Annotated in this window: 57 protein-coding genes and 2 pseudogenes (2 of these 59 only partly in view); 21 read left to right on the plus strand and 38 right to left on the minus strand. The window is 60.4% G+C overall.

Annotation, left to right across the window (positions count from 1 at the left end):
* Positions 1–72, plus strand: partial view of a helix-turn-helix domain-containing protein gene (locus EAH74_RS23135; RefSeq protein ID WP_140681304.1) — the final stretch only. It extends 1,149 nt beyond the left edge of the window; 72 of the gene's 1,221 nt are visible here — the last part of the coding sequence; its start codon lies beyond the left edge, outside the window; its stop codon occupies positions 70–72.
* A 36-nt stretch (positions 73–108) separates the two neighbouring features.
* The gene (locus EAH74_RS23140) at positions 109–738 is read left to right on the plus strand and encodes a PQQ-binding-like beta-propeller repeat protein (RefSeq protein WP_140681306.1); all 630 of its coding nucleotides are present in this window, start codon (positions 109–111) and stop codon (positions 736–738) included.
* A gap of 16 nt (positions 739–754) precedes the next feature.
* On the opposite strand, the gene EAH74_RS23145 is transcribed toward EAH74_RS23140, so the two are convergent.
* On the minus strand, positions 755–1,615 hold the full coding sequence (locus EAH74_RS23145; protein ID WP_140681307.1) for a CAP domain-containing protein: 861 nt from the start codon (positions 1,613–1,615) through the stop codon (positions 755–757).
* Between the two features lie 173 nt (positions 1,616–1,788).
* Here EAH74_RS23145 and EAH74_RS23150 point away from each other — a divergent pair, with 173 nt between their 5' ends.
* Positions 1,789–2,196, plus strand: a complete 408-nt coding sequence (locus EAH74_RS23150) for a hypothetical protein (RefSeq protein WP_140681309.1) — start codon at positions 1,789–1,791, stop codon at positions 2,194–2,196.
* On the opposite strand, the gene EAH74_RS23155 is transcribed toward EAH74_RS23150, so the two are convergent.
* Complete coding sequence (locus EAH74_RS23155) at positions 2,144–3,034, minus strand: DMT family transporter (RefSeq protein ID WP_123368865.1); 891 nt, start codon at positions 3,032–3,034, stop codon at positions 2,144–2,146. The two genes, EAH74_RS23150 and EAH74_RS23155, sit on opposite strands and share 53 nt — an antisense overlap.
* A gap of 83 nt (positions 3,035–3,117) precedes the next feature.
* Between EAH74_RS23155 and EAH74_RS23160 the strand changes: the two genes are divergently transcribed.
* The 4 genes and pseudogenes from EAH74_RS23160 to EAH74_RS33420 all read left to right on the plus strand — a co-directional run.
* On the plus strand, positions 3,118–4,449 hold the full coding sequence (locus tag EAH74_RS23160; protein WP_140681311.1) for a PLP-dependent aminotransferase family protein: 1,332 nt from the start codon (positions 3,118–3,120) through the stop codon (positions 4,447–4,449).
* A gap of 158 nt (positions 4,450–4,607) precedes the next feature.
* Complete coding sequence (locus EAH74_RS23165) at positions 4,608–5,024, plus strand: organic hydroperoxide resistance protein (protein WP_123368867.1); 417 nt, start codon at positions 4,608–4,610, stop codon at positions 5,022–5,024.
* A 173-nt stretch (positions 5,025–5,197) separates the two neighbouring features.
* Positions 5,198–6,469, plus strand: coding sequence for an epoxide hydrolase family protein (locus EAH74_RS23170; protein WP_140681313.1), 1,272 nt, complete (start codon positions 5,198–5,200; stop codon positions 6,467–6,469).
* A gap of 56 nt (positions 6,470–6,525) precedes the next feature.
* Positions 6,526–6,624, plus strand: a pseudogene (locus tag EAH74_RS33420) (SMR family transporter); the annotation flags it as partial.
* Here EAH74_RS33420 and EAH74_RS23180 read toward each other — a convergent pair.
* Positions 6,599–7,387: an alpha/beta hydrolase gene (locus tag EAH74_RS23180; RefSeq protein ID WP_140681315.1), complete on the minus strand. Its 789-nt coding sequence runs from the start codon at positions 7,385–7,387 to the stop codon at positions 6,599–6,601. The pseudogene EAH74_RS33420 and the gene EAH74_RS23180 sit on opposite strands and share 26 nt — an antisense overlap.
* Positions 7,388–7,579: 192 nt before the next feature.
* On the opposite strand from EAH74_RS23180, the gene EAH74_RS23185 reads away from it, so the two are divergent.
* On the plus strand, positions 7,580–8,524 hold the full coding sequence (locus tag EAH74_RS23185; RefSeq protein ID WP_140681317.1) for an aldo/keto reductase: 945 nt from the start codon (positions 7,580–7,582) through the stop codon (positions 8,522–8,524).
* Between the two features lie 18 nt (positions 8,525–8,542).
* Here the strand turns inward: EAH74_RS23185 and EAH74_RS23190 are convergent, their stop codons facing one another.
* Complete coding sequence (locus EAH74_RS23190) at positions 8,543–9,223, minus strand: glutathione S-transferase family protein (protein WP_140681319.1); 681 nt, start codon at positions 9,221–9,223, stop codon at positions 8,543–8,545.
* A gap of 148 nt (positions 9,224–9,371) precedes the next feature.
* Here EAH74_RS23190 and EAH74_RS23195 point away from each other — a divergent pair, with 148 nt between their 5' ends.
* Positions 9,372–9,743, plus strand: a complete 372-nt coding sequence (locus EAH74_RS23195) for a nuclear transport factor 2 family protein (RefSeq protein WP_193560147.1) — start codon at positions 9,372–9,374, stop codon at positions 9,741–9,743.
* A gap of 45 nt (positions 9,744–9,788) precedes the next feature.
* Here EAH74_RS23195 and EAH74_RS23200 read toward each other — a convergent pair whose 3' ends face one another.
* Positions 9,789–11,180 carry an aldehyde dehydrogenase family protein gene (locus EAH74_RS23200; RefSeq protein ID WP_140681321.1) on the minus strand — a complete coding sequence of 464 codons (1,392 nt, stop codon included), beginning with the start codon at positions 11,178–11,180 and terminating at the stop codon, positions 9,789–9,791.
* Between the two features lie 100 nt (positions 11,181–11,280).
* Between EAH74_RS23200 and ptrR the strand changes: the two genes are divergently transcribed.
* A complete protein-coding gene (gene ptrR, locus EAH74_RS23205; RefSeq protein WP_140681323.1) occupies positions 11,281–12,165 on the plus strand; it encodes a putrescine utilization regulator PtrR in 885 nt (294 codons plus the stop codon).
* 35 nt (positions 12,166–12,200) lie between these two features.
* Here ptrR and EAH74_RS23210 read toward each other — a convergent pair whose 3' ends face one another.
* The 4 genes from EAH74_RS23210 to EAH74_RS23225 form a co-directional block, all read right to left on the minus strand.
* Entirely contained in the window at positions 12,201–12,662 is a 462-nt protein-coding gene (locus tag EAH74_RS23210) for a MarR family winged helix-turn-helix transcriptional regulator (protein WP_140681325.1), read from the minus strand.
* A 134-nt stretch (positions 12,663–12,796) separates the two neighbouring features.
* Entirely contained in the window at positions 12,797–13,237 is a 441-nt protein-coding gene (locus EAH74_RS23215) for an Ohr family peroxiredoxin (RefSeq protein WP_140681327.1), read from the minus strand.
* 109 nt (positions 13,238–13,346) lie between these two features.
* Positions 13,347–13,799: an Ohr family peroxiredoxin gene (locus EAH74_RS23220; protein WP_056745302.1), complete on the minus strand. Its 453-nt coding sequence runs from the start codon at positions 13,797–13,799 to the stop codon at positions 13,347–13,349.
* A 76-nt stretch (positions 13,800–13,875) separates the two neighbouring features.
* Positions 13,876–14,316: an Ohr family peroxiredoxin gene (locus tag EAH74_RS23225; RefSeq protein WP_046055493.1), complete on the minus strand. Its 441-nt coding sequence runs from the start codon at positions 14,314–14,316 to the stop codon at positions 13,876–13,878.
* Positions 14,317–14,552: 236 nt separating this feature from the next.
* Here EAH74_RS23225 and EAH74_RS23230 point away from each other — a divergent pair, with 236 nt between their 5' ends.
* Positions 14,553–15,560 carry an Ldh family oxidoreductase gene (locus tag EAH74_RS23230; protein WP_140681329.1) on the plus strand — a complete coding sequence of 336 codons (1,008 nt, stop codon included), beginning with the start codon at positions 14,553–14,555 and terminating at the stop codon, positions 15,558–15,560.
* Between the two features lie 130 nt (positions 15,561–15,690).
* On the opposite strand, the gene EAH74_RS23240 is transcribed toward EAH74_RS23230, so the two are convergent.
* The 16 genes from EAH74_RS23240 to EAH74_RS23315 form a co-directional block, all read right to left on the minus strand.
* Complete coding sequence (locus EAH74_RS23240; RefSeq protein WP_140681331.1) at positions 15,691–17,271, minus strand: aldehyde dehydrogenase (NADP(+)); 1,581 nt, start codon at positions 17,269–17,271, stop codon at positions 15,691–15,693.
* A gap of 204 nt (positions 17,272–17,475) precedes the next feature.
* A complete protein-coding gene (abaF, locus tag EAH74_RS23245; RefSeq protein ID WP_140681333.1) occupies positions 17,476–18,873 on the minus strand; it encodes a fosfomycin efflux MFS transporter AbaF in 1,398 nt (465 codons plus the stop codon).
* A gap of 70 nt (positions 18,874–18,943) precedes the next feature.
* Complete coding sequence (locus EAH74_RS23250; protein ID WP_008157198.1) at positions 18,944–19,861, minus strand: dihydrodipicolinate synthase family protein; 918 nt, start codon at positions 19,859–19,861, stop codon at positions 18,944–18,946.
* A gap of 137 nt (positions 19,862–19,998) precedes the next feature.
* Complete coding sequence (locus tag EAH74_RS23255; protein WP_140681335.1) at positions 19,999–21,027, minus strand: trans-3-hydroxy-L-proline dehydratase; 1,029 nt, start codon at positions 21,025–21,027, stop codon at positions 19,999–20,001.
* Between the two features lie 126 nt (positions 21,028–21,153).
* Positions 21,154–21,876 (minus strand): amino acid ABC transporter ATP-binding protein, encoded by a 723-nt coding sequence (locus EAH74_RS23260; protein ID WP_140681337.1) that lies wholly within the window; start codon positions 21,874–21,876, stop codon positions 21,154–21,156.
* Positions 21,869–22,519: an amino acid ABC transporter permease gene (locus EAH74_RS23265; RefSeq protein WP_008157201.1), complete on the minus strand. Its 651-nt coding sequence runs from the start codon at positions 22,517–22,519 to the stop codon at positions 21,869–21,871. Before EAH74_RS23265 ends, EAH74_RS23260 begins: the two co-directional genes overlap by 8 nt.
* Before the next feature lie 10 nt (positions 22,520–22,529).
* Positions 22,530–23,195 carry an amino acid ABC transporter permease gene (locus tag EAH74_RS23270; protein WP_140681339.1) on the minus strand — a complete coding sequence of 222 codons (666 nt, stop codon included), beginning with the start codon at positions 23,193–23,195 and terminating at the stop codon, positions 22,530–22,532.
* Positions 23,188–24,966: an aconitase X gene (locus EAH74_RS23275; protein ID WP_140681341.1), complete on the minus strand. Its 1,779-nt coding sequence runs from the start codon at positions 24,964–24,966 to the stop codon at positions 23,188–23,190. Before EAH74_RS23275 ends, EAH74_RS23270 begins: the two co-directional genes overlap by 8 nt.
* A gap of 10 nt (positions 24,967–24,976) precedes the next feature.
* On the minus strand, positions 24,977–25,795 hold the full coding sequence (locus EAH74_RS23280; protein ID WP_095132633.1) for a transporter substrate-binding domain-containing protein: 819 nt from the start codon (positions 25,793–25,795) through the stop codon (positions 24,977–24,979).
* A gap of 250 nt (positions 25,796–26,045) precedes the next feature.
* The gene (locus EAH74_RS23285; protein ID WP_123368883.1) at positions 26,046–26,795 is read right to left on the minus strand and encodes an AraC family transcriptional regulator; all 750 of its coding nucleotides are present in this window, start codon (positions 26,793–26,795) and stop codon (positions 26,046–26,048) included.
* 73 nt (positions 26,796–26,868) lie between these two features.
* Positions 26,869–28,125, minus strand: coding sequence for an NAD(P)/FAD-dependent oxidoreductase (locus tag EAH74_RS23290; RefSeq protein ID WP_140681343.1), 1,257 nt, complete (start codon positions 28,123–28,125; stop codon positions 26,869–26,871).
* Positions 28,122–28,358, minus strand: coding sequence for a (2Fe-2S)-binding protein (locus tag EAH74_RS23295; protein WP_008157207.1), 237 nt, complete (start codon positions 28,356–28,358; stop codon positions 28,122–28,124). The genes EAH74_RS23290 and EAH74_RS23295 overlap by 4 nt, the downstream gene beginning before the upstream one ends.
* Complete coding sequence (locus tag EAH74_RS23300) at positions 28,351–29,466, minus strand: NAD(P)/FAD-dependent oxidoreductase (protein WP_140681345.1); 1,116 nt, start codon at positions 29,464–29,466, stop codon at positions 28,351–28,353. Before EAH74_RS23300 ends, EAH74_RS23295 begins: the two co-directional genes overlap by 8 nt.
* A complete protein-coding gene (locus tag EAH74_RS23305; RefSeq protein ID WP_140681347.1) occupies positions 29,463–30,395 on the minus strand; it encodes a 4-hydroxyproline epimerase in 933 nt (310 codons plus the stop codon). Before EAH74_RS23305 ends, EAH74_RS23300 begins: the two co-directional genes overlap by 4 nt.
* A 114-nt stretch (positions 30,396–30,509) precedes the next feature.
* A complete protein-coding gene (locus tag EAH74_RS23310) occupies positions 30,510–31,181 on the minus strand; it encodes a GntR family transcriptional regulator (protein WP_174553771.1) in 672 nt (223 codons plus the stop codon).
* Between the two features lie 100 nt (positions 31,182–31,281).
* Positions 31,282–32,619, minus strand: coding sequence for a M15 family metallopeptidase (locus tag EAH74_RS23315; RefSeq protein ID WP_240050546.1), 1,338 nt, complete (start codon positions 32,617–32,619; stop codon positions 31,282–31,284).
* A gap of 311 nt (positions 32,620–32,930) precedes the next feature.
* On the opposite strand from EAH74_RS23315, the gene EAH74_RS23320 reads away from it, so the two are divergent.
* Positions 32,931–33,092: a DUF2986 domain-containing protein gene (locus tag EAH74_RS23320; protein WP_140681349.1), complete on the plus strand. Its 162-nt coding sequence runs from the start codon at positions 32,931–32,933 to the stop codon at positions 33,090–33,092.
* Positions 33,093–33,199: 107 nt separating this feature from the next.
* Here EAH74_RS23320 and EAH74_RS23325 read toward each other — a convergent pair whose 3' ends face one another.
* From EAH74_RS23325 to EAH74_RS23345, 5 genes are all read right to left on the minus strand, one after another.
* A complete protein-coding gene (locus tag EAH74_RS23325; protein WP_140681351.1) occupies positions 33,200–34,132 on the minus strand; it encodes a transporter in 933 nt (310 codons plus the stop codon).
* A gap of 53 nt (positions 34,133–34,185) precedes the next feature.
* Positions 34,186–35,751, minus strand: coding sequence for an amino acid permease (locus tag EAH74_RS23330; RefSeq protein WP_140681353.1), 1,566 nt, complete (start codon positions 35,749–35,751; stop codon positions 34,186–34,188).
* A gap of 154 nt (positions 35,752–35,905) precedes the next feature.
* The gene (locus EAH74_RS23335) at positions 35,906–37,066 is read right to left on the minus strand and encodes an iron-containing alcohol dehydrogenase (protein WP_140681355.1); all 1,161 of its coding nucleotides are present in this window, start codon (positions 37,064–37,066) and stop codon (positions 35,906–35,908) included.
* Between the two features lie 3 nt (positions 37,067–37,069).
* The gene (locus tag EAH74_RS23340) at positions 37,070–38,461 is read right to left on the minus strand and encodes an aldehyde dehydrogenase family protein (RefSeq protein WP_140681357.1); all 1,392 of its coding nucleotides are present in this window, start codon (positions 38,459–38,461) and stop codon (positions 37,070–37,072) included.
* A 10-nt stretch (positions 38,462–38,471) separates the two neighbouring features.
* On the minus strand, positions 38,472–39,845 hold the full coding sequence (locus EAH74_RS23345; RefSeq protein ID WP_140681359.1) for a glutamine synthetase family protein: 1,374 nt from the start codon (positions 39,843–39,845) through the stop codon (positions 38,472–38,474).
* Between the two features lie 212 nt (positions 39,846–40,057).
* Between EAH74_RS23345 and EAH74_RS23350 the strand changes: the two genes are divergently transcribed.
* A complete protein-coding gene (locus tag EAH74_RS23350; RefSeq protein ID WP_123368894.1) occupies positions 40,058–40,375 on the plus strand; it encodes a carboxymuconolactone decarboxylase family protein in 318 nt (105 codons plus the stop codon).
* 83 nt (positions 40,376–40,458) lie between these two features.
* Here EAH74_RS23350 and EAH74_RS23355 read toward each other — a convergent pair whose 3' ends face one another.
* Complete coding sequence (locus EAH74_RS23355; protein ID WP_193560146.1) at positions 40,459–41,352, minus strand: AraC family transcriptional regulator; 894 nt, start codon at positions 41,350–41,352, stop codon at positions 40,459–40,461.
* Positions 41,353–41,490: 138 nt separating this feature from the next.
* Here EAH74_RS23355 and EAH74_RS23360 point away from each other — a divergent pair, with 138 nt between their 5' ends.
* The 4 genes and pseudogenes from EAH74_RS23360 (at position 41,491) to EAH74_RS23375 (ending at position 44,311) form a co-directional block, all read left to right on the plus strand.
* Positions 41,491–42,234, plus strand: a complete 744-nt coding sequence (locus EAH74_RS23360) for an SDR family NAD(P)-dependent oxidoreductase (RefSeq protein ID WP_140681361.1) — start codon at positions 41,491–41,493, stop codon at positions 42,232–42,234.
* Between the two features lie 29 nt (positions 42,235–42,263).
* Entirely contained in the window at positions 42,264–42,665 is a 402-nt protein-coding gene (locus tag EAH74_RS23365) for a VOC family protein (RefSeq protein WP_140681363.1), read from the plus strand.
* Positions 42,662–43,638: pseudogene (locus EAH74_RS23370) on the plus strand (saccharopine dehydrogenase family protein). Before EAH74_RS23365 ends, EAH74_RS23370 begins: the two are co-directional and overlap by 4 nt.
* Positions 43,639–43,774: 136 nt before the next feature.
* Entirely contained in the window at positions 43,775–44,311 is a 537-nt protein-coding gene (locus EAH74_RS23375) for a dihydrofolate reductase family protein (protein WP_140681365.1), read from the plus strand.
* Between the two features lie 38 nt (positions 44,312–44,349).
* On the opposite strand, the gene EAH74_RS23380 is transcribed toward EAH74_RS23375, so the two are convergent.
* A complete protein-coding gene (locus EAH74_RS23380; RefSeq protein ID WP_140681367.1) occupies positions 44,350–44,802 on the minus strand; it encodes a hypothetical protein in 453 nt (150 codons plus the stop codon).
* Positions 44,803–45,040: 238 nt separating this feature from the next.
* Here EAH74_RS23380 and EAH74_RS23385 point away from each other — a divergent pair, with 238 nt between their 5' ends.
* Positions 45,041–45,313, plus strand: coding sequence for a DUF2790 domain-containing protein (locus EAH74_RS23385; RefSeq protein ID WP_140681369.1), 273 nt, complete (start codon positions 45,041–45,043; stop codon positions 45,311–45,313).
* Between the two features lie 62 nt (positions 45,314–45,375).
* Here the strand turns inward: EAH74_RS23385 and EAH74_RS23390 are convergent, their stop codons facing one another.
* The 5 genes from EAH74_RS23390 to EAH74_RS23410 all read right to left on the minus strand — a co-directional run bounded on the left by EAH74_RS23390 (position 45,376) and on the right by EAH74_RS23410 (position 51,482).
* Complete coding sequence (locus tag EAH74_RS23390; protein WP_140681371.1) at positions 45,376–46,311, minus strand: LysR family transcriptional regulator; 936 nt, start codon at positions 46,309–46,311, stop codon at positions 45,376–45,378.
* Positions 46,312–46,377: 66 nt separating this feature from the next.
* The gene (locus tag EAH74_RS23395) at positions 46,378–47,328 is read right to left on the minus strand and encodes an aldo/keto reductase (RefSeq protein WP_140681373.1); all 951 of its coding nucleotides are present in this window, start codon (positions 47,326–47,328) and stop codon (positions 46,378–46,380) included.
* Positions 47,329–47,351: 23 nt separating this feature from the next.
* A complete protein-coding gene (locus EAH74_RS23400) occupies positions 47,352–48,842 on the minus strand; it encodes an efflux transporter outer membrane subunit (RefSeq protein WP_140681375.1) in 1,491 nt (496 codons plus the stop codon).
* A 19-nt stretch (positions 48,843–48,861) separates the two neighbouring features.
* Positions 48,862–50,346 carry a DHA2 family efflux MFS transporter permease subunit gene (locus EAH74_RS23405; RefSeq protein ID WP_140681377.1) on the minus strand — a complete coding sequence of 495 codons (1,485 nt, stop codon included), beginning with the start codon at positions 50,344–50,346 and terminating at the stop codon, positions 48,862–48,864.
* Positions 50,346–51,482: an HlyD family secretion protein gene (locus EAH74_RS23410; RefSeq protein ID WP_140681379.1), complete on the minus strand. Its 1,137-nt coding sequence runs from the start codon at positions 51,480–51,482 to the stop codon at positions 50,346–50,348. Before EAH74_RS23410 ends, EAH74_RS23405 begins: the two co-directional genes overlap by 1 nt.
* Positions 51,483–51,706: 224 nt before the next feature.
* On the opposite strand from EAH74_RS23410, the gene EAH74_RS23415 reads away from it, so the two are divergent.
* Positions 51,707–52,333, plus strand: a complete 627-nt coding sequence (locus EAH74_RS23415; protein ID WP_140681381.1) for a TetR/AcrR family transcriptional regulator — start codon at positions 51,707–51,709, stop codon at positions 52,331–52,333.
* An 8-nt stretch (positions 52,334–52,341) separates the two neighbouring features.
* Positions 52,342–52,863 (plus strand): G/U mismatch-specific DNA glycosylase, encoded by a 522-nt coding sequence (gene mug, locus EAH74_RS23420; RefSeq protein ID WP_140681383.1) that lies wholly within the window; start codon positions 52,342–52,344, stop codon positions 52,861–52,863.
* Here the strand turns inward: mug and yghX are convergent.
* Positions 52,860–53,747, minus strand: a complete 888-nt coding sequence (gene yghX / locus EAH74_RS23425; RefSeq protein WP_140681385.1) for a YghX family hydrolase — start codon at positions 53,745–53,747, stop codon at positions 52,860–52,862. The genes mug and yghX overlap by 4 nt on opposite strands.
* 550 nt (positions 53,748–54,297) lie before the next feature.
* Here yghX and EAH74_RS23430 point away from each other — a divergent pair.
* Positions 54,298–54,952 carry the 5' portion of an NAD(P)/FAD-dependent oxidoreductase gene (locus EAH74_RS23430; RefSeq protein ID WP_140681387.1) on the plus strand. It continues 779 nt past the right edge of the window, so the window shows 655 of its 1,434 coding nt (coding positions 1–655); its start codon is at positions 54,298–54,300; its stop codon lies beyond the right edge, outside the window.

Here is a 54,952-nt window from a genome sequence, read left to right on the forward strand (position 1 = left end):
CGCTGGATGACCCCGCCGGTGCCGGGTTTCGCGACGACCTTGTTACTCCCGGTGCCGCTGCCGGGTGACTAGGATGAACGTCACCCACCCGTAACGAGGAATGCCAACATGAAACAGACAGCAGCTCAAATCCTCCGTGAATATGGACCCTTTGCCGGTGTCGACAAGGTGCATGGTGTCACCTGGGACGGCCAGCACGTGTGGTTTGCCACCGGCGACAAACTCAACGCCCTGGACCCGGCGAGCGGCAAGACACTGCGTTCAATCGACGTCGCCGCTCATGCCGGCACCGCCTTCGACGGCCAGCACCTGTTCCAGATCGCCGAGGACCGCATCCAGAAAATTGACCCGCAGACCGGCCGTGTACTCGCGACAATCCCGGCGCCTGGCGACAGTGACTCAGGGCTGACGTGGGCGGAAGGTTCGCTGTGGGTCGGCGAGTATCGGGATCGCAAGATTCATCAGATCGACCCCGAGACCGGCGCGATTCTGCGCACCCTTGAATCCAACCGCTTCGTCACCGGGGTGACCTGGGTCGAGGGGCAGCTGTGGCATGGCACCTGGGAAGAAGACGAGAGTGAGTTACGCCATATCGCTTCGACCACCGGCGAGGTGCTGGAGAGCGTGAAACTGCCGGCCGGCGTCGGGGTGTCGGGGCTTGAATCGGATGGCGGCGAGCAGTTTTTCTGCGGCGGCGGTGGCAGTGGAAAGGTGAGGGCGGTGCGGCGCCCCAAATAAGGCGCCGCTCAATCACTCAAGGCGCGCCAAACAACATCGTCCAATAAACGCCTTCATCGCTACGCGCATCCGCCGCATAGGCTGCGCCCATCTGGGTAAACATCGGGTTCATCAGGTTGGCGCAATGTCCCGGGCTGGCCAGCCAGCCCGACATGGCCTTGCTCGGTGAGCCCTGGCCGGCAGCGATGTTCTCGCCGATCTGCCGGCCCCGGAAACCAGCGGCTCTGGCCCGGTCTGAAGGCATGTCACCGTCGGGGTCCTGGTGGGCGAAGTAGTTGCCGTAGGCCATCGCCTTGCTGTGCCCCTGCGCCGCAGCGCCCAGGGCTGCGTTCCAGCCCAATGGCCGTGCGGCGGCAAAGCGCTGACGACCGCAAAGGCGCGGCTTTGAGCGTGCCGCATTGACCTGTGCCAGCAACGCTTTGCTGACGGCTCGCGAATCACCTATACGACTGTCCAGCACGGGCTGCGCCAGCACCACCTGCCACTCACTCCGGGCGCGACTGACGCCAATGTCGGCATATTGGGTATCGAGCAACGCTCCGCAGTAGTCGCTCTGGAGCATGTCGAAGGCCTCATCGGCATCCTGCGCACCGACCACGCGAATCGTGCGCACTGTCACTGCCTGATAGCCGGACGCTTTCAATCTATCCCGCAAACCGCCGCCATAGCCGATCGGCAAGGCCAGGTTCGACTTCAACGCCAGCGGCGATAACGCTCGGCCGGCGCGTCCTGAGCAGCGATCGGGGTGAGCGCGGTAGTCGTTGATGGCTTCCACCAACTGCCTTTCGGCACCGGCGTGGGCGGGGTTGGCGAACAGGGAAAACAGAGGAATGAAACAGAGCGAGGCAATGCGAACGGACAGGAGGGTTTGGCGCATGGATGAATAGCTCTGAGCGGGCAAGTGGAATTCACGGCTCGGCTATGACTGGCGCTTCAACACAAGGTTCACGGGTGCAAGAGACATATTTGCGGTGGGCGCAGTGCGACCGCCAAAGAGGGCGTGGAGGTGTCGTATGATGGCTTCTTTTTACCCGTCACAAGGACCCGCCCATGCCGTTAAGCAAACGCGATCAGACGCAGATCGAGCGTCGCCTGATTGCCACTCTGACCGAGGCGTGTGAGACGGCCAAAGTGGACATCGTCGGGTTCTGCTGGCTGACCCACGAGATCGATTACGACCTGTTTCCCTCCAGTCTGCGGGTCATCTGGGTCTTCGATACGCAGGCTAATAAAGATCAGGCGCTGGCGAGCGGGCAGGGCGAGCGCATGGTCGAGTTGACTGCCAATGCGTTAAACAAAGCGGACGTTCTCGTCAGCCCGGTATCGACCCATGTGCAGTTCGATTCTGAAGAAGCCTGCCAGCGCGCCCATGCCGGAAACTGGCAGCAACGTTTGTCGCGCCCGCTCACTTCGAAAACTTCCTCGCCCCGGCCACGCAAAGGATCACCGCGACGGTAACCCCCAGCATGCCGATGCTGACGTGCTCGTGAAGCAGCGTGGCCGCCAGCGCCAAACCAAAAAACGGCTGCAGCAGTTGCAACTGGCCGACGGCGGCGATCCCCCCTTGGGCAAGCCCGCGGTACCAGAATACGAAGCCGATCAGCATGCTGAAGAGCGATACGTAAGCCAGGCTGAACCACGCGGCTGGGGTGATTCCCGAGAACGAAGCCGGGGCCATGAACCAGGTCAACGGGACCATGACGGGCAGCGACAGCAGCAATGCCCACGAGATGACCTGCCAGCCTCCCAGTGTTCTTGAAAGCTTTGCGCCTTCTGCATAACCCAACCCGCAGGCGAGGATGGCCAGCAGCATGAGAATGTCGCCGGTCGGCGAAGCGGTCAGGCCTTGAGAGACCGCAAACCCGACGACCAACGCGCTGCCCAGCACCGAGAAGAACCAGAACACCGGCCGTGGACGCTCCCCGCCGCGCAACACGCCGAACACCGCTGTAGCGAGCGGCAACAGGCCAACGAAGACGATGGAATGCGCCGACGTCACGTACTGCAGCGCCAGCGCCGTCAATAGCGGAAACCCAACTACAACGCCCATTGCCACGATCACCAAGGGCAAAAGCTGACGCTTGGCGGGACGTTGTTCTTTAAACAGCACAAGCAAGCAAAGCGCCAGGAGCCCGGCAATCGCCGCTCGGGCAACGGTCAGGAACACCGGGTCGAATTCCAGCACGGCCAACCGTGTGGCCGGTAGCGAGCCGCTAAAAATCAGCACGCCGATGAACCCGTTGAGCCATCCGCTCGCGGTCTTTTCCGTCGTTGGGTTTTGCAGGGTCCGTTCCATTTGAGGGCGCTCTGAATTTGCAGAGATCCATCGTATGATCGATGATCACTACAATCAAAAAATTGTCATGGATACATCTCGACATGCCTCGCTCACGGTACAAGTCATTAGTGGATGCTTTGGCGGCTGACATCCGGTCAGGCCGATTGTTGCCGGGCACGCGCTTGCCGACGCACCGTCAACTGGCGGCGACAGAAGGGCTGGCACTGGTGACCGCCAGTCGGGTCTACGCAGAACTCGAAGCCATGGGTCTGGTCAGCGGCGAGACGGGACGAGGCACGTTCGTGCGAGAGACGTCGTTGCCGCCTGGCCTGGGTATCGACCAGAAAAACGTTGCCGTTGGAATGACTGACCTCAACTTCAACTATCCCTCGCTGCCAGGGCAGGCAGAACTCTTGCGAAATGCGCTGCGCCAACTCGCCTCGGGCGGTGATCTGGAATCCCTGTTGCGCTACCAGCCACACGCCGGGCGTCTGCATGAGCGTGCTTCTGTTGCACGCCATTTACTCGCCCGAGGGCTGACGGTGGATGCCGAGCAAGTGTTAATGGTCAGTGGTGCCCAACATGGGCTGGCCGTGACGATGATGGCGCTGCTGCAACCCGGTGATGTAATTGCAGCGGATGCGCTGACCTATTCAGGATTCATCGTGCTGGCCGAAGCCTTGCACCTTGAAATCGTGCCCATTCCCGTGACCGAACAGGGACCTGATCTGGAAGCGCTGGACAGCCTGTGCCGGAATCGCCGTGTGCGGGCGGTGTACTCGATGCCGACGCTGCACAATCCGCTGGGGTGGGTGATGAGTGCCGATCAGCGCGATTTGCTGGTGACGATTGCGCGCAGGCATGACTTGCTCATCATCGAGGACGCCGCGTATGCCTTCCTTGCCGAGAACCCGCCAGCACCGTTGGCGCGACTCGCCCCCGAGCGGACCGTTTACGTTTCAGGGCTCTCCAAGAGTGTGGCCACTGGACTGCGCGTAGGTTTTGTCGCCGCCCCAGCCGAAAAGGTGCCCGCGCTGGAGCGAACGATCAGGGCGACCACCTGGAATACCCCAGGCGTGCTGACGGCGATCGCGAGCACCTGGCTCGACGATGGCACCGTCATGCAACTGGAAGCTGAAAAACGTCGGGATGCTCAGGCCAGGCAAACCATGGCCGCAGAAGTGCTGGCGGGCCTTCCATCTATCCGCCACCCGTCGTCCTATTTTCTTTGGCTGCCTTTGTCTGAAGATGCGAGGGCCGACCAGATCGCCGCGGCCTTGCTGCGTGAAAAAGTGGCGGTTTCAACCGCTGAGCCTTTTGCCACTTCTGCTCATGTACCGCATGCGATTCGCCTGGCGCTGGGGTCGGCAGAGATGGGTGCACTGCGGGAGGCGCTGGAAAAAGTTAAGTGGGTGATTGGTGCTTATTCATAACCCGAAGTCGCCCACCGCCATCTATATTGAAAGGTCCAGTCCGCTGCAGATTACGCAAGCGCCCTGACGAGTGGCGAATCCATCAAGCAAGAAGGACTGGTCGATACAGTCACTTAGGGCAATCTTTTTCATCCAGCATTTTCAATCAGGAGATCATCATGACCCAGATCGAAAAAGTACTGTATACCGCCAAAGTCCACACCACCGGTGGGCGGGACGGCGCCTCACGCAGTGATGATGGACGACTCGACGTCAAGCTTTCGTCCCCGGGTGCCAAGGGTGACGGCACTAATCCGGAGCAACTGTTCGCCACGGGTTGGTCAGCCTGCTTCATCGGTGCGATGCAGGTCGCTGCCGGCAAAATGAAGGTCACGCTCCCGCCTGACCTGGCCATTGACGCCGAAGTTGACCTGGGCACCAACGCAGGCGGCTACCTCCTGCAGGCTCGCCTCAACATCAGCCTGCCGGGAATGGATCGCGAAACGGCACGGGCGCTGGTGGATGAAGGGCACAAGCTGTGTCCGTACTCCAAAGCCACGCGGGGCAACATCAACGTCGAAATCAACCTGGTCTGAGCCGGACCTGTTACGCAATTTGGGCAAGGCATCGCAAGGGTGAAGCTTGGCGTTTCGCCCTTGCGACATGGCTGACGTGCCCAATGCCTTCTCGGACCGGCTGGTGAAGCGTCATCGGTGACCGATAAGCGCAAACTCATCACTCATCGTGACCCTCAACTGAGGTAATGAAGATGAAGCCCCTATTCGCGGTTGCTATCGCTACCCTCGCGCTTTGCATCTCGGCCCTCGCCAGCGCGGCGCCCGCCACTGACGCCAAGGCCATCCAACCCTTCCACGTCAATATTGCGGACAAGGAACTCACCGATCTGCGCAACCGTATCGCGGCGACTCGCTGGCCGGACAAAGAGACGGTTTCCGATCGATCACAGGGCGCGCAGCTGGAACAATTGCAGGCGCTGGTTCGCTACTGGGGCACGGACTACGATTGGCGCAAGGCCGAGGCGCAGCTCAATAATCTGGCGCAGTACGTGACCACCCTCGACGGGGTCGATATCCACTTTATCTGGGTGCGTTCGCCCCACCCGAACGCTCTGCCGATGATCATGACCCACGGTTGGCCAGGTTCCGTGTTCGAGTTCATCAAGGTCGTCGGTCCGCTCACCGATCCGCCCGCCCACGGGGGCAATGCGGCAGATGCCTTCGATGTGGTGATTCCGTCCATTCCTGGCTACGGCTTCTCCGGCAAACCGAGTGGTATCGGTTGGGATCCGGACCACATCGCGCGGGTCTGGGCGCAGTTGATGCAGCGCCTCGAGTACAGCCATTACGTGGCCCAGGGTGGCGACTGGGGCGCCCCCATTACCAGCGCGATGGCGCGCCAGGCGCCGGCCGGATTGCGCGGCATTCACCTTAACCTGCCAGCCACGATACCGGCGGAAGCGAGCGCAGCGCTCGCTGTCGGCGGACCGGCACCGGAGGGATTTTCCGATAAGGAACGCGCGACCTACGACGCCGTCGCCACGCTCGTCAAACAGGGGAACCTGGCGTACAGCACGATGATGGCCGCGCGGCCGCAAATGATCGGTTACGGCGCGACGGATTCACCGGCTTTCCTCGCCGCGCTCATGCTCGTGCATCCAGGCTTTGCGCGGTGGACGTACGGCGCCGACCCGCAACAGTCGCCGACCAAGGATGAAGTGCTGGACGACATCACGCTCTACTGGCTGACGAATAGCGCTGCTTCGGCAGCAAGGCTCTACTGGGAGAACATGGGGCGAAGCCCTCTGTCTTCGGCCGCACAGAAGACCACCGAGATTTCGCTGCCGGTGGCCGTCACCGTGTTTCCAGAGGATGTCTACTGCCCGCCGGAGTCGTGGGCCCGGCGCGCCTATAGCAACCTGATCTATTTCCACCAGGCCGAGAAGGGTGGCCACTTCGCGGCCTGGGAACAGCCGCAGCTTTTTACCGAGGAACTTCGCACGGCGTTCCGATCGCTGCGCTAAGTCGCGAGGTGCCTGCCTTGCAGAAGCACTTTTCTACGTGAGGGGGCCGCTGCGTAGCTAGTCGAACACTGCCCGTGGGGACGGCCTACGCGGTCTGGACCGGTATCGGGGCGCGGCGGGCACCGGCACTTACAACCCACCACCCAACACCTTGAGGTACTCGGGACTCTCGGATATCGAGTTGTGCCCCGTACCCGGTATGACCTTCAGCGACGCCACGCCGTTGGCGAAATGCGTGAAGAGCCGCTCGGTGCTGGAGCGCGGTATCACTTCGTCGTGCTCCGCCGCGATCAACAGCGTCGGCACCGTGATGTGGGCGGCGTACTTCCAGGATTCAAAGGTGTCCCTGAGCAACCACTTCACCGGGAAGATGGGGAACTGCCGGGCGGCGAGTTCTTCAACACTGTTGTAGGGCGTGATCAGCACCAGACGCGCCGCCGGGCGTTGGCTGGCGAGGCGTACGGCGACGCCCGAGCCCAGGCTGCGACCGACCACCGTAATGTGTGGATGGGTGGCGTAGACCAGGTCAAACAAGGTCATGGCGTCGCGCGAGATCATCTCCTCGGAGGGCGATCCGGAACTGCCACCGTAGCCTCTGTAGTGCAGCAAGTAGACGGCGTGATCGGCAAAAGCTTCGGAAAACGAAGGCAGGCTCCGGGAGACGTCCTCGGCATTTCCACCGAAATAGATCAACGCATTTGGCCCCTCGTGCGGCCTGACGGACACCAGCACCTGGGCGTCGTCAACGGACAGCGTGAGCAGCGTTGCCGAGGTGCCGACAGCGCGGGGTTGCGGGAAGTAGATGAGGGCGCGCTGGAACACAAACAGCGCAGCGCAAAGCGCCAGATACACGACGGCGATGATGACGACTATTGACACCAGGATGCGTGGCATTCGGCTAACTTTAGTGGGCGGCATTGACGGCTCTGGCCGGAAGACGGCTATCGTTTGATCGCTGTCAGAGTGTAGTAGACCGATAGCGCGACGCGGGTTTCGGTCTGGTGGCGCTGGTGATCGTGCCGTTTGCCGGGCTGTGGGGCGGGTTGTGCCTGTGGCTGGCCAGGCAGCAGGCGCAAAGGGCTGACAGCAAAAATGTGGAAGGGTAATTCCATGAGCCACACTGATGGGTACACGCGTCGAAAAATACTCACGCTGGCTGCCGGTGCTTCGGCGGTTTTCACCTTCGATCCAGCTTTTGCAGCATCCACGCCGTCGACCGAAACAGGAGGCAATAACATGCTGACCCGGGCCATTCCATCCAGCGCCGAACTCTTACCGATCGTTGGGCTGGGCACGTATCGCGGCTTTGATGTCGAGCCTTCAAGTGCCGCCTACAAGCAACTGCCGGCTGTGCTGCGCGCGTTGTTCGAGAAGGGCGGGAAGGTGATCGACAGTTCGCCCATGTACGGTCGCGCCGAACAGACGACCGGTGAGCTGTTGTCGATTCATGAGCCGCGCTCGCCGGCCTTTCTGGCCACCAAGGTGTGGACCCGTGGCCGTGAAGAAGGCATCGCGCAGATGGAACAGTCCTTCAAACTGTTGCAGACCGACCGGATCGACCTGATGCAGATTCACAACCTGCTGGACTGGAAAACCCATCTGCCGACCTTGCGCAAATGGAAGGAAGAAGGGCGCATTCGTTACATCGGCATCACCCATTACACGGCGACGGCGTATGACGAGGTGGAAGCGGTGCTCAAGGCCGAGCCATTGGACTTTTTGCAGATCAACTATGCCTTGGACGATCGTGGCGTCGAGAAGCGCATCCTGCCGCTGTGTCGCGAGCGGGGCGTGGCGGTGATCTGCAATCGGCCATTCGGCGGCGGTGATTTGCTCGCCCGCTTGAAGGACAAACCGTTACCGCGCTGGGCTGCGGATGTGAGGGTCAATAGCTGGGCGCAACTGGCGCTGAAGTTCCTGCTGACGCATTCAGCGGTGACTTGCGTGATCCCCGGCACCGGCAACCCGCGTTACATGGCGGAAAATGCCGGTGCCGGTTTCGGTCCGATGCTGACGGGGGCGCAACGCGAGCAGTTGATTGACGTGGTGGGGTAGGCGAATGTTCGAGGCCTGTCAGGTGTTGTCCGGCGGCTGGCGAAATCGCTCCGGGATGGCCTCCGCAAACGGATAAAACGAAAACCAGGGCCTGGCTTCGTCGATGACCCGCTGGACGGACGGTCTGTTCATCAGCCTGTCGAAATACGCTTTCAAGTGACCGTAGTCGTCGGGAAACGGCTCGAGCGTGCTGGTATAGAACAGGGCCGGGGCCGCGGCGCAATCGGCCAGGCTGAACTCTTCACTGGCCAGCCAGATTCTCGACGCCATCTGGTGGTCGAGCATGCCGTACGCCGTCTGCAGTGTGGAACGTTCTCTGGTCAAATCGCCGTGAGCGCCGCGCAGGCGATCCAGGACAATTTGTTGTAGGGGCGTCTGGAGATAGTGGTCGCAGACCCGGTCCCACAGACGGACTTCCAGCGCGGTGTCCCAATCGTTGGGAACGAGCGGATGTTCGCCTGGATACAATCGGTCCAGGTATTCGATGATGATCGTGGTCTCTGCCACGTTGCGCTGGCGAGCGTGGTCGCGGATGACCGGGAATTTGCCGAGCGGCCACAGCGCTTGCAGCTCTGCTCTGTCTGCATCGTTGGTGAGATCGATGATCCGTTTTTCGAATTCGACAGCGTTTTCATAGAGCGCGATGAGCACTTTATGGCAGAACGACGACAGCGGATGGTAGTAAAGAGTCAGCGACATCTCTCAGCTCCTCGAAAGGCAAGTGATCCCCATCATCATAGTCGCCCGTCCGGGACTGTTAAGCGCGCGGTGCTAGACTTTCAGGGTGGGATGGATGATCGAACAACCTGATCTGGCGGTGCGAGGACGGGAACGCTGGAGGTATGACATGACGACGCAACTGCTGGCTAAAGAACACATCAACGTGGTGGTCCGCAATTATGTAGAAGGCATGGTGTTCGCTGATGAAGCCTTGCTGCGCCAGGCCTTTCATCCTTCTTGCCGCATCATTGGCCGCTTTGAGGAAAAGCTTGAATGGTCATCCCTGGAGGAATTTATCAGCACGATCAAGGCTGAGGGCCCAGCAGCCAAAGAGGTCAAACCGTTTTGGGAAGTGCTCAGCCTCGATGTAACAGGTGATGCCGCCGCGGTAAAAGTCACTGATGATTATCTCGGTATGCGATTTACCGATTATCTGTCGCTACTGAACATCAATTACCGCTGGATGATTGTGAACAAGCTGTATTACCTGAACGAATAGCGCGTGAGCCCGGGAGCCAAAAAGCTCCCGGGCATCGTTATGCAATCAGCGCCGATCCAGCCACACCGTCTGGGCATTGCAGAACTCACGCACACCGAAATGCGAGAGCTCACGGCCAAACCCGCTTTTCTTCACGCCGCCGAAGGTGACACGAGGGTCGGAGGCGCAATAGCCATTGATAAACACACCACCGGTTTCCAGTTCACCGGCCATCTGCTCGGCAAGCTCGACGTTGCGTGTGTAAATGGTTGAGGCGAGGCCAAACTCACTGTCATTCGCCAGTGCCAGTGCATGCGCCGCATCGCGCGCCGTGATGATCGAGGCCACCGGGCCAAACAGTTCCTGTTTGAACGAGGTCATCTGGTCGGTGACATCACCGAAGACCGTGGGCTCGTAAAAGTTACCCGGGCCTTCAGCCTTTTTGCCGCCCATCAGCAACGTCGCACCTTCTTCCAGGGTGTCGCGCACCTGTTGATCCAGTTCATCACGCAGATCAAAGCGGGCCATGGGACCGATGTAGGTGTCGGAGGCCAGTGGATCGCCGACCACCAGTTTTTGCGTGGCTTCGACGAACTTGCGCGTGAATTCCTCGACGATGCCTTGCTCGACGATCAAGCGTTTGGCCGCCGCGCAAACTTGCCCGGTGTTCTGATAACGGCCAATCACGGCGGCTTTGACCGCTTCGTCGAGGTCGGCATCGTTGAGCACGATGAACGGATCGGAGCCGCCCAGTTCCAGCACGCATTTCTTCAACGCCGCCCCGGCTTGAGCGCCGATGGCCATGCCGGCTCGCACGCTGCCGGTGAGGGTCACCGCAGCGATGCGCGGGTCGGCGATCGCGGTGGAAACGCCGTCCGGCGTGACGTTGATGACTTCGAAGACACCTTCAGGGAAGTCGGCTTGCTTGAAGGCCTCGCGCAACAGAAAAGCGCTGCCCATCACGTTGGGCGCATGTTTGAGCACGTAGGTGTTGCCGGCGATCAACGCTGGAACGGCGCCGCGCAGGACCTGCCAGATCGGGAAGTTCCACGGCATCACGGCGAGAATCGGACCGAGCGGGCGATATTCAATGCGCGCTTTTCCACCTTCAACCAGCGTCGGTTCAGCGCTCAACATCGCCGGGCCGTGTTCGGCGTACCACTCGCACAGTTGCGCGCACTTTTCGATTTCGCCGCGTGCCTGAGTGATCGGCTTGCCCATTTCCAGGGTGATCATGTTCGCCATCGCGGCGGCGTTGTCGCGCAATGCCTGCGCCAGGGCGATCAACAACTGCGAGCGTTGATCAACCGGTTTGCTGCGCCAGGCGCGGAACCCGGCAGCGGCGCGGGACAGGGCGGCGTCCAGTGCCGATGCGGATTCGAAAGGGTAGTGGCCGATCTGCTCGCCGTTGGCGGGGTTGATCGAAATGGCATGGGTGAGGCTGGAAACTTGGGTCATGGCACCGTCCTGCGAGGTGGGGATGCGCTCAGGTTACGGTGGCGTTTGTTTTCTGGAAACTGAATAATACTGAGCATATCGTTCACGTTTGGAGAATGAATTGGATCTGGTTCAGCTGGAGATTTTCAAAGCCGTCGCCGAGCACGGCAGCATCAGCGCGGCGGCTCAGCACATCCATCGGGTGCCGTCGAACCTGACGACGCGGATCAAGCAGCTGGAACTGGATCTGGGCGTGGACCTGTTTATCCGCGAGAAGAGCCGCCTGCGCCTGTCACCGGCCGGCTGGAGTTTTCTGGACTATGCCCGGCGCATTCTCGACCTGGTCCAGGAGGCTCGTGCGACGGTGGCGGGCGAAGAACCTCAGGGTTCGTTTCCGCTGGGGTCACTGGAGAGCACCGCTGCGGTGCGTATCCCTGAGCTGCTGGCCGCGTATAACCAGAAGCACGCCAAGGTCGAGTTGGATCTGTCCACCGGACCTTCGGGGACCATGATCGACGGGGTGTTGTCGGGACTATTGGCGGCAGCGTTTGTCGATGGACCGGTGCTGCACCCGGCACTGGAAGGCGTGCCGGCGTTTGAGGAAGAGATGGTGGTGATCGCACCGCTCAACCATTCCCCCATTCATCGTGCGCGGGATGTTAACGGTGAAAATATCTATGCCTTCCGTTCCAATTGTTCCTACCGACACCACTTCGAAAGCTGGTTTGCCAAGGACGCGGCGGTGCCCGGCAAGATTTTCGAAATGGAGTCCTATCACGGCATGCTGGCGTGCGTCAGCGCTGGTGCAGGCCTGGCGCTGATGCCCCGCAGCATGCTCAACAGCATGCCCGGATGCACCACGGTGAGCGTCTGGCCGTTATCGGAATCGTTCCGCTATTTGCGCACCTGGCTGGTGTGGCGCCGGGGCACGGTGTCGCAAAGTCTGACCATGTTTGTGCGCTTGCTTGAGGAGCGCGGGGTGGTGCGGGATGAGGCGGTGCGCTAGTTCGCTCGCGAGAATGCCCAGATCGGTGTGCCGGCTCATTCCCCGGCTTTCGTCGACTTGATCAGATTGCCGCGCAACTTCACGATCGCCTTCTGCAGGATCGTGAACTCGTCGAGCGTCAGCCCCGTCGCGTCGGCGAGGCCCATTTCCGGTTGGCTTTCGCGCAGCTGTCGACCGTTCTTCGTCAGGCTGATCCGTACCTGGCGCTCGTCCTCGGGATCGCGCTGCCTTTGCAAAAAGCCCATCGCTTCCAGCTTCTTCAGGATCGGGGTCAGCGTGTTCGATTCGAGAAACAGCTTCTCGCCCAGGCTGCCGACGGTCTGATTGTCTTCCTCCCACAGCGCGACGATGGTGATGTATTGCGTATAGGTCAGCCCAAGCTGCTCGAGTATCGGCTTGTACGCCTTGCCGAAGGCCAGGTTGGTGGAATAGACCGCAAAACACAGGAATTCGGAGAGCTTCAGGTTGTCGGGGGCGGCGTTGTCGGTGGGTTTCATGGGCTTCCTCGTTGGCCAAAGACGGATGGCTCGCAAAAAAGTGAAATATACCTCGTATGCGATTGTGTCGGAACGACTGTAACTGACGGTGGCGACCGGTTCGACGGCGAAAGTCGAACCGGTCGTACGGCGCATCATGCGGTCAGGGCGTTGATGACCACGTTGATATTGCCGCGCGTTGCCTTCGAGTACGGGCAGATTTGGTCTGCGGCGTGCGCCAGCTCCGTCGCGACGTCTTGCGTCAAGCCTGGCACGCGAAGAGTCAGCCGGGCCTGGAGGAAGTAGGCCGGACCGGTCTGGCCCAGATCGACTTCAATATCAATGGCCAGATTGGACGGCAGCGTGACCTTCATATTTTTCGCTGCCAGCTCGACGGCAGCGGTGTAGCAGGCCGACCATGCGCCGGCGAAAAACTGCTCTGCCGTTGGGTGCGGCACAATGGCTGCGAACTCGTGTGCCAGCCTAGGGTTTCCAGGCGACGAGAGCTGGATGGCGAGGCCGCGGGAAGAGTTGTCACCGTCGCTGAACGTCGTGTGGGTTTTGCCTGTGGCCAGGACTTTTTCGATCTTGTTCATGGTTGAGTTCTCAACGTTTTGCTGGGTTTGTGATTCGTATGCGCTTAAAGCGCATGCGATATATATGGCGTATCGACCGTGCCGATCGATAGCAACGCCGCGCGGTGCGTCAAGCCGTGAGGACGTTCAGGGCCACGTCAATGTTACCCCGCGTCGCTTTCGAGTACGGGCAGATTTGATCGGCGGTGTGCGCCAGTGTCGTCGCGATATCGTGCGACAAACCCGGCACGCGCAGCGTCAATCGAGCCTGAAGGAAGTAGGCCGGACCGGTCTGACCCAGATCGACTTCGATGTCGACGGACAGATCCGATGGCAGCACCACGTTCATCTCACCGGCCACCAGCCCGACGGCGGCGGTGTAGCAGGCCGACCAGGCGCCGGCGAACAATTGCTCGGCAGTCGGGTGCGGCTGGGTGGCGGCGAACACGTGGGCTGGCTTGGCATTTCCAGGCGTCGACAGGGTGATGTCGAGGCTGCCGTCATGGCCGCGTGAGGTAGTGCCAGCGTTGCTGACGGTGGTGTGGGTTTTGCCGGTGGCCAGTACTTTTTCGATCTTGCTCATGATGATTTCCTAAGTTTCTATCGTTTTCGTATGCGCTTATATCGTATGCGACATATTTAATGGATTAAAACGATCTTCACGCCGTCAGGACGTTCACCGCCACATCGATGTTGCCCAGTGTCGCTTTCGAGTACGGGCAGAGTTCGTGTGCGGCGTGCGCCAGTGCGGTGGCGACGTCGTGTGCCACTCCCGGCAAGCGGACAAAGAATCGAGCCTGAAGGAAATAAGCCTGACCGGTCTGGCCCAGATCGACCTCGATGTCGACAGATGCATCTGCCGGCAGCACCACTTTTTTCGCCTTGGCTATGTGTTCGATGGCGGAGATGTAGCAGGCCGACCATGCACCGGCGAACAGTTGCTCGGCGGTCGGGTGCGCTTGGGTGGCTGCGAACACGTGGGCCGGTTTTGCGTCACCTGGCGACGACAGCTCGATGTCGAGGTTGCCGTGGGCACGGGTCGCATCGCTGAACGTGGTGTGGGTTTTGCCGGTAAACAGTACTTTTTCGATCTTGCTCATGGGATGAATCCTCAACGTTTCAATTGGTGGTGTTTATGTGTCGTATACGTTTGTATCGTACGCGATGGAAATAATAGTCGCCCAGAGCTCAATCGGTGTCAAGGGGTGGTGCGCGGTCCAGCCGACGAATGGTTTGTTGGCGGGATATGCCGAATTCGTCGTCGACCGGGCCTAAAGCGATCAAGCCGTGGCTTCGGGAATGGGCCAGTCTGGGCGGTCTGTCCAAGGAGTTGATGATGAAACGACTGTCCCTGGCCGAAGCTCGCGAGCTGGCCGAATCGATCTTGCTGCACAACGGTTTCAACCTTGCCCACGCTCAGGCGGTGGCCTCCACGGTGATTGCCGGCGAGCGCGATGGCTGCGCCTCCCACGGTTTGTATCGGGTATTGGGGTGCGTGAATTCGCTCAGGGCCGGCAAGGTGGTGGCCGATGCCGAACCACGGGTGATCGACCAGGCACCTTCGATCGTGCGGGTTGATGCGGCGGGTGGTTTCTCCCAGTTGGCGTTTCAGGCGGGTCTGCCATTACTGGAGGAGAAAACCCGGGCAAACGGGATTGCGGCGCTGGCGATCAATCGCTGTGTGCATTTTTCCGCCCTGTGGGTCGAGATCGAGCAGCTGACCGCTGCCGGCCTGGTGGCGCTGGCGTGTAATCCCAGCCATGCCTGGGTCGCGCCAGCGGGAGGCAGTCAACCGGTGTTCGGCACCAATCCCATCGCATTCGGTTGGCCGCGTTCGGGCAAGGATCCGTTTGTGTTCGACTTCGCCACCAGTGCGATTGCCCGTGGCGAGATCGAGTTGCACCGGCGTGCCGGCAAAGCGATTCCCGAAGGCTGGGGCGTCGATGCAGACGGGCAGCCGAGTACTGATGCGAACGTGGTACTCGATGCCGGCGCGATGCTGACGTTCGGCGGGCACAAGGGCTCGGCGCTGGCTGCCATGGTGGAGTTGATCGCCGGGCCGTTGATTGGTGACCTGACCAGCGCCGAGTCGCTGGCTTATGACGCGGGCAGCAAGTCGTCGCCGTACCACGGCGAGCTGATCATCGCCCTCGATCCGCGACGCTTTCTCGGCGAGGCCACCGAGCAGCATCTGGCTCGTGCCGAAGTGATGTTCCAAAGCATACAAGGGCAGGGCGCACGCTTGCCGTCGCAACGGCGTTACGAGGCGCGCGCACGCAGTTTGGTGGAGGGCGTGCAGATTCCTGAAGCCTTGTACAACGACTTGAAGGCACTGCTGGGCTGAAGAAACGGGGGGCGCCCAACCCTGTGGGAGCGAGCCTGCTCGCGATAGCGGTCTGACATTCAGCACATGTGTTGAATGTTAATCCCTCATCGCGAGCAAGCTCGCTCCCACAGTAGGTCGCTGGTGTTTTTTAAACCCGGTCGCGATGGCTGTTGCCGTCGACCAGACGGGCGATGCCCAGCGGATTGGCGTTTTGCAGTGCCTCGGGCAAGAGCGCATCCGGGCAGTTCTGGTAGCACACCGGGCGCAGGAAACGCTCGATGGCCAGGCTGCCGACCGAGGTGCCACGGGCATCGGAGGTGGCCGGGTAGGGGCCGCCATGCACCATCGCATCGCAGACTTCGACGCCGGTCGGGTAGCCGTTGAACAGTACGCGTCCGACCTTCTGTTCAAGCAGCGGCAGCAGTTCGCTATGAGTTCGCAGGTCACCGGCTTCGGCAATCAGGGTGGCCGTCAGTTGACCGTGCAAACTCTGCAACGCCCGTTGCAGTTCGGCCTTGTCGGCCACTTCCACCAACACGGTAGTCGGGCCGAAGACTTCTTCCTGCAACAGCGGGTCGCCGTTGAGCAGCAGGCTGACGTCGGCCTTGAACAGCTGCGGTTGGGCCTGCTGGCCCTGTTGTTCGCGACCGGCCAGGTGGCTGATGTGCGGATGCGCGTGCAGCGCCTGCACGCCCTTGGCGTAGCTGGTTAACGTGCCGGCGTTGAGCATGGTTTGCCCCGGCTGGTCGGCCATTACCGCACTGAGCGATTGAATAAATGCGCTGAATTCAGGGGAGCGAATGCCTATCACCAATCCGGGGTTGGTGCAGAACTGGCCGCAGCCGAGCACCACTGACGCGGCGAGTTCACTGGCGATTTTCTCGCCGCGCCGTTGCAGGGCTTCGGGCAATACCAGCACCGGATTGATGCTGCTCATTTCGGCAAACACCGGAATCGGCTGAGGCCGCGCGGCGGCCATGTCGCAGAGGGCGCGACCGCCCTTGAGCGAACCGGTAAAGCCCACCGCCTGGATTGCCGGATGCTTGACCAACGCTTCGCCGACACCCGCGCCGTAGATCATGTTGAACACACCGTTGGGCATGCCGGTTTGCTCGGCTGCGCGGATGATCGCATCGGCCACGAGCTCGGCCGTCGCCATATGCCCGCTGTGGGCCTTGAACACCACCGGGCAACCGGCAGCCAGGGCGGCAGCGGTGTCGCCACCGGCGGTGGAGAATGCCAACGGGAAATTGCTCGCACCGACCACCGCGACCGGGCCAACGCCGATCCGGTACTGACGCAGATCCACACGTGGCAGCGGCTGACGGTCGGGCAAGGCCCGGTCGATGCGCGCGCCATAGAAATCGCCACGGCGCAGGACCTGAGCGAACAGGCGCATTTGGCCGCTGGTACGGCCGCGCTCACCCTGAATGCGCCCGGTCGGCAGCGCCGTCTCGCGGGTGACCAGGGCAACGAACTCATCGCCCAGCGCCTCCAGTTGCGCGGCGATGGCCTCGAGAAATTCCGCGCGCCGGCTCGACGGCAAGTTGCGGAAGGCTGGGTAGGCGGCAGCCGCTGCCTGGGCGGCGGCGTCGACTTCCTCGATGGTGGCTTGCATGAACGAGTAGGGCAGTGCTTCACCGGTGCTGGCGTCATGGCTTTGCACGGTGATGTTGCCGGCGGCACTGCGCGCACCGCCGATGTAGTTGTGGCCGATGATGTGGGGCATGAATAACTCCTGTCGAAATGTGAGGCCAAATACGTTGCCAGGTGCGGCGTATGACCTGTAGCAGCTGCCGAAGGCTGCGTTCGACGGCGAAGCCGTCGTAAAACCATGCAACGCGGTGTCACAGTCACACCGTGTCGCCAGTATTGACGACCGCTACGCGCCCGAACGCAGCCTGCGGCAGCTGCTACAGGTTGCGTATTGAGGTCAAGCCAGAGAATCACCCCGACGTGCGCTGGCGGGTTCGGCGTTGTCCAGAGCAGCGATCCGAGCTGCGGATTCGCTATCCACCAGGTGCAGCGACTTACCACGGGTTTCCCGCGTCAGGCCGACGGCGACAATAGAGATCAGCGCGGCGCCGACCAGGTACCAGGCGATCGGTGTCGAGCTGTGGTACTTGTTGAGCAGGGTGAGGGCAATCAGCGGCGCCAATGAGCCGGCGAAAATCGGTGCCACCTGGTAGCACAGGGACAACGCGGTGTAGCGCACGTGGGTCGGGAACATTTCAGCCATCAGCGCCGAGTAGGGCGCGTAGGTCATCGACTCGATCGCCAGGCCCAGGGTGATGGCCCCGATGATCAGCCAGTTATTGCCGGTGTCCATCATCGGGAAGCCGATGAAACCCCAGAATGCGGTGAGGATCGCACCCGTCAGGTACACCGGTTTGCGCCCGACCAGGTCGGACAGATACCCCATCAGCGGGATCATGAAGAAATGCAGCAAGTGCGCGCCGAACATCAGAAACAGAATCTCTGAGGTGTCCTTGTGCACGACCAGTTTCAGGTAGGTAATCGAGAAGGTCACGACGGTGTAGTAAAGGATGTTCTCGGCAAACCGCGCGCCGATGCCGACCAGCACCGCACGCCAGTGATGACGCAGCACTTCCACCACGCCCAATTGCTGTTGCTTGTTTTGCGCCTGACGGGCCTGGGCTTCCTTGAAGATCGGCGCGTCATCGACGCTGGTGCGAATCCAGTAGCCGATCAGCACCACCACCGCCGAGAACCAGAACGCGACACGCCAGCCCCACGCGAGGAATTGCGCCTCCGACAGGTTCGACGACAACAGCAGCAATGCGACGGTCGCCACCAGGTTACCGGCCGGGACACCGGCTTGCGGCCAACTGGCCCAGAAGCCTCGGCGATTGTCCGGGCAGTGTTCGGACACCAGCAGAATCGCACCGCCCCATTCCCCGCCGAAGGCGAAACCCTGGATCAGCCGCAGCAGCACCAGTAACACGGGCGCGGCGTAGCCGATCTGGTCGAAACCGGGCAGGCAACCCATCAGGAACGTGGTGATGCCAACCACCACCAGGCTCAATTGCAGCAGGCGTTTGCGGCCGAACTTGTCACCGTAGTGACCGAACACCAGGCCACCCAACGGACGGGCAAGAAAGCCGACGGCATACAGGGCGAAGGCGGCGAGGATGCCATCGATCGGGCTGTCGGTCTGGCGAAAAAACAGCTGGCCGAAGACCAGTGCCGAGGCGGTGCCGTAGAGAAAGAATTCATACCATTCGGCGACGGTGCCGGCCATGGCCGCGGCCACGACACGTTTGAGTCCCGAGGGTGTGCTTGCGCGGGCGGTGCTGTGAGGATTGGGCATGCTGACGTTTCCTGTAGAGGCGCAAAGACAGGCAGCCGGGCCGGGTCCCAAGGACCCGCCCGGCAATCACTCAGAGACCGACGTCCGGCAGTTCCGGACGGTTGGCCAGGGCCTTGGCCATGATCTGCTCGACGAAAACCCGATCGGCTTCCGGCAGGGCCAGGCGTGGCGGACGGGTCAGGGCGCTGCCGCGACCGGCGATGGCTTCGCACAGCTTGATGCACTGCACCAGGTCGGCACGGGCGTCGAGGTGCAGGATCGGCATCAGCCATTCGTAGATTGGCATGGCTTCGGCGAAGCGACCGGCCTTGGCCAGGCGAAAGATGGTTTCACCTTCTTTCGGGAACACGTTGGACATGCCCGAGACCCAGCCTTCGGCCCCCACTGCGATGCTTTCCAGCACCACGTCATCGAGGCCGGCGAACAGCACAAAACGGTCGCCCACTTCATTGCGCACGTCGATGAAACGACGGGTGTCGCCGGAGGAATCCTTGAAGCACACCACGTTGTCGCAGTCGGCCAGGGAAATCAGGATGTCCGGGGTGACGTCGTTTTTGTAGATCGGCGGGTTGTTGTAAACCATCAGCGGTACGTCGGCATTTTTCGCCACGTAGCGGTAGTGCTCGGCGGTCTCGAATGGCTTGGAACCGTAGACCAGCGCCGGCATCAGCATGACCCCGTCAACGCCGACCCGGCGCACGGCATTGGCGACCTTGGCCGCTTGAATGCTGGTGAATTCGGCCACACCGCAGATCACCGGCACGCGGCCGCGGGAAGCGTCGACCGCGACTTCGGTCACGGCGATTTTTTCTTCGGCGGTCAGCGAGGTGTTTTCCCCCACCGAACCGCACACCACCAGGCCCGACACGCCGTCACGGATCACGTTGGAAATCACTTGGTGGGTTTTTTCCAGGTTGATGGAGAAGTCGTCGTTGAATTGAGTGGTCACCGCGGGGAAGACGCCACTCCAGTTAATGCGCTTGCTCATTGTTGCCTCCGGTTCGTTAATTGTATTTCGTATACGATATTTCAAGTAAGAAGACTCGGCCAGTGCTTTTTTCAGTTCTGAGGGGGTTTTTGCTAGCCGTTGGTCAGAGATTTGGGTGAGGTTTTGTAAGGCTGTGCTCAGGCCCCAGGCCAGGTGTCGGACAGTCGATAGCCTTGTGGCCACGGATCGCTCGGATCGAGCAGCAACTGATGGGTGCCGGTGATCCAGGCTCGGCCGGAAATGCACGGGTAGATCGCCGGGCGTCCCGCCACTTCCGTCAGCGAATCGATGCGGCAGTGAAACTCGGAACCGATGATCGAACGGCCGATAAAACGCTCGCCGACCTGCATCAAGCCCTTGGCCTGCAGCACCGCCATACGCGCCGAGCAGCCGGTGCCGGTCGGCGAACGGTCGATCTTGCCGGGTTGAATCACCACCGCGTTGGCGCCGGTGGCGATGCCATTTTCATAGACGAGGGGAGCCGCGATCTGGCAGAAGGAAATGTGCGACCACTCAGGGTTCAGTGGATGGACGAAGCCCAGTTGTTCATTGGCCGCGCGGGTGATTTTCAGCCCGGCCTCGACCAGTTCGGCCGCCTCATCAGGACGAATGGAAAAGCCCAGGCGCTTGGCATCGGCAATCACAAAACTGTCGCCGCCGTACGCGGTGTCGACCTGCAATGAGCCGACGCCTTCAACTTCGATCCAGGCGTCGAGGCGGTCAGCGAAGGAGGGCACATTCTTGATTTCCACCCGTTCGACCTTGCCGTCACGGCAGTCGGCCACCGCTTCGATCAGCCCGCCCGGGGCTTCGAGCACCAGCCGGGTTTGCGGTTCGGCCATTGGCAGGATGCCGCTGTCGAGCAACACGGTGGCCACGCACAGCGAGTTGGAGCCGGACATCGGCGGTGTGTCGGCGGGTTCCATGATGATCCAGGCCATCTGCGCCCGCGGATCCTTGGCCGGCACCAGCAGGTTGACGTGACGAAACACGCCACCGCGCGGCTCGTTGAGGACGAAGTTGCGCAAGGTCTGATCCTTGGCAATCCAGCGCGACTGTTCCCACACGGTGGCCCCGGGCGGTGGCGCGACGCCGCCGACGATCACGTCGCCGACTTCGCCTTCGGCGTGGCAGCTGACTACATGGATGACTTTCGATGAGCGCATGGTTTGCTCCTTGTTTTGTCTATTAGGGCCTCATCGCGAGCAGGCTCGCTCCCACATTTGACCGAGTTCTTCCAGAAGAAATGCGATCGAATGTGGGAGCGAGCCTGCTCGCGAAGGGGTCATCCGTTACTTCACTGATTTCAAAAAGGCTGCGGTTTCCGCGTGCACCGGGTTGCCGATGACCTGGTCGGGCGAGCCGATCTCGTGCACCAGGCCATTGCGAAAGAACGCCACGCGGTCGGACACATCGCGGGCGAAGCGGATTTCGTGGGTCACCAGGACCATGGTCATGCCGTCTTCGGCGAGCATGCGCATGGTGTCCAGCACCTCGCCCACCAGCTGCGGATCGAGGGCCGAAGTGGCTTCGTCGAACAGCATGTAGTCCGGCGACATGGCCAGGGCGCGGGCGATGGCCATGCGCTGTTGCTGGCCGCCGGAGAGCTTGCCGGGAAAGGCCTTGAGCTTGTCGCCCAAACCGACGTGGGTCAGTTGCTTGACCGCCAGTTCCTCGGCGTCGGCCTTGCTCTTGCCCAGCACTTTGCGGGGCGCCAGCATCACGTTTTCCAGCACGGTCAGGTGCGGGAACGCGTTCCATTGCTGGAAGACGATGCCGATCTTCTGCCGCAGACGGTTGAGGTCGGTGGCGCTGTGATGGACCTCGACGCCGTCGACGCGGATGTTGCCTTTCTGGATCGGCTCCAGACCGTTGATGCACATCAGCAGGGTCGATTTGCCCGAGCCGGAGCCGCCGATGATCGACACCACCTCGCCCTTGTTCACCGTCAGGTTGACGCCCTTGACCACTTCGAGGTTGCCGAAGGATTTGTGTACGTTGTCGATCTCAATCATTTTCTTGCCACCTTCTTTCCAGACGAGCGCCGAGGCGAGCGACCACCAGGCTCATGACGTAGTAGATGAGGCCCGCGATGCACAGCACCAGCAGCGGTTCCTGAATGCGGGTCACGATGGTTTGCGAGGCGCGCAGCAGTTCGACGATGCCGATCCACATCACCAGCGCGGTGTCTTTCATCACGCTGAGCACCAGGTTCAGCCAGCCGGGAAAGGCCACTCGCGTGGCCATCGGCAGGACGATCCAACGCAGGTCCTGCAGGAAACTCAGGCCCAGTGAACGGCTGGCCCGGCGCACGGTGAACGGCACTGACAGCACGCCGCTGCGCACGATCTCGGTGAAGTACGCGGCGGCGTAGACCCCGAGCACAATGCAGCCGACGCTGAAGGCGCTGATGTTCAAGCCGACGATGCTTTTCAGCGAGTTAAACAACACAAACTGGATCAGCAACGGCACGCTGCGAAACACGTCCAGCACCCACGCCAGTGGCAGGCTGGCGCGCGGCAACAGTGCCCGCAGCAAGCCGAACAGCAGCCCGGCGAAGGAGCCGAGGATGATCGACCAGAACGTGAGTTTCAGAGTGACCCAGGCGCCATCAAGCAAGAACAACAGGTCATTCCAGGAAAAACTGGTGGTCAACATGCTCACCTCCTCAGTAGCGGAACAGTCGCCAGGCCATCAGCCGGGCGGCGCCGACGATGGCTTTGGCAATCAGGTAATACAGCGCCGCGGCGATGGCGAAATATTCGAAGGTACGAAACGTCTTGACGTTGTAATCCTGGGTCACGCCGGTGAGGTCATTGTTCAGCCCGACGATCACCCCCAGCGACGTCATCAGCACCGCCCAGACCATCTGGTTACTCAACGGATAGAAGACGATCCGCAGCAGCTGCGGGACGATAATCATCCGGTAAGCCTGAAAGGCACTCATGCCCAGCGAACGCGCAGCGCGCACTTGCGTGCCCGGCACAGCCTTGAGGCCGCCGCGAAAGTTTTCCGCCAGGTAACCGGCGTTGTTGAAGGTGATCCCGGCCAGCAGCGCGAACCATGAGCTGACGTGCAAATCGAGCGAGCCGAGGCCGAAGTAGAGGACGTAGATCTGGAACAGCGACGGGGTGTTGCGGGCGATCGACACCCAACCATTGCCGATGCCGCGCAACAACGGTTGTTTGGTTTCGCGCATCACCGTCAGGGCCAGGGCGATCAGCACGCCGAAGATCATCGACAGCGCGGCGGTCTCGAAGGTGACCCAGGCGCCGGCCAGCATGTCCGGCAGGGCGCGCAGGGTCGCGCGCCATTGGAAGGTGTAATCAAACATGCGCGTGGCTCTCCAGTGAGGCAGCCGATTGCAGCCAGGCCGGCAAACGACCGCTGGCGGTGGCGCTGCAAGCGGCGTCGACACATTCGGCGAGGTTGGCGAAGTGCACCTTGCGGCCCACCAGGCCGGGTGCGTAATGGGCGTACTTGCCCGAGTTGGTCATCAAGGTTTTGGCCGCCAGCGGGATCACCGGCTCGCCGAGCATGCACCAGCAGGTGTCGGTGACCAGCGTCGCGCCGAAGGCTTCGATCACGGCGATATGTCCAGCCTCGCGGGCCTGCTCCAGCACCGCGCGACCACAAGTGATGGCAAGCACGACTTCGGGGTGTTTGTGTCGACCCCGACACAGCCGCGCCAGATGCGCGAATTCGCTCAGGGAGAAATGCGGATTACCCAGCGAGACCACATCCACCCGACTGTCGCGGGCACTGTTGAGTTCGCGCCAGCTGAGCAGCAAATCCTTCAGACGGATTTTTTCCACCGGCACATCGGCATCCGCATCCAGCACCTGCGTCGGGTCGAGTGCCTCCGGGGTCACCCCGGCGATATGGAACAGCGGCGCGGCGGAGGTGGTGGCGAAAGCGGCGCCGAAGGCTTTCAAATCGTCCAGGCTCGGCTCGCTGTGTTCCAGCCCCAGCACCAGAGGAATTCGACTGCCGGCCAGGGCACCGATGTGGTAACCGAGCAGCGGGTAGAAGGCATCGTCCAGCTCGCGCAAAACCGGCAATTCGATTTGCAGTCTCGCTTTACGTTGCGCGTCCAGATGGCAACCGATCAGGGGCGCGCGGCCGGTCAGGGCGATGCAGATATCCAGGTAGTCCGGGTATTTCAGGGTGCGTGCGCCGAGCACGCTGTTGGCATAAACCACGGCGTTGGATTCGGCCCAGACGATTTGCTCGCCGGCCTTCGGCGCACTGTCGAGCAGGTAGGGCGCGCAGGTGAAACTCAGCTGTGCGCCCATCGCCATGTACGCATCGCCCAGGGCGCTGGCCGGTACGCCGAGCGCCGGATCAATGCCCAACTCGCGCCAACGGCGCTGGTCGACGGAAATCGAATTGAGGGTGGTCGGCACCCGCACTTTTGCTCCCCACTGCACCAGTTGTTCGGCGAAGCGCAGGCTCGCAGGTCCGGTATAAATGCAGCCGTCGATGTGCGCTTGGGTGACATCCACCAGACTGCGCGCACCTTGCAGTTCAGCCATGCGCAGGACGATCTGCATGGCCACCTGGGCAGCTTTGCCATGCTCGCCGTCGAGCAGCGCCTGATCGTGTTCGGTGAGTTCGATAGCGGGGCTTTTCTCTGCTGTCTGCAACGGATTGTCGAGTGCCTGCCAGGCATCGCCCGGCAGGTGTTCAAACACGGTCACCGTTGAGGCTTCGACCCGAGCAAAGGCCTTGCCGCGCAAGGCGGCGAAGGCCTCCCGGCCGATGCACAGCACCGGCAGGGAACGCTCGAAAATGGTCTGTGACACGAGCACGCCCAGGGTCAGGATCTCATCGGGTTCAGCCAGCACCAGTGCGGCCGGCGCATGACCGTTGCTGATCAGTTCCATCAGCACACTGCTGCCGGTGCATGAGCCGCGGCCGCTGGGAATCGCCAGCACCCGACCGGCCAGACATTCGCCGCTGAGCGGGTGGTGACGGTCGATGACCTCGCCGCTGTATGGGTCGACCCCGCCCCAGAAACTCAAGCCCACATCGGCAAACAGCAGGGCGCCTTGGGCGGCGCCGGCGACCAGGCTGCGACCGGTCAGAGAGGTTGGCCTAGGCATGCCGGACACCTCAGTAATAGACCTTGGGCACGGTCAGGTCGGTGGGTGAAATCTCGGTGCCGACCCATTTGGTGAACAGCTCGTTGTAGCGGCCGCTGCGCACCTGCTGGTTGACGAACAGATTGAGGTAGTTGAGCAGGCCATACTCGTTACGCTTGGCGCCCAGGGACACGTAGTCGATGGTGTACGGCGCGTTACCGGCGATTTTCAGGTTCTTGTATTTGCCCGACTTGATCGTGGCGGCGGCCACGGTGTTGGTGACCACGGTGGCGTCGATGTGGCCCTGGGCGACCGCCAGCAGCGTGTCGTTCTGCGACTGATAGGCGCGGAAGGTGCCGGTGCCCCAGCTCTTCACGTCTTTTTCCAGGGCGATGGCTTCATAGGTGCCGCTGGTGTTGCCCAGGGCTTTGCCTTTGATATCGGCGAAGCTGTTGATGCCGGTGTTGTCGCGGGTCAGCACCACCATCTGGAAGGCGAAGTACGGCACGGTGAGGCCGACGGTCTTGGCCCGTTCGAGGGTGTCGGACGTGGAGGCAACGATCACGTCCGCACGCCCGGAGACCAGCGCCGGAATTCGATCGGGGAAGGGCGTTTCAACCACTTCGGCGTCGACCCCGAGGATCTTCGCCAGGTCGCGGCAGTAGTCCACGTCGAAACCGGCCGGGTTGTTACCTTCATCGCGAAAACCCATGGGCGGGAAGTCCAGGGTCACGGCGCAGCGCAGCTTGCCCGAGCCAATAATGTCGTCGAGCTTGTCAGCCTGGGCGGTGGCAATGAAGGAGGTACTGAGAACAGCGCTGAGGGCTACGGCAAATGCGGGGTTTTTCATAGAGGCCTCGTGGTCGGAAAGTGCTGTTGGATATCGTATTGTGAATTTCGTATACGATATTAGATTAGCAATGAGCGTGCCTGTTTCCGAACTGAGGCGAGAATTAATCGCCAAGCCTTGAGCTAAAGGTCTTACAAGATTGTGGGGGTAGGGCGTAGGAGGAGAACGCCTTGGCGGGCCGTATCAGGCGGTGTTACAGAAGGGAGCAGTGGGGACGCCGGGCGCCCCTTAAAGGAACACTTGCCCGGGTTCAGCGACGGCTTTCGCGATACTGACTCGGCGCCAGACTGGTCAAGGCGCGGAACTGCCGGCTGAACGCACTGTGGTCGGTGTAACCGCAGCGCAGGGCGATCTCGGTGATGGGCAGGTCGGTGTGCAGCAACAGTCGGGAGCCTTCTTCCAGGCGCGCCTTGTGAATCATCTGCCGTGGCGTGAGCTGGAACACCCGTTTGCAATGGCGCTCCAGTTGCGCCACGGAAAACCCGGCGATCGCGGTCAGTTCGGCGAGGCTGATCGGCCGGGCGAAATGGCTGCGGATATGCGCGTCCACCGCCGCGAGTTTCTGGAACGCCGGATGGCTGGACTGTGGCGCTTGCAGATCGCGGGAGATGCCGGCCAGGCCGACGATCTGACCTTGCGGGTTGCGCAGCGCGAGTTTGTGGGTCAGGCACCAGACCGGTTGATTCCCGTAATACAGGTGCAGTTCGAGTTGGTCGGCCAATTCGCGGCCGGTGGACAGCACCCGCCGATCCTGCTCGGTGTACAGCGGGCCGAAGCGCTCGGGAAAGACCATGTCGGCGGTGCGCCCGAGCAGTTCGTCACTGTGTTTGAAGCCGCAGCGCCGGGCCAGGGTCTGGTTGACGAAGGCGTAGCGGGCCTCGCTGTCCTTGATGAAAAACACCACGTCCGACAGGGTATCGAGCAACGCCGCGATCGGCTGCAGACTGCTCAGCAGGGTGGGCAGGTCGCAGGGTTTGAAGGTAGTGAGCGAGGCATACATGGCGCTGGGCGTCTGGAGGCAATGCCGGGGATCATAAAGACTCGGCGCCGGAGCCGAAAGCCCCGGACGGCATTCAGGCCGGCGGGGTGTCGTCCAGGCACAGCAAGGTCTCGATCCGCGCCGGACTGAACGGCGGCCGTGGTGCCGAAGGCTGCCAGCCGAACAGGTGCTGCAACGCACCGCCACACACCCGGCCCTGGCAAGCGCCCATGCCGCAGCGGCTGGCCAGCTTGGCCTCGCGCCAGTCAGTGTGCCCGGCAAGCGCTGCGTAAGGCACATCTTCGCAACGGCACACCAAGGTGTCGGGTTGTGCCAGCGACTTGAGTTGCGGGTCGAGGGTGAAGGCCTTGTTCAGGGCGTTGGCGAAACCCTGCCAGCGCGCACGGCGCGGCCACAATGCTCGGGCTGAATCAAGGTCACCGACGGCGGCGTGGCCAGCGATGGCGCCTTCGACCAATGCCAGTTCACTGCCACCGAAACCGGTGCATTCACCCGCCGCGTAGTGATCGGCGCGGCGAGTGGCCTGCCAGGCATCGACGGCGATCGCCTGATCTTCAAGTTCGCAGCCAAGGGACTGGCCGAGTTGTGTATTGGGTATCAGACCGAAGCCACAGGCCAGGCGATCACATTCCAGTTCGACGATTTTTCCCTGCTGTTGCAGGCGCACACCTTCCAGCCGCTCATTGCCCAGGGCGGCCAGTACATAGGTCCCAGTACGGTAATGGCGGTCGATCAACGTGACCGACTGCATCAGTTTGTTGGGCCAGCGTGGCAGTTGCGCGGCGAAACCGGCGACGGCGGCCGCGCAGGCCTGCTCGGCGATACGCAGCACCCGGGCGCCGTTGTGTTTTGCGGTGGCGGCGCTGGCCAGCAATAACGGGCCGCTGCCGGCAATCACAATGCGTTCGTCCTGCACCGGCAGCCCGCCCTTGATCAATGCCTGGAGGCCACCCGCGCCAGTCACGCCGGGCAGCGTCCAGCCGGGGAAGGGCAGAAGCAACTCGCGAGCGCCGGTACACAGAATCAGTTTGTCGTAACCGATCAACCAGCCACGATCAGCGTCTTCAACCAGCAGTTGTTTCGGCCCGGCGCAGGCGATCACCCGCGTGCCGGAGTGGCGGCGGATGTTGCTGCACGCCTCCAGTCGCTTGCGCATCTGACGCGCCGGGTTCGGCAGGTTGGCTTGAGGACCATCACGCCAGATTTGCCCTCCCGGCAGCGGGTTGTCATCGAGCAGGACGATACGCGCACCGCTTGGCGCTGCGGCGAGCGCAGCGGCCATGCCGGCGGGACCGGCACCGATGATCAGCAGGTCGGCGTATTCGCTCATGCTTGAGTCTCCACGTGCATGCCGTCACGGCACAGCGTCTGGCAGGCCAGGCGCCGGCGACCGTCGATGGTCACCCGGCATTCCTGGCAAATGCCCATGCCGCACAGCGGTGCGCGGCGTTGGCCACTGACCGATGTGCGAGTGCAGCCGTCGCCGCTCAGGGCCAGTGCAGCGGCGACGCTAGTGCCCTCGGCAACCCGCAGGGCACGTCCGTCCAGCATCAATTCAGGCATAAACGGGCTCTCCGAGAAAACGTTGCGGCAGATACGGTTGCGCAGTCAGTGGTGGCGTTTCGTCGAACAACTGCGCGACCAGCAGGTCGGCGGTGCCGGGCGCGGTCGTCACGCCGAGGCCTTCGTGACCGACCGCCAGCCATAAACCTTTGCGTTGCGGGTGCTGACCCACCAGCGGTAAGCCGTCTGGGCTGGCAGCGCGAAAACCGGTCCAGGCGCGGATGCCGTTGAGCTGCGCCAGCCCCGGCATGTAGTCGGTGGCACGCCGGAGCATTTTCGCCAGCATCCAGCCCTCGACTTGCGGGTCGGTCGTACCGAATTGTCGCGAGGCACCGATGAACAGTTGCCCGGTCGGCCGAGGCTGGATATTGCACGCCGTCGAGGGACCGCTGGCGTTGTGGGCGCTGGTGACGTAACCGAGTTCCACCAGGGTGTGGGTGACCTTGCCGGGGTAGCGGTCGGTGATCAGCAAGTGGCCTTTCTTCGGCTCGATCGGCAGCTCGGGGCAGAGCGCGTTGGCCTGGATGCCGTTCGCCAGAATCACCGCATCGGCGCTTAGCCAGTGGCCGTCGTCGAGCCGCACGCGGTTGCCGTCGACTTCGCTGACCCGCGCCCGGCGTTGGCTGATGTTCGGTGTGTCGAGCATCCAATTGGCGGTTGCCGGAGCATAGAGAATGCCGTCGCCATTGATCAGCAGTCCGCCTTCCAGGTCCTCGCGCAGTTCCGGTTCGCGCTGGTGCAAGGCACTGCTGGAGATCAATTCGCAGGCCACGCCTTGGGCCTGCAAATTCAGGTATTTGCTGTGGGCTACGGCCATTTCTTCGGCATTGGCCGCCAGCCAGAGGGTGCCGTTGCAACGGTAGGCGCAGCCGTCGGGCAGGGCCGGCGCCAGTTCACGCCAGCGTTGCAGGGAATACTGACTGAGGGCCAGTTCGGCCGGGTTGTCGTCGAGGACCAGCAAGTGGCCCATGCCCGCCGCCGTAGCGCTGGGCAAGCCGGCGTCCAGCACCAGCACACGCAAGCCGCGCCCCGCCAGCGCCTGGGCACAAGAGGCGCCGATGATGCCGGCGCCGATCACGATCACATCGGCCACCAGGCCCTCGTTCACGGACGAATGCCCCAGGCGAACGGATCGTCCTGTTCAATGATCAGGCTGGCTTCGGCGCTGATAAAGGCGCGGCCGCGAATGGTCGGCACGATGCGCTCGCCCTGAAGTTCGTAGGAACCCTCGAATTCGCTGCCGATGACACTGGCCTGACGCCAGATCTGTCCCGGCTGCAATTTGTCGTCGGCTGCCAGGCACGCCAGTTTGGCGCTGGTGCCAGTGCCGCAGGGCGAGCGGTCGTAGGCTTTGCCGGGGCAGAGGACGAAGTTGCGGCTGTCGGCCTGCTCGTCATCGGCGAACAGCTCGACATGGTCGATCAAGCCGCCGTCTTCGCCGCGAATACCCTGAGCCTCAAGTGCTTGCTGTACGGCGAAGGTGTAGGCGGTCAGCGTATCGAGGTTATCGCCCGCAACGCGCAGGCCATGTTCGGCAATCAGGAAAAACCAGTTACCACCCCAGGCTACATCGCCGGTCACTTGACCGATACCTGGCACCTGCAGCGACAGCGCTTTGCGGTAACGGTAGGCCGGCACGTTGCGCACGCTGACCGAATGGTCTTCGTGCAGCGTCGCCTGCACCGTGCCCACCGGGGTTTCGATACTGTGCACCCCAGGGCCGATCTTGCCCAGATGCGCCAGCGAGGCCACCAGGCCGATGGTGCCGTGGCCGCACATGCCGAGGTAGCCGCTGTTGTTGAAGAAAATCACCCCGGCACAGGCGCTCGGGTCCACCGGTTCACAGAGCAGGGCGCCGACCAGCACGTCACTGCCCCGTGGCTCCAGCACGCAGGCAGCGCGCCATTGATCATGCTGTTCCGCCAGCCGCTGTCGACGTTCGGCCATGCTGCCGCTGCCCAGGTCAGGAAAACCGGCGATCACCAGGCGGGTCGGTTCGCCGCCGGTGTGGGAGTCGATCACGGTGATGCGTTTCATGGGATGGCCACGTCCGTTCAGATGAGTGAACGAAAGAGTGGCCTGTGCGGGGCCTTGCCGGCTTGATGGTTTTATCCAGTGCCGGTGACGAAATCGGCACAGTACGGCGAGCTGTCAGTGGTGGTGAGGCAGGTGCTCGAAAAGGGTCTTGCAGACGCCGGCAATGTGCTCGTCGAGCAACTTCACCGCCAGGTCCACGTCACCGGCGCGGCAGGCCGCAAGGATTTCCCGGTGTTCGTGATCGGCGCGTTCCTTGCCGGCCGACAGGCTCATCTGCATGCGCAGGTAACGCTCAAGCTTGTCGTTGACCGAGCGGATCAGGCCGACCAGAAACGGACGCTGCGCCGGCTCGTAGAGGCAGGCGTGCAGTTCCCAGTTGAGCTCGGCCCAGCGCCCGACGTCATCTTCGCCGATGAACTCCTGGCAGATGCGCTCGGCACGGGCGAAGGTCTCTTCGGTCATGTTCGGAATGGCCAGGCGCAGCACCTTGTCTTCGAGCAGCATGCGCACTTCGAACATTTGCGCCAGTTCTGCATCGGAAACCCGAGTGACCATCGCCCCGCGATTGCGCTGGAACATCACCAGGCCTTCGGCTTCCAGGCGCTTGAGGGCTTCGCGCACCGGAATCTTGCTGACGTTGAACTGGCGGGCAATGTCGTCCTGGCGAATCGGCTCGTCCTCGGCGAAATGCCCGGCGACGATGGCGTCACGCAGATGACGGGTGATGATTTCCGACGTCGAAGGCGAATTGCCAAGGTCGGGAGCGTTGAGTTTGGTCAGGGCCACGGTCGTGATCGTCAGGATTGGATTGCAGATATGGTATACGAATTTGTCTTGGGTGTTCTTTCGGCGATGGCCAGGATCTCCAGCCACCGTCTGTCAGCCATCAACGTTCGGGAAGGTTCCAGCTTTCGCGGATTTGCTCATATTCCGACTCGGGCATTTGAACCAGCAGAGGCGACTGGCGAGGGTCCAGCCAATTGAACAAACGAGCAATATCCGCTGGATCCATGGCGGTGCAACCCAGCGTCGGGGAGGTGGGGCCGCGCCAGATGTGGAAGAAAATGCACGAGCCCGAGGCGGGGGACGCCGGCGTATTGTGCTCGATGAAAATGCCTTTTCGGTACATGTCGTCATCGCGACGCATACGTTCGGAGCTGTTCCAGTCTTTCGAAACAGTCACTCCATCGACCAGCTCGTTATAGCGTGCGGAGTGGCTGTCATCCACGCATTCGATGGTCGGGGTCAGCGCCAGGTAAGGCAGTTTGGTGTCGGCCGTGCTGTCGTAGCCAAACGCCGTCCCCAGTTTGAATACCCCGGCAGGTGCTTTTCCATCACCTTCACGTTTGACCGGACCTTCGCGTTGCTCAACGCTGCTCAGACCCTGGCCCCACGCCAGCCCGCTCTTGCCGACCACCACCGGAAACGGCGATTCGTATTTTCGAAAGGTGTTTCCCTGCCGTTCATAACGCTGGGCCGTCCCCTGGATGTCAGTCCAGTTTTTTGTGGTGACCACAATCAGCTGATTGGCGGTGTCGAGAGCATCGCGCGTACCCAGCGGCGTGATGGGGAAGTCCATGACGTTCTTCGGCGAACCTTCCCCGCTGTAGGTGAAGTGCCACCATTCCTTGGAGTACCCGGTAAACCCTTCTTTCTCCATGGCCCTGCTGAGCGTCTGGCGATTGTCCCTGGCGGCAGCGCTGATCGTCGGGCTGTCGGTATGCGCTCGCTCATCGAAGCAATCGAAACCGGTGCCCATGTCGAGCGCGCCGTCGCGCCAACGCTGGCCATAAGGGGCTGTGCAATCGACTTGCCCGGCTGAAGGCGTCCAGGTGTCGGCGGGCAGGGCATCCGGGCCGGTCAGTGTCAGATCCACGGTGGAGCCTTTGGAGTGGTTCGACACCCGGGCCACGTAACCCAGGCGCCAGAAGTCCTGCTTGTCCACGCGCGGATAGAACTCGGCCTTGCGCGGGTCGCCCGGCTGCGTCGCGAAGCGCCCCATATCGGCAACGGCACGGCTGGGCCGATAACAGTCAAACACCTTCAAACTGTAGCCTTGCGCACGCAATGCTGTTTGTACCCGAGCGAGGGCCTTGGCGGCGTCCAGCGATAACAGACACTGTGCCGCGGCGTAACCGTCGAGTGGGTGCCCGGTGAAGTTGTGAGCGTTGGCATAGCGAATGTCTTGCTCGATGCCAGGATCAATCGTACGCAGATAAACCATGTTCTCGGGTCGTGTCTCTGCACCGGCGATGCAGGGCACGACAAAGCTCAGGCACAGGGCCCATCGCAGCCAGGTCCGCGCGAGCAGGCTGCGCGAACGAAGCGAAAACAGTGACGAGGAGGGCAGAGGCTGGAGGGGGCAGACAGGGGGCATACGAGTCTCCAAAGAGGCCGATACTCAAGCCGGATCAGGCGATGGGTCAAGCCAGTGACAGTAACTACGCACTATCTGCGGCACCTGGGCGGCTTCTACTTTTTTGCGCAAACCGCAAGCTGATATCATCCAGGAACTTACAAGCCGAGTAGAAAAACATGAATCGTCAAAAAAAAATAAAGCAGTTATTAAAGGCTCACGCCAAAAAGGCTAGTGCCAAATTAGCACCGTCAAGCAAGTCTAAATACATTAGTAAAGCTGACCGATTGAAGCTGGCTGCTGAATCCAGTCACGACTCAATTATTTCCTCTGAGAGCTGATCTATGTAGTTTAAGCACCGCATCTTCGAATGTTCCGCGTTCCCGGAGATTTAAAACGCTTGATACGCGACGAACGCATGAATGGAATGTGGCGCAAGTCCCAAGTTTCAAAGCCCTCCGCCGAACCGATACTGCCAGACGATGCAAATGGCATCGTATTCGCTGCCCGTGCGGGTATGCCCGCCTTTACTCGCATTCAGCTTTAGCGAATGGTTCCGGTTCAACGGCAGCGTGAGGGTGCATCCGTAACGTGTGTTTTCCTGATAATCGTGGTTACCGACCCCATCGACTGAGCTACTCCCTCCAGCGAAGTAGGTCGTATCCAGCGCAGCCCAAACACCGTTGCTAAAGGCATAGATAAGATGCCCCTGTACCTGATAAATCGGGTTCTGGGAAAGTTGGTGGTCGCCGAGGAACTCGTCATTGTCGGTGTAAAAAGTTCCCGCGCCGGACAATTCCAGGGTCACTGGGCCCAGGCGCTTGGAAATCCCGAGTTCGGGCTTGAATGACCAGCGGTTGTTGCCAAGATTTACCAGCTTACTCGCGTCGTATTGGCCCAGTGGCGCCGTGATCGCCAGGCTCGCGCCGATAATCACATCCTGTTGATAGCTGGGGAATTCAGCCAGGGACAATGCCGGGGCGCCATATAAGTTGACCGAAAACCGAAATCTTGGATCGATCAACCCAGTAACATTTCGCTCCTTGGGTTCACCGGCGAACAGAGCAGAGCCCGTCAATCTTGCCTCAGGCACGACGATATCGAACTTCCCGGAACGGCCCCAGACGTCCAGAGATCTGGCAAAGGCCAACACGACAGTCTTTATGTTGAGCTTGGCGTCCTGGAGCGGGACTGAGGGGTTGGCGGTCACGCTGCCATGGAGATCGCTGTAGCCTATGAGCAGGAAATTGATACCGACCGGCGTATTGGCATAGGACCTGGGTTCCAGATCCTCTGCGACTGCACCGGGGGCGACGATGATGAGCGATGCGGATGCGAACCGAACGAGCCTGACGACGCAGAGTTTGTGTTTCATCCACATTCGCTCGCTTCCTGTCAGGACCCCACCGGTCTGTATTTTTATGGCGGTGGCGATCAGCTCCCGGCTCGTTTATTCAATGCCGCTTCAGCCGCAGCGATTTCCGCCTGACGCTTGACGATCATGTCGCCTATCGGTGGACCCTGGAAGCGTCGGGCCTCAAAACCGAACCAGACGATAGCCGTCAGCACCAGAAAACCGATGGTGATGTACAGCGCCCAATCGTTCGGTGGCTGGATGCCGATGACGAAAATAATCACCATCGAGAGGATCGAGAGGATGGCGAACACGGAGTACCAGAAGCGTCCCATGTTCCACGGCCCCATGGCCGGCCACTTCGACGTCCCGTAGGTAAACAGGCCCAGCACGATAGGGATGATGAAGGAGAAGAACAGGAAGATCACCGTGCAGGACACCACGATGGTATAGACCGGCGTTGCGCCGACCGATATCACGGACGATCCCCAGTCGAACAATACCGCCAGGGTGGCACCGGTCCAGATCGCCGCCACCGGGCTGCGATAGGTCGGCGAAACCGAGGCCAGTGCTTTCGAGCAGGGCAGGCCACCGTCACGGGAAAACGCGAAGATCATGCGTGAAACCGAGGTCACGGTTGCCAGCCCGCAGAGGAACTGCGAGATGAATATCGCCACGTACAGCGCGAGCTTCACGGTGGGGTTGACCTGCGTGTTCATGGCCCAGAAAAACACGTTCCAGCCTTGCTTCGCCGCCTCATCCATGTTCGGCAGCATCAGCACAAACGAACTGAGCATGACCCAGCCGAACAGCAACGACCAGACCACTGACATGACCATGCCGCGAGGCACCGACATGGCCGCATTCCGGGTCTCTTCCGAGGTATGTGCAGAGGCGTCATAGCCGGTGATGGTGTAGATCGGCAGCAGCAGGCCGAGCATGAAAATCCAGCCGTTCGACACCTGTGGCCAAACGCTGCCGCCAGCCTCGCCGGAATAGTTGCTGAAGGTCCATAACCGGGCGAACTCATAACTGGGCGCCGAGATCAGGCAGACGATGGTCAGCGCGAGCGCCGTGGCGAAGATCAGATAGCCCGAGAAGTCGGTGAGCTTCGCCGTCAGGCCGATACCCAGGTGGTTACACAAGGCCTGGATGCCGGTCAGGATCGCCAGGAAAATCACCCGGATCGTGGTGGTGTCTTCCATTCCCAGTGCCGGTCCGAAGGCACCGAAAAAGAAGTAATAGGTGCCGACGTTGATCGCACCGAGCACGGTGACCAGCCCGAGCAAGTTGAACCACGCGGTCAGCCAGCCGGTGAAGCGGTTACCGAGAATCGAACCCCAGTGATAGAGGCCGCCAGCGGTGGGGTAGGCCGAGGAAATTTGCGCCATGGCCATGGCGAAAACCCCGGAGATCAGGCAACCGATCGGCCAGCCGATGCCGATTGACGCACCGCCCGCACCCGAGGTGCCCTGCGCAAGTGAGTTGATACCACCCGAAAGGATGCAGATGATCGAAAAGGAAATGGCAAAGTTAGAGAAAACGCCCATGCGTCGTGAGAGCTGCTGGGCATAGCCCATGCTGTGCAGCACCTTGACGTCATCGTCTTGCGGCGCGCTCGTGCCGGGCTGGCTTGCTGGATTCATGTTGTGTGCCCCTTCAGGTTTTGATACGCATCCATCCGGGTTTACGTTGCCGGATGGGCTGGCCTTCAACCCCTTGTCGTACTGCTCCTGTCTCTAACGGATAAACCCCGTCCATGCTGCGCGCTCGCACCTTGGCCATGGACAGGCAACTGCTCTACAAACGGCCGTGGTATGCCGCTTCGAAAATTTCTGCCGCGCCATTTCGGGTCAATGGCAACGGGTTGCCACCGGCGCAAGGGTCGACAATCGCCATGTCCGCGATCAGGTCGGCCTGCCGGTCATCCACCCCCAGCTCAACCAGCGTATGGGGCACGCCGATGTCCTTGCGCAACTTGAGGACGAAGGCCAGAAAACTGTCGAAGCCGGGAGAGGGCAGACGCAAATAAGCGGCGAGGCGGGTGATGCGTTCTTCGATGGCCGGGCGATTGAATTTCAGGACATAGGGCATGAACGTGGCGTTGGTCATGCCGTGATGGGTGTCGTACAGGGCGCCCACCGGATGTGAGAGTGCGTGCATCCCGCCCAGGCCTTTCTGGAAAGCGGTAGCGCCCATCGCGGCCGCCGCAAGCATTTCCGCTCGCGCCTCCAGGTCCGAGGGTGTGTGTACGGCTCGCACCAGCGAATTGGCGACCAGGCGCATACCTTCCACCGCAATCCCTTCAGCCATGGGGTGAAAGCCGGGGGCGCAATACGATTCCAGGCAATGCGCAAACGCATCCATGCCGGTGCCGGCGGTGACCTTGGCCGGCATGCCGACGGTGAGGGCCGGATCGCTGATGACCACGCGCGGCATCATCTTTGGGTGGAAGATGATGCGTTTGGTGTGCGTACGCTCATCGATGATCACCGCGGCACGGCCCACCTCGGAGCCGGTACCTGCCGTGGTCGGCACCGCAATGATCGGGGCGATGCTGCCCTCGTCGGCGCGGGTCCAGTAGTCGCCGATGTCTTCGAAATCCCACACCGGTCGGGTTTGGCCGCTCATGAAGGCGATGAGCTTGCCCATGTCCAGGCCACTGCCGCCGCCGAAGGCGACTACGCCATCGTGTTTGCCGGCTCGCCAGGCGTCGAGCCCGCCCGCCAGGTTGGCTTCCACCGGATTGGGTTTAAGGTCGCAAAACAGCGCGACGCCGAGGCCCGCGGCGCGCAAGGCGTCCAGCGCTGCAGCGGTGATCGGGGCTCGCGCCAGGCCACTGTCGGTGACCAGCAACGGTCGCTGGATTCCTTGGCTGCGGCAGATTTCGGCGAGCTCGGCAATGCGGCCGACACCGAAGCGGATGCTTGTGGGGTAGTTCCAGTTCGCGGTCAGGCTCATGGCTCAGATCTCGTGGCGCAAATGGAAGGATTTCGCTCGGGTCAGATGTTCATAACCCAGGCGCGACAGCGTGACGCCGCGCCCGCTGTTCTTCACCCCGGTCCAGGCCAGGGCCGGGTCCAGGTAATCGCAGCGGTTCATGAACACGGTGCCGGTGTCGATCTCGTTGCCCAGGCGCTCTGCGGCGGCAAGGTCTTGTGTCCAGATGGACGCGCTGAGCCCGAACTCACTGTCGTTCATCAAGGCAATGGCTTCGTCGTCGCTGGCCACCGGCATGATGCCGACCACCGGGCCAAAGCTTTCCTCGCGCATCACCGACATTTGATGGGTGACGTCGACTAATACCTGCGGCGCGAGGTAGGCGCTGCCCGGCGCGTCGGCAGGAAAATCCTTTGGATCGATCAGCGCCCGAGCGCCCTGTGTCAGTGCATCGGCGATCTGCCCGCGAACGAATTCAGCGGCGTTCGGTGTGACCAGCGGGCCGAGCGTGGTGGCTTCGTCCAGTGGGTTGCCCAGCACGTATTGGCGGGTCAAAGTGGCGAAGCGTTCGACAAACGCCGGGTATATTTTTTCATCGACATAAATACGCTCGACGGCACAACAGCTCTGCCCTGAGTTGAAGAAGCTGCCATCCACCAGATTTTCCACCGCATGTTCGAGGTTGGCGTCTGCACGGACGTAGGCCGGGTCTTTGCCACCGAGCTCCAGGCCCACGCCGAGAAAACTTCCGACGGCAGCGTGTTCCATGGATTTACCGCCTTCGACCGACCCGGTGAAGTTCACCTGCTGCACGCGTCCAGAGGCAATGATCGCTCCGGTATAGAGATGACTCAGCAGCAGGTTTTGGAACAATCCTTCGGGCAGATGGGCGCGGCGAAACGCCTCGGCGAACCGTTCACCCACCAGCAACGTTTGCGACGCGTGTTTGAGGATGACGCTGTTGCCGGCCATCAGCGCCGGAATGATCGTATTCACTGCCGTTAGATAGGGGTAATTCCAGGGGGCGACGACCAATACCGTACCCAGCGGTTCGCGCTTGATGCAGCGTCGAAAACCGGCGACGGGCGTGGGCTCAAGCGCTGCCAACGCTTCAGGTGCAATGGCGATCATATGCCGGGCTCGCTCTTCGAAACCGCGCAGTTCGCCAGCACCAAAGCGCACCGGGCGGCCCATCTGCCAGGCCAGTTCCGGCACGATGTCGGCCTTCATGGCCAGCATCGCGTCCACCGCGGCGCTACAGAAGGCGGCGCGTTCGCTCAGTGGCCGGCGTTTCCATTGCGCTTGGGCCGCTTCGGCCGCCGCCAGCGCCTGGTCGATTTGCGCCGCATCGGCGCAGCGGCGTTCGGCATAGACCCGGCCATCGACCGGGGAGATGAGTTGAATCGTTGAAGTCATGATGGAAGTCTCAATAACGCTCAAACCCGCGCTGCAGTTCCCAGTCGGTAATCCGCCGGTCGTACTCTTTCTGCTCCCATTCGGCGGTGTGCACGTAGTGGTCGATCACTTCATCGCCGAACGCCTCGCGCAACATGGTCGAGCCCTGGAGTGCGGCGCAGGCTTCGCGCAGGGTCTTCGATACTTCAGGCAAGTGTTCGTCGACGTAGGCATCGCCCTCAAAGGGCGGCGCGAGGCTGAGCTTCTCGTCGATACCGGCCAGTCCCGCAGCGATCAAGGCGGCGAAGGCCAGATAAGGGTTGAGGTCGGCGCCGCCGATGCGACATTCGATGCGGATGGCTTTGCTGCCTTCTGCGCACAAACGGAAACCAGCGGTGCGATTGTCCCGACTCCACACCGCCCGGGTCGGGGCAAAGGTGCCGGCCTGAAAGCGCTTGTACGAATTGATGTAGGGCGCGAGAAAACAGGTGATGTCGTTGGCGTATTTAAGCTGCCCGGCCACCCAGGAGCGCATGAGTTTCGACATGCCGAACTCCGCCTTGGTGTCGAAGAACAGCGGCTTTTTACCGTTCTTGTCCCACAGCGAATTGTGAATGTGGCTGCTGGAGCCGGCGGCGTCATAGCGCCACTTGGCCATGAACGTGATCGCCTTGCCTTGCAGTTGCGCGATCTCTTTGCAGGCGTGCTTGATGATGACGTGGTGGTCGGCCATGGTCAGGGCATCGGCATAACGGATGTTGATCTCTTCCTGACCCGGCCCCCATTCACCCTTGGAATTTTCCACGGGAATTCCGCTGGCCTGCAGATGCTTGCGAATCGCCCGCAGCACCGGCTCTTCGCGGGTGGTCTGCAGGATGTTGTAGTCCTCGATGTAGTGACCGGCCGTTTTCGGCTTGTGGTAGTTGCGCTCGTGGATGGCCTCGTAGCTCTCGTCGAACAGATAGAACTCCAGTTCCGAGGCGAACATGCCGGTGTAGCCGCGCTCGCGCAGTCGCTCGACCTGCTTTTTCAGGATCGCCCGTGGGCTGTGCGGCAGGTCGCGCCGATGGTGATGATCGAGCACATCGCAGAGCACCAGCGCCGTGCACTCAAGCCAGGGCACCCGTCGCAACGTGGCCATGTCGGGTTTGAGCACAAAGTCGCCATAGCCTTTGCTCCAGCTGGCCGCGGCGTAACCCGGCACCGGTTCCATGTCGATGTCGTCGGCCAGCAGGTAATTGCAGCAGTGGGTTTCTTCATGGCCGCTGTCGATGAAAAACTCGACCTGGAATCGTTTGCCGACCAGTCGGCCTTGCATGTCGACCATGCAGACAAGAACGGTATCGATCTCGCCGGAGGCGGCGGCACGCTTGAGTTGATCAAAACTGAGGAGGGGCTCGGTCATCACGTAGTCCTGCGTGAATTGTTTGGGCCTGTCTGAAATAGCTGTTGCAGACGCTCTCCAGAACAACCCAAAACCTGCAGACGCGAGCATCGTGTGCAATAAGCTGCTGTAAGCGTAGCCTACTGCTGCACAGTGCAAGTTTCGCAGGGCCAAGCCTGATGAATCGGGCGTAAAGGCGAGACTGACTGCCTTTCCAACGCGAGGACACAACGATGGCGAAGAAGAGAGAACACAACACCTACGAACGTCTCGAACAGCAGTACCCGGATTACCTGGCCGCAGTGGAGGCCTTGGGTACGGCGGTGCGTCATACCGGCCCACTGGAAGAAATCGTTGTCCAGCTGATCCAGCTCGGCGCCGCGGCGGCCATCCGTTCTGAGGGCGCGGTGCACAGTCATACCCGACGGGCACTGGAGGCGGGCGCCACGCCAGAGCAGATCCGTCACACGCTGATCTCCCTGACCAGCACGATCGGTTTCCCCACCGTCGTTGCGGCCATCAGTTGGGCGGACGATGTGATTGAGACGTGAACGAGTTCGCTGAAAGACAGGGCACCGGTCGCCTTGACCCTAAGCAACGGGGGGGGGCTTCACACTTCGGCAGTCATTTTCAGCTATTTTCTCTGGCCCAGGGTTTCTCCAACAATCCGCGCGGCATCTCGTGAGGGCGGTAAGCCGAACACCCGTGCGTAATCGCGGCTGAATTGCGTAGCGCTTTCATAACCAACCTCGAACGCTGCACGGGTGACACTTTTGGCGTTGGCCACCAGCAGCGTCCGGGCCTGAAGCAAGCGAACCCTTTTTTGATACTGCAACGGGCTCAGCGCCGTGACGGCTTTGAAGTGCCTGTGAAAGGTCGACACGCTCATCGCCGCTTGTTGCGCCAGTGTCTCCACACGGATGGGCTTGGCGAAGTCCCGACGAATGTACTGGATGGCCAGGCTGACCCGAGCCATGGCGCTATCGGGTGCCGCAATATCACGCAGCATCCAGCCGTGGGGCCCTTGCAAAACACGGTACAGAATCTCCCGTTCGTAGGCCGGTGCCAGGGCCGCAATGTCCTCCGGTCGGCCCATCAAACGCAGCAACCGCACCCAGGCGTCCATCAGGTCGGGTGTGACAGCGGCTACCGAAAAACCTGCTTCCTTGTCGTAATGCCCGATGGGCTTTGGCAGATCCGCCAGCAGCGTCGCCAGGACCGCCGGGTCGAGTGTCAGGCTGACTGCCAGATAAGGCTCACCGGAAGAGGCAGGGTGTACTTGACCGACCGCAGGCAATTCGATGGACATGACGAAATAGGTCGCCGGGTCATAGTGAAGCGTGCGGTCGCCGATGGTCATTGATTTACTGCCTTGCAGGATCAGGTTGATCATCGGCTCGTAAACCGCGGCCAGCAGGTGCTCAGGGATTTCGCCCTGGACCATGGCGACGCGGGGGATGCCTGTCTCCGTGCGGCGGTTCTCGGCCCGGGCAGCCAGCGCACGAAGTTCATTCAGTTGGTTTGTCATGGGGAACATCTGAACTCAGGCTGATACGCCCAGGCAAGCAAAAAGCAGAAACAGGCAGGATTGGAGCAGGAACGGCTGCGCTCGTGGCAACGGCGATGGTTACTGTGGTGACTCATCACAGTGATCTTGGAGCAGCGAATGAACGTTATCGTCATCACCGGAGGCAGCCGAGGCATCGGCGCCAGCACGGCCGAACACTGCGCCCGGCGCGGTATGGGGGTCATCCTGACCTACAAGAGCAATGCTGATTCAGCAAACGCTGTCGTCCAGCGTATCCAGGCATCGGGTGGCAAGGCTGTGGCGCTTGAGCTGGACGTCGCTGATGTGAAGCGGTTCGACAGCTTCAGAGAAACGGTGCAACTGACTTTGCAGGCAACCTGGGGTGTGGCAACCCTCGGTGGGCTGGTGAACAACGCGGGCCATGGCTTGTTCAATCCCCTGGAATCGGTCACCGAGGCGCAGTTTGACGACTTGCTGAACGTCCACCTCAAAGGCCCGTTTTTCCTGACTCAAGCGTTGCTGCCGTTGATGGGAGAGGGCGCCAGCATCGTCAACCTGACCAGCGCCACGACCCGCGTGGCCACTGCGGGTGTCGCGCCTTATGCTGCTTTCAAGGGCGGACTCGACGTGCTGACCCGTTACATGGCCAAGGAGTTCGGCCCTCGGCGCATCCGTGCGAACGCCGTCTCGCCGGGGGCGATTCGCACCGAACTCGGTGGCGGCTTGAATGACGAATTCGAAGCGTTACTCGCATCGCAAACCGCTCTTGGTCGGGTGGGCGAGCCGGAGGATGTCGCTCGCGTTATCACCCTGCTGCTGTCCGAAGAAGGAGGCTGGATCAATGCTCAGACGATCGAAGTCGCGGGCGGGTATTTCATCTGAATCAGCACCTGAAAAGCGAGGCGACCACAATGCTTGATCATATTTTTATCTCGGTAAGCGACGTTGATCGTTCCATCCGTTTCTACACCGCGACTCTGACCCCGCTTGGCATTACCGGCCGGCTTGATTACGACGGCAAGGACGGCCCGCCAGGCCACCCGGATCTCAAGGGCTTCGGTGCCAATGGCCGGGTGTTTTTCTGGTTGCGCGAGGGTGTTGTGGAGGGGCGGGCGGTTCACGTTGGCTTCGTGGCAAACAGCAAGGCCGAGGTCGACGCAGCGTATGCGGCGGCTATTGAGAATGGCGCTGTGGACAACGGTGCGCCTGGCGCACGTCTGCATTACGACCCGAATTATTACGCCGCCAATGTCCTTGATCCGGACGGTTACAGCCTCGAATTCGTCTACAAAAACTGGCAGCACGCCCAATGAAAAAACTAATGATCTACGGGGCGACAGGCTATACCGGTCGCATGGCAACCGAACATGCCAAAGCACGGGGGCTGGATGTTGTGATCGCTGGCCGCAATGGCGCAAGGCTGGAGTCTCTCGCTGCGCAACTGGGCGTGCCTTATCGAGTGTTCATCCCTGATGCCCAGGCCGTCGAATCCCTGGACGGCATCGGCGTGCTGCTGAATTTCGCAGGGCCTTTTGCGCAGACGGCGGACGCCTTGATGCAGGCCTGTATCAAGGCCGTGGTCGACTATCTGGACATCACGGCCGAGATAAATGTCTATCGGCTGGCGGGACGGCTTGGCGCTCAGGCAGCCGAGGCGGGTGTCATGCTCTTGCCCGGGGTCGGCTGGGACGTGGTGCCGACAGACTGCCTGGCGATGCATGTTGCTCGCCGTGTGCAGAATCCGAAGTCACTAAGCGTTGCGCTACAAGTCGCTGGCGCCATGTCGCGGGGATCGGCCTTAGTGTCAGCGAGATCGTTGGCGCGGGCCTCTTGGCGCGGGTTGATGGGCTACTGGTTGCAACACCCGATGCGCAGCCCCGGCACTTCGATTTTGGTGACGGCCCTGCACTGTGCGCGCCGCTGTCCTTCGGTGACCTGGTCACCGGCTGGCACTCCACCGGCATTCCCAATATCGCCATGTTCGTGAACATCACCGGCGACGCTTTCCCTGAAGGCGATCTGTCACAACTGCCCGACGGCCCAAGTGCTGAGCAGCGAGAGGCTCATCGCGCCCGTGCTGTGGCTGAAGTCATTGGTGCTGATGGCACACGTGCGCGATCAGCGATCGAGACCGTCAACGGCTACACCTACACACCGTTGGCGGCTGTGGAGGCTGCGCGCCGGGTGCTGAACGGTGATCGGCGACCAGGCTTTGAAACGCCTGCGCGGGTGTTTGGCGTCGGATTCGCGCAGACGATTGCAGGTTCGACAATCACAGATTTTTAGGGTGCGACAACGCTCTCCGACGTGATGCTGCTGAGTTCAACGGGCAGCATCATCAACATCAGCTCCATTCAGGGTGAGCTTTGTGTTTGGTCTTTGTTCTGATAATGGTATATCGCGAATAAATAGGGCGCGTCCGATGATCACCGCACACGTTTTCATCGCCATAAGTCTGGATGGTTTCATTGCCCGGCAAGATGGCGACATTGAGTGGCTGTTACAGCGCGATGATCCGACCGAGGATCACGGCTACGCAGCCTTTATCGCCGACATCGACATGATCGTGATGGGGCGAGGGAGCTATGAAAAGGTGCTGACCCTCGACACATGGCCCTATGACCGCCCCGTACGGGTGCTTTCTAAACAGCTGGCCGATACACCCTTGCCCGAGGCGCTGAAGGACAAGGTTCAGTTCTCCAACCTTTCGCCAAAGGACTTGGTCGAGAAACTGGCGGGGCAGAATGTGCGCCGGATTTATGTCGATGGCGGGCGGCTGGTGCAGTCATTCCTGCGCGAAGGGCTCATTGCCGATATGGTCATCACCACTGTTCCTGTGTTGATCGGGTCGGGAAGGCCGCTGTTCGGTGCGTTGTTAAAGGACATTGATTTGAGACTGGTATCCAGCCATAGCTTTCCTTCGGGGCTGGTGCAATCCACCTATCGGCTGGCCCCATGACCTGCCCGAGATGAAGACGCGGGCAGGTCAAAGCGAGGCTATTTCGCCGAGCCTTTCTGTTTGATATCTCCGCAAAAAATATCGATGTTGCCACTGTCCGGTGCGCTTCGCACGACGATGGAGTACTCGCCGGAAAGCAGGACCGGCAGTGCGACAGGTGCGCTTCTAGAGAAAGCCCAGCCGCGTATGGCCTGGCGTTCGGTGGTGACATGATCATTCATTGCGTAGGCGACTGGCCCGGGTTGCTGGCAGCTGCCTTTATTGATGAAGGTGTAGAGGCGCAAGGGCAGAGACGCTCCGCTTGGCGCACCACTGATGAAGAAACTGAACCCGGTTTCTTTGCCCCAGTCGGCCAACGTTACATTGCCGATCTGACCGGTGTTCTGCCGCGTGGCAACCAAAGTAACGCTCACGCCATGGTTTGATGAAGTGGTGCAGCCGAAAAGGCTCGCGGTGACCATTAGCGCTGCAAGTGAGTTTCTGCGCTTCATTGCCAACCTCCTGCGTTGAATAACTGCAATGGGAGATTAGCGGGTATAGCTCATTAATCGTCTTCCTGGTGTTGCCTGTGCGAAATCCTCCATTCATGCGGAATCCGGCAACAGTGTTTGTCCCGTGGGCTGCTGTTTGAGGGAGAGGTAAACACCTAGCATCGTCTCTACCCAGTGAGCAAACAGAGTCAGTGTCAACTCGCTCACGAGGTTAACTTTTGACGATAGGGTGAATACGATGAAAATCTCAAAACTTGCGATGTTTCTTGCGCTCGGCGTTTTAGGTACACAGGCCTTTGCAGGCGAGAGCCATTCAACTGCCGCGGACAGTAAGACGCCTGTTGAAACGTACACTTACGACACGAAACTGGATATCCAGAAAGTCATTGCGGTGACAGATATTCCTGACCAGTGCGGGCCAGTCCCGGCGCAAATGACGTATGAAGACTCTCACGGTCAACGGCATGTCCTGCAGTATCAAGTCATGGGAACTGGCTGTTCAAATGGTTGAGTCGTGTGCGGAAGATGGAGGGTCGACACTCCATATCTGCAGCGCCGGCACTGTTAAAGTTGTTATCGTTGTCTGCGTAAGCCGACGATTTTTTCATCGGTGGCCAACATGCCTGGAATATGACTTTTAAGAAACTCCACCCATGTCTTTATTTTTGCATCCACGAATTTTCGTGATGGATATATTGCATATAAATTAAATTCTTCAAAATGATACTCAGGCAGTACGCGCACTAACGTGCCAGCCCTGAGGCCATCGACTGCAGAAGCAATAGGCTGAATACCGATGCCCATCCCATTCGTTATGGCGACGGTCATGGCATCGGCGGTGTTGACGTGAAAGGGAGACAGTGGAATGTTGACGGTCTCCACGCCTTCGGGCCCCTCAAATACCCAGTTTCCTGCCGGCATTATCGTATTAACAATTCTCAAACAATCATGTGAGCCAAGAGCCCCTGGAGAATCGGGGTGTCCGCGTTTCTTCAGGTACGCTGGCGAAGCGCAGAGAATGCTGTAAGTGATGCCGAGCCGCTGCGCTACAAATCCAGAATCGGGTAAGTCCCGGGCTAAAACAATCGACATGTCATAGCCTTCCTCCAGCAAGTCAGGTAGCCGATTAGTCAGTGTCAAATCAAACATGACCGAGGGATGAGTCTCTCTATATTTGGCAATGGCATCGATCACGTAATGATTACCAATGGCTCCCATCGCGTGAATCTTGAGCCTGCCAACGGGCATGATGTGAGCGGTACCCGCTTCCTCCTCCGCTTCACGGACCTCGTCCAGAATATTTTCGCATCGCTGCAAATAGCGCAGACCTGCTTCGGTCAACGCCAGGCGTCGGGTCGTCCGGTTGATCAGACGTGTTTGAAGCCTGGCCTCCAGACTGGAAACAGCTTTGGAAACGTTAGTGGTGGTGTCCAATAGCTCAGCCGCTGCCGTGAAGCTGCCGCTCTGAGCGACAGCAACGAAAAAACGCATCGTCTGGAAAACGTCCATGGTTTTCACCTCGGGGGGATGGATGAAAGGGGCGTCCCCTGTAGAAGGCCGCCCCTTCGTTGCGTGTTACTTCTTGCGCGCAATAAAACCGGGCACACCTGTCTCAACGACCGAGTTGAATCGTACCCGGGTCGTTATCTCTTCCTTGATTTCACGCATGGCCCTGTGCGGCAGGGTAGAAATATCAAAGTTTTCCCGGATATGACTCGGTGTAGCAGACGTCGTCAGAAAAGCGACTCCCCGCTGTACAGACCAGGCCAATGCCACTTGAGCCGGGGTCTTGCGAATGTGTTTAGCGATCCCTGTAATCACCGAGTCTTCCAGTACGTTCGGCTCCATACCATGCCCGAGTGGCGCAAATGCAAGGACGATAATTCCATGCTGCTGACAAAACTCAAGCAGTTCCCATTCAGGCAGATAGGGGTGCGATTCAACCTGCACGACGGCGGGCTTTATCCGGGCCACTGCCACAATCTCTTGTAACCGCTCCAGCGTGATATCAGACAAGCCGATGGACTTACAGCGGCCTTCATCCACCAGGCGCTCAAGCGCCCGCCAGGTTTCTATTAACGTCACGCCTGAATCGTAGATGACTCGACCGTGCTCGTCTCTGGGGTCCTGATCATCTCCGGGTTGAAAGGCAAAGGGCGTATGGATCAGATAGCAATCGATGTAATCAACTTGTAGCCGTCGGCAACTCGCCTCGAAAGCAGGTTCGACGCGCTCGGGACGATGGTTGGTGTTCCACAGTTTCGTGGTAATGAACACGTCCTCGCGCTGGACCTTACCCGCCTCAATAACTTCCTTTAGGGCAACGCCGACTTTTTCTTCATTGCGATAACGTTCTGCACAATCGAAATGGCGAAATCCTGCTTCCAGCGCAGCCTTGACCGCTTGCGTTGTGACGCTGAGATCTTTGAACAACGTGCCAAAGCCAACGGCCGGCATCTCACCCGACCCGTGTATCAGAGGGAATCGGGTATCGCGAAGTGCATCGTGAAAGGATTCGTAAGGCATATCTTTTACTCCAATGTCTGGGGCTACTGATAGGAAGGTTTCTGGTCTTCGCGACTGGCCAGTCGTTGCTCAAACACACCGACGGAATTACCGCCGAGTGCCACGTACAGCCGCACCGTGTCGAGATACTGCGCGGTCTTCACTCTGATTTGACCCAGTAACGCTTGCTCATAAGCACGCTCCGCCTCCAGCACCTGGAGAATGCTGTTCTCGCCTTGCGCGTAGGCTTGTTGATTCAACCGAAAGCTCGTTTCCGCCGCTCGTAATGCATCCTCCTGCGCCAGGTTTTCCTCGGCGTCATGATTGATCGCCTGCAAGGTGTCTGCGACCTGACCGAACGAACTAATGACAGTTTGCTGGTAGCCGGCGAGGGTTGCCTTGTAGCCATCGACGGCGGCCTGACGTTCAGCTTTCAGCGTTCCGCCATTGAAGATGGGCGCTGTGAGCCCGGCAGCGAAGCCCCAGAGTGCGGCGCCGCCATTGCCTGAAGCTGCTTGTACAAGAGATGCGGACAGTTCGACATGCGGATAGAGGTTGGCTGTCGCCACGCCAACCGCGGCGCTGGCCATGTGCAGTTCTGCCTCGGCTTGCCGTACGTCCGGCCGGTCGTGGGCCATTTCGGAAGGGAGACTGACCGGCACGTTTGCCGGCAAGGCAAACTCGGCGAGCGTGAAGTCAGGTGCGATCCAGTCAGCCGGGCCTTTGCCCGTCAGAATCGACAGTGCGTGGCGTGCCGAGTCGCGCTGCTGGGCGAGGGGCGGCAACAGCGTGCGGTCCTGAGCGAGCCGCGTCTCGGCCAGTGAAACATCGATCTGCGTGGTGCTGCCATTGGCGTGCGCCATGCGCACCAGTTCGAGGTTCTTGGCGTCATTGGCGAGCAGCTTCTCGACGGCGGCCATCTGCGCGTTGGCCGAGGCCAGCAACAACGCCTGGCTCGCGACATCGCCCGTCAGGGTCAGGTACGCCGCTTCGTAGCGATGCTTCTGCAGATCGGTAAACGCTTGCTGTTGTTCGACCTGCCGCTTGTTACCGCCGAAGACGTCAAGGTCGAAGCCAACCCGTGGCCCGATTGCATAGAAGTTTGAGATGGAAGGTTCTTTCGCGTTGTGCACCCGTTGGCGGCCAGCCTGGGCGCCAAGGTCGACCTGCGGATACAGCGCTCCTTCCGCCGCAGCGACGAAGGAAGCCGCTTGCCGGATCGTCGCGTCTGCCGCTACGAGCTCAAGATTGCCGTCAATGGCGCGACGTACAAGCTTGTCGAGCTTCGGCGAACGAAACGCGGACCACCAGTCACCATTGGCCTTCTTGCCCAGGTCAATGTGCTGTTCACCGGGCGTGTTGCCGCCTTGGCCGAGACGCTGCTCGGCCTGTTGATCGTAGTGCTGCGACAGGCTTGGTGGCGGCATTTGATAGTCAGGGCCGACGGTACAGGCGGTCAGGAACGCAAGAGCCGACACCGCACCGAACGTGGTTTTGAACATCTGTCTGTTGATGAAGCGTGCATTGGATTTCATTTGGCAAACTCCACGAAAACTAGTTGGTCGCAACGGGCTTACGAAGAAAGATAACCAGTGGGCAGACCACCAGCATCGCGAACATCAAAATCTTGAACTGGTCGATCACCGCGATAAAAGCTGCCTGGCCGGTGATCATTTCGTTGAGCCCCGCCAGTGCTTGAAGGGACGTCGGCGCGGAATGCGCAGCGGCGCGATACGGTGTCAGGTTGCTGCCCAGCGCCATGTGCATCGCTTGCGTATTGTTGAAGAAGAACAGCTGCACAATCGCAACGCCCAGGGTGCTGCCGTACACCCGTGACAGGTTGAACAGACCGGTGCCTTCCGGGCGTAACGTCGGGTCGAGCGTGCTGAACGCGACCTTGGTCAGCGACGGCATCAGCATGCCGATGCCAATCCCCTGGATCGCACCCGCCACCGCCACGGGCGACCAGTCCATCAACGGCGAATAGCCGAGCATCAGCCAGTTGGCATAAATCACCACGGCGACGCCTGCCGCCACGAACAGCCGACGGTCGAAACGCTCGGGAACACGGTTCATCAACAGGAACGCACCGACCAGCCCGATCCCGCGCGGAATCGTCAGGGAACCCGTGGTGTCAGGCGGGTAGCCGAGAATCTCGTCGAGCATTGGCGAGGTCAGCGCCATGGTCGACAACAGCACAAAACCCACGGCGAAAAAGATGACCGTCGAGAGCACGAAGTTGCGGTCGTTGAACAAACGCTTGTTGAGGAAATGCACCTTCGCGGTCAGCACATGCACAACGAACAGGTAGAGCCCCAGTGCGCAGCCCATCGCTTCCAGCCAGATCTCGGTCGAAGAAAACCAGTCCAGGCGCTCACCGCGGTCAAGCATCATTTGCAGGCTGATCAAACCCAGCGTGAAGCTGCCGAAGCCAAAGAAGTCGAACGACGGACGTTTCTCGGCCTTTTTCTCGGCCAGCAAAAACGCCATCACCAGGAAGATAAACGCCGACAGCGGAAGGCTGATGTAGAAGATCGGGCGCCATCCGAAATGTTCGCCGACCCAACCGCCGATGCTAGGGCCGCTGACGATGCCGAACAGCACGATGGCCGTCCACGTTGCGCCAAATTTCGCACGCTTCTCGAGTGGCAATGTCTCCAGCGAAATCGCCATCGACAGCGGGGCCAGCATGCCACTCGCCAGGCCTTGAATAATACGTGCGCCAACGAATTCCAGCGGTGTCGTTGCCTGCGTCGCGAGCAGCAAGCCAAGGACGAAGAAGGCCAACGCCGCTTGATAAACCCGCTTCAAGCCATAACGCCCGGCGAGCCATTGCGCAATCGGCATCGTGATGGCGCTCGCCGCGAGGTACGAGGTGAATATCCAGCCAGCCTGGTCGTCGGTCATCGACAGACTGCCCTGAATCAACCTGAGAACCGCATTCGGCAAAGGCAGGTTCGCCGACTGCATATAGGTAGCGAGTAACGCGGCGAACCTTAATGTCCGCGCACCTTGAGGTCCGGCATGATTGGCGTTCATCACAAGTTACCTGCGGTCAACAGCGCCTTGAGCGGATGCCACCAAGGCGTGCGATACCCGGTATCGACCTTGACCGTGGCGCTGGTGCCCGAGAAAAGGGGCAGTGCGGGGTCCGCCTCATCAAGCTCGAGTCGGACCGGCACCCGCTGCACAACCTTGACCCAGTTGCCGGTCGCATTTTCCGGCGGCAGCAGGGCGAAGTCCGATCCGGCACCGGGGCTCATGCTGGTCACGTGGGCTTTGAAGACGCGATCAGGATACGTATCGATCCTGATGGTCGCTTCCTGGCCTGGACGCATGTGGGTCACGTCGGTTTCGCGGAAGTTGGCCTCTACCCAGATCTCGCGATCAGACAGCAAGGCAAAGGCTGGCGCGCCGTTATTCACATAGTTGCCAACCTGCAAATCGTCGACCTTGGCCACGATGCCATCGTCCGGCGCATACACCGTCGCGTACGAGAGATACAGCTGCGCCTCGTCGAGCTGAGCCTTGGCCTCGCGAACCGTCGGGTGGCTATCGGCCTCGATGTTTGGGTTGCCGTTCAAGGCAACGACCGTGCTGGCGATCTGTTGTTCGACCGACGCAATTCGTTGCCGGGCAACTTTAAGGTCGGTGTCGGCGCGCTCGTAAATGGCGCGCGAGACGAACTCGGTCGCGACCAGCGCCTTCTTGCGGGCAAACTCCCGTTGGTCGAAATCGGCCGACTCTTTAGCCGATTGCAGTTCGGCCTGTTGCTGGCGGTAGCTGGCCTTGAGGCCATCGATGCGCAGCCGCGCGACGCTCAGCTGGGCTTGTGCACGGTCAACCGCGATCTGCAGCGGTTTCGGGTCGATCCGAAACAGAATCTGGCCCTTGTGAACAGGCTGGTTGTCCTCGACGGCGATCTCGACGACTTGCCCGGAAATGCGCGCGTTGATCGATGCCTTCGCCACTCGGGCGTAAGCGTTATCGGTCGAAACAAAGGGCTCGCCCGCCACGTAGTGGGCGTACCCCACCGCAGCGAAAAGGAGAGGTAAACCCACCATCAGCACTGGCCGTAATTTCTCTTTAAACGGCTTTTTGATGGGCGAGTCAGACGGATTCGGCCCTGGATGCTCGAAGGTCTGTGTAGCTGGGATGTCAAACTGTTTAGTCATGATCGGATACACCTATAACCGGGAAATAGGGCTAACACCCAAAAAAACAGCCATACCGTGCGCGGTCAGGAGGATCGCTCCACCGCATCAATTTCGTCGCCGCAATACCCAGTTCGAGCTCCGCTACAACAAACCTGCAAACCAAGGAATTTCTGGTTCCTTAATTTTGTGCGATGATGTAAGAATATCGCCTGACCAACCTTCATTCAAGGATTTTGTACGACATGGCACAAAAAAAGATTACAGAGGCGAAAGGCCGCGGCCGCCCTCGTGCGTATGACCCGCAAACAGCGCTGCTGCAGGCGCTTGATGTTTTTTGGAGCACTGGATATTCCGGCGCTTCTCTCGATAGCATCGCCACGGCGGCCGGCATGAATCGCCCAAGCCTCTATGCGGCATTCGGCGACAAGCACGCGCTCTATATCAAGGCGCTGGAGCAGTATTGGGAGTTTGCCGCTGCGGCCATGCAGGAGGCGCTGACGGACAACGAACTGACCTTGAGCCAGGCGTTGATGCGGTTTTATGAGGGACAGTTGTCGATCTACTTCTCGGGTGACGGCCAGCCGCGTGGTTGCTTTGCGATCGGTACGGCGACGACCGAAGCCGTCGAGGATGCTGAAATTCGAGACGTGCTGTCGGACCGGCTCAGCAGGCTCGATGCCGATCTCGAAACGCGTCTGCAAGCGGCCATCAGTTCCGGCGAGTTGAAAAGCGATGTCGACCCGGCCGCCCTTGCCGTACTTGCATCATCCCTGCTGCATAGCATTTCGATTCGTGCGCGGGCGGGCAAATCCCGCGCTGAATTGACCGAGCTTGCACGCAGTGCGGTCAACGTGATCTGCGGTGGGTGAGGTTTACGGTGACTGAAGGACTCGACGATATTCTTGCCGAACAGCTAGCCGTGATTTTTTGTGGCATCAATCCAGGCGTGACTGCCGCTGCCCAAGGCCATCATTTTGCGGGCAGGGGCAATCGCTTCTGGCGCACGCTGCATCTCGCCGGGTTTACGCCTGAGGAGGTGCGCCCGGAAAACGATCGGACGATCTTGCAGTATCAGTGTGGATTAACGGCCGTGGTGGAACGGCCGACGGCGCGAGCGGATCAGTTGTCTGCCCATGAATTCATCGCTGCCGCTGCGGACTTCGAACAAAAAATCGTGCGCTATGCGCCGCGCTTTGTGGCGTTTCTCGGTAAAGCAGCGTATTGCGCGCTATCCGGCCAACGAGATATTGCGTGGGGCCTTCAGTCGAAGACCTTCGGCAATGCCTCGGTATGGATCCTGCCCAATCCTAGCGGGCGAAATCGCGCGTTCACCCTTGATCAACTGGTGGGCGCGTACCGCCAACTCTATTTAGCAACAGGCGAGCAACCTCACCCTTAAGCCAGGTACCGCCGAAACCACCCCAGCGTCCGGTCCCAGGCCAGCTTGGCCGCGGCCTCGTCGTATCGAGGCGTGGAGTCGTTATGGAAACCGTGGTTGGCGCCGGGATAGATGTACGCCTCATAGGTCTTGCCCGCAGCTTTCAGTGCCTTCTCATAGGCGGGCCAGCCTTCGTTGATGCGGGTATCCAATTCGCCGTAGTGAAGCATCACCGGCGCCTTGATTCGGGCGACATCCTTGGACTCTGGCTGGCGGCCATAAAAAGACAGGGCAGCCCCCAGTTCCGGATAAGCCACGGCCGCCGCATTGACGACGCCACCGCCATAGCAGAACCCGGTGATGCCGACTTTTCCGCTGGTCGCGTCATGCTTCATCAGCCACTCGATGGAGGCGAAAAAGTCATTCATGAGCTTTTCCGGGTCGACGGTCGCCTGCAGCTCCCTGCCTTTGTCATCGTTGCCGGGATAGCCGCCCACCGACGTCAGGCCATCAGGGGCGAGGGCGATGAAGCCTGCCTTGGCCACACGCCGCGCGACATCTTCGATGTAAGGGTTTAGCCCGCGATTTTCATGCACGACCACCACCGCCGGCACCTTGCCGGTGGCTTTCGCCGGGCGCACCAGATAGCCACGGACTTGCTCGTTGCCCTTGGGGGAGGGATAGGTGATGTATTCGGCAACAATGTCCGGGTCAGTAAATTCAACCTGCTCGGCGAGCGCATAATTCGGACTCAGTGCGGCGAGGAGCGCGCTGGCGGTCAAACCACCCAAGGTGAACAACGCCGCCCGATCCAGAAACTCTCGTCGGTTGATCTTGCCGTGGGCGTAGTAGTCGTACAGTTCGAGCAGTTCCGGAGCAAAGTCTTTCGCAGTGAGACGGGTCATCTGTGCGCTTCCTCTTGAGCGGGTCGATAGCTCTGTTGGTTGGACAGGGTGGGCGATACCTATCGAGCGTAGCCGTTCACAAAAAAGAGGCCTCGCAGACTGGGTGAAAACGCGAAGAGGGTGACTCAAGCAAACGCCCGAGATTGTTTGGGGCGCCTGCTTTTGGGTGAGGACGCGGCTGCCTGGAAATTACTGCTATCGATCGCTACAGCTCACCTACTGCCACGCTCTAATCGTCAGGCTGGTAGCTAAGTTTTCACACAATTTGTGGTTGTCGATTTTTTTGAAGTATTTGTTTTTACTAATTATGTAACTCTCAGTAAGTTTTCATAGGCTGCTGTTTTTTAAAGTTAACTGGACAGTCTGTGGCTTTAAGCGGGGAGGTCCAGATTTTTAGCTCTATTTGAACATGTGTAGAATTATTTCAAAGATACAATATGAAACAAATAGTCGGTTGAATTGCAATGTAACGAAATTATAGAAGTATTCTGTTTTCTAACGAGAAAAGTTGATTTTTCTTACGTCGCGGGTAATCGTCTGAGGTCAAAACATGGAGTTCGACGTCATTGTTGTAGGTGCAGGAGCAGTTGGCGGGTCAATCGCGTATGAGTTGTCCGCGCGTGGTTTAAATGTCTGTCGAGTTGGGGAGACTGATCGTACAAATGCAGCATCAAGGGCTGCCGGCGCGATGAATGGATGTTTCGGGGAGGTAACAAGCGGCCTACTGGCAAGTGATTTTGGTCGATTGAAATTAGACATGGACCGACAAGCTCAACACCTGTGGTCAAGTTGGGCGGAGCGTTTGGCAATATCTTCAGGTGATTCCAGTTCGTTGTTTACCGCGATTGGGACCCATGTGCTGCTCAACACCGCCGGCATGGATGAAGTGGACAGCGTTAACTACGACACCATCGAGAGAACCCTTCGTGAGTATGGTGAGCCCTTCGAAATTGTTGATCCACGGAAAATGGAGTGGCTGAAACCCAACCATCTGGTTCGCCCTTTGCGTGGGCTGTACATACCAAACGAGCACTCCGTGAATTCTCATCTTTTGCTGGAGAAACTGGACTCTGCATTTGCCTCCGAGGGCGGCACTCTGAAAAATGAGAACGCCCAACGCGTGTTGGTTGAGGGTGGGGTAGTCACCGGCATTGAGTTAAGCAATGGAGAGGTTCTATGGGCTAAAAAGGTTGTGATTGCGGCAG

The organism is Pseudomonas mandelii (assembly GCF_006438925.1).
GTDB lineage: Bacteria > Pseudomonadota > Gammaproteobacteria > Pseudomonadales > Pseudomonadaceae > Aquipseudomonas > Aquipseudomonas mandelii_C.

What these genes read in the sequence shown, in the direction of transcription:
- EAH74_RS23315 (WP_240050546.1), bottom strand. Translation starts at nt 32,619, where the DNA reads ATGGTTTATCTGCGTACGATTGATCCTGGCATCGAGCAAGACATTCGC.
- EAH74_RS23170 (WP_140681313.1), top strand. Translation starts at nt 5,198, where the DNA reads ATGAAGCCCCTATTCGCGGTTGCTATCGCTACCCTCGCGCTTTGCATC.
- EAH74_RS23355 (WP_193560146.1), bottom strand. Translation starts at nt 41,352, where the DNA reads ATGACAAACCAACTGAATGAACTTCGTGCGCTGGCTGCCCGGGCCGAG.
- EAH74_RS23260 (WP_140681337.1), bottom strand. Translation starts at nt 21,876, where the DNA reads ATGATTGAGATCGACAACGTACACAAATCCTTCGGCAACCTCGAAGTG.
- yghX (WP_140681385.1), bottom strand. Translation starts at nt 53,747, where the DNA reads ATGACCCGTCTCACTGCGAAAGACTTTGCTCCGGAACTGCTCGAACTG.
- EAH74_RS23275 (WP_140681341.1), bottom strand. Translation starts at nt 24,966, where the DNA reads ATGCCTAGGCCAACCTCTCTGACCGGTCGCAGCCTGGTCGCCGGCGCC.
- EAH74_RS23190 (WP_140681319.1), bottom strand. Translation starts at nt 9,223, where the DNA reads ATGTCGCTGACTCTTTACTACCATCCGCTGTCGTCGTTCTGCCATAAA.
- EAH74_RS23255 (WP_140681335.1), bottom strand. Translation starts at nt 21,027, where the DNA reads ATGCGCTCATCGAAAGTCATCCATGTAGTCAGCTGCCACGCCGAAGGC.
- EAH74_RS23395 (WP_140681373.1), bottom strand. Translation starts at nt 47,328, where the DNA reads ATGCCTTACGAATCCTTTCACGATGCACTTCGCGATACCCGATTCCCT.
- abaF (WP_140681333.1), bottom strand. Translation starts at nt 18,873, where the DNA reads ATGCCCAATCCTCACAGCACCGCCCGCGCAAGCACACCCTCGGGACTC.
- EAH74_RS23270 (WP_140681339.1), bottom strand. Translation starts at nt 23,195, where the DNA reads ATGTTTGATTACACCTTCCAATGGCGCGCGACCCTGCGCGCCCTGCCG.
- EAH74_RS23360 (WP_140681361.1), top strand. Translation starts at nt 41,491, where the DNA reads ATGAACGTTATCGTCATCACCGGAGGCAGCCGAGGCATCGGCGCCAGC.
- EAH74_RS23265 (WP_008157201.1), bottom strand. Translation starts at nt 22,519, where the DNA reads ATGTTGACCACCAGTTTTTCCTGGAATGACCTGTTGTTCTTGCTTGAT.
- EAH74_RS23350 (WP_123368894.1), top strand. Translation starts at nt 40,058, where the DNA reads ATGGCGAAGAAGAGAGAACACAACACCTACGAACGTCTCGAACAGCAG.
- EAH74_RS23140 (WP_140681306.1), top strand. Translation starts at nt 109, where the DNA reads ATGAAACAGACAGCAGCTCAAATCCTCCGTGAATATGGACCCTTTGCC.
- EAH74_RS23305 (WP_140681347.1), bottom strand. Translation starts at nt 30,395, where the DNA reads ATGAAACGCATCACCGTGATCGACTCCCACACCGGCGGCGAACCGACC.
- EAH74_RS23295 (WP_008157207.1), bottom strand. Translation starts at nt 28,358, where the DNA reads ATGCCTGAATTGATGCTGGACGGACGTGCCCTGCGGGTTGCCGAGGGC.
- EAH74_RS23210 (WP_140681325.1), bottom strand. Translation starts at nt 12,662, where the DNA reads ATGAAACCCACCGACAACGCCGCCCCCGACAACCTGAAGCTCTCCGAA.
- EAH74_RS23290 (WP_140681343.1), bottom strand. Translation starts at nt 28,125, where the DNA reads ATGAGCGAATACGCCGACCTGCTGATCATCGGTGCCGGTCCCGCCGGC.
- EAH74_RS23405 (WP_140681377.1), bottom strand. Translation starts at nt 50,346, where the DNA reads ATGAACGCCAATCATGCCGGACCTCAAGGTGCGCGGACATTAAGGTTC.
- EAH74_RS23415 (WP_140681381.1), top strand. Translation starts at nt 51,707, where the DNA reads ATGGCACAAAAAAAGATTACAGAGGCGAAAGGCCGCGGCCGCCCTCGT.
- EAH74_RS23250 (WP_008157198.1), bottom strand. Translation starts at nt 19,861, where the DNA reads ATGAGCAAGCGCATTAACTGGAGTGGCGTCTTCCCCGCGGTGACCACT.
- EAH74_RS23390 (WP_140681371.1), bottom strand. Translation starts at nt 46,311, where the DNA reads ATGGACGTTTTCCAGACGATGCGTTTTTTCGTTGCTGTCGCTCAGAGC.
- EAH74_RS23240 (WP_140681331.1), bottom strand. Translation starts at nt 17,271, where the DNA reads ATGCCCCACATCATCGGCCACAACTACATCGGCGGTGCGCGCAGTGCC.
- EAH74_RS23385 (WP_140681369.1), top strand. Translation starts at nt 45,041, where the DNA reads ATGAAAATCTCAAAACTTGCGATGTTTCTTGCGCTCGGCGTTTTAGGT.
- EAH74_RS23155 (WP_123368865.1), bottom strand. Translation starts at nt 3,034, where the DNA reads ATGGAACGGACCCTGCAAAACCCAACGACGGAAAAGACCGCGAGCGGA.
- EAH74_RS23160 (WP_140681311.1), top strand. Translation starts at nt 3,118, where the DNA reads ATGCCTCGCTCACGGTACAAGTCATTAGTGGATGCTTTGGCGGCTGAC.
- EAH74_RS23165 (WP_123368867.1), top strand. Translation starts at nt 4,608, where the DNA reads ATGACCCAGATCGAAAAAGTACTGTATACCGCCAAAGTCCACACCACC.
- EAH74_RS23340 (WP_140681357.1), bottom strand. Translation starts at nt 38,461, where the DNA reads ATGACTTCAACGATTCAACTCATCTCCCCGGTCGATGGCCGGGTCTAT.
- EAH74_RS23230 (WP_140681329.1), top strand. Translation starts at nt 14,553, where the DNA reads ATGAAACGACTGTCCCTGGCCGAAGCTCGCGAGCTGGCCGAATCGATC.
- EAH74_RS23375 (WP_140681365.1), top strand. Translation starts at nt 43,775, where the DNA reads ATGATCACCGCACACGTTTTCATCGCCATAAGTCTGGATGGTTTCATT.
- EAH74_RS23330 (WP_140681353.1), bottom strand. Translation starts at nt 35,751, where the DNA reads ATGAATCCAGCAAGCCAGCCCGGCACGAGCGCGCCGCAAGACGATGAC.
- EAH74_RS23180 (WP_140681315.1), bottom strand. Translation starts at nt 7,387, where the DNA reads ATGCCGCCCACTAAAGTTAGCCGAATGCCACGCATCCTGGTGTCAATA.
- EAH74_RS23280 (WP_095132633.1), bottom strand. Translation starts at nt 25,795, where the DNA reads ATGAAAAACCCCGCATTTGCCGTAGCCCTCAGCGCTGTTCTCAGTACC.
- EAH74_RS23145 (WP_140681307.1), bottom strand. Translation starts at nt 1,615, where the DNA reads ATGCGCCAAACCCTCCTGTCCGTTCGCATTGCCTCGCTCTGTTTCATT.
- EAH74_RS23220 (WP_056745302.1), bottom strand. Translation starts at nt 13,799, where the DNA reads ATGAGCAAGATCGAAAAAGTACTGGCCACCGGCAAAACCCACACCACC.
- EAH74_RS23185 (WP_140681317.1), top strand. Translation starts at nt 7,580, where the DNA reads ATGAGCCACACTGATGGGTACACGCGTCGAAAAATACTCACGCTGGCT.
- EAH74_RS23410 (WP_140681379.1), bottom strand. Translation starts at nt 51,482, where the DNA reads ATGACTAAACAGTTTGACATCCCAGCTACACAGACCTTCGAGCATCCA.
- EAH74_RS23285 (WP_123368883.1), bottom strand. Translation starts at nt 26,795, where the DNA reads ATGTATGCCTCGCTCACTACCTTCAAACCCTGCGACCTGCCCACCCTG.
- EAH74_RS23380 (WP_140681367.1), bottom strand. Translation starts at nt 44,802, where the DNA reads ATGAAGCGCAGAAACTCACTTGCAGCGCTAATGGTCACCGCGAGCCTT.
- EAH74_RS23195 (WP_193560147.1), top strand. Translation starts at nt 9,372, where the DNA reads ATGACGACGCAACTGCTGGCTAAAGAACACATCAACGTGGTGGTCCGC.
- EAH74_RS23225 (WP_046055493.1), bottom strand. Translation starts at nt 14,316, where the DNA reads ATGAGCAAGATCGAAAAAGTACTGTTTACCGGCAAAACCCACACCACG.
- EAH74_RS23400 (WP_140681375.1), bottom strand. Translation starts at nt 48,842, where the DNA reads ATGAAATCCAATGCACGCTTCATCAACAGACAGATGTTCAAAACCACG.
- EAH74_RS23345 (WP_140681359.1), bottom strand. Translation starts at nt 39,845, where the DNA reads ATGACCGAGCCCCTCCTCAGTTTTGATCAACTCAAGCGTGCCGCCGCC.
- EAH74_RS23200 (WP_140681321.1), bottom strand. Translation starts at nt 11,180, where the DNA reads ATGACCCAAGTTTCCAGCCTCACCCATGCCATTTCGATCAACCCCGCC.
- EAH74_RS23335 (WP_140681355.1), bottom strand. Translation starts at nt 37,066, where the DNA reads ATGAGCCTGACCGCGAACTGGAACTACCCCACAAGCATCCGCTTCGGT.
- EAH74_RS23320 (WP_140681349.1), top strand. Translation starts at nt 32,931, where the DNA reads ATGAATCGTCAAAAAAAAATAAAGCAGTTATTAAAGGCTCACGCCAAA.
- EAH74_RS23215 (WP_140681327.1), bottom strand. Translation starts at nt 13,237, where the DNA reads ATGAACAAGATCGAAAAAGTCCTGGCCACAGGCAAAACCCACACGACG.
- EAH74_RS23325 (WP_140681351.1), bottom strand. Translation starts at nt 34,132, where the DNA reads ATGTGGATGAAACACAAACTCTGCGTCGTCAGGCTCGTTCGGTTCGCA.
- EAH74_RS23150 (WP_140681309.1), top strand. Translation starts at nt 1,789, where the DNA reads ATGCCGTTAAGCAAACGCGATCAGACGCAGATCGAGCGTCGCCTGATT.
- EAH74_RS23365 (WP_140681363.1), top strand. Translation starts at nt 42,264, where the DNA reads ATGCTTGATCATATTTTTATCTCGGTAAGCGACGTTGATCGTTCCATC.